General features: G+C 66.8%; 49 protein-coding genes and 3 tRNA genes (2 of these 52 only partly in view). 26 read left to right on the forward strand and 26 right to left on the reverse strand.

The window, feature by feature from the left end; translation table 11 throughout:
- Together fdhF and H3H36_RS12285 are read right to left on the reverse strand one after the other, a co-directional pair.
- Positions 1-1,074, reverse strand: the 5' portion of a protein-coding gene (fdhF, locus tag H3H36_RS12280) for a formate dehydrogenase subunit alpha (RefSeq protein ID WP_182217896.1). The gene continues 1,593 nt to the left of window position 1, outside the view; only the first 1,074 of its 2,667 coding nucleotides appear in the window; its start codon is at positions 1,072-1,074; the stop codon falls past the left edge of the window.
- Complete coding sequence (locus H3H36_RS12285) at positions 1,062-2,522, reverse strand: NADH-ubiquinone oxidoreductase-F iron-sulfur binding region domain-containing protein (protein ID WP_182217898.1); 1,461 nt, start codon at positions 2,520-2,522, stop codon at positions 1,062-1,064. Before H3H36_RS12285 ends, fdhF begins: the two co-directional genes overlap by 13 nt.
- 212 nt (positions 2,523-2,734) lie before the next feature.
- Between H3H36_RS12285 and H3H36_RS12290 the strand changes: the two genes are divergently transcribed.
- Both H3H36_RS12290 and phbB read left to right on the forward strand, forming a co-directional pair.
- Positions 2,735-3,196, forward strand: coding sequence for a hemerythrin domain-containing protein (locus H3H36_RS12290; RefSeq protein ID WP_182217901.1), 462 nt, complete (start codon positions 2,735-2,737; stop codon positions 3,194-3,196).
- A gap of 187 nt (positions 3,197-3,383) precedes the next feature.
- Positions 3,384-4,106, forward strand: coding sequence for an acetoacetyl-CoA reductase (phbB, locus tag H3H36_RS12295; RefSeq protein WP_182217904.1), 723 nt, complete (start codon positions 3,384-3,386; stop codon positions 4,104-4,106).
- A gap of 57 nt (positions 4,107-4,163) precedes the next feature.
- Here phbB and H3H36_RS12300 read toward each other — a convergent pair whose 3' ends face one another.
- Both H3H36_RS12300 and H3H36_RS12305 read right to left on the reverse strand, forming a co-directional pair.
- Positions 4,164-5,504, reverse strand: coding sequence for an erythromycin esterase family protein (locus tag H3H36_RS12300; protein WP_182217907.1), 1,341 nt, complete (start codon positions 5,502-5,504; stop codon positions 4,164-4,166).
- Between the two features lie 271 nt (positions 5,505-5,775).
- Positions 5,776-6,003, reverse strand: coding sequence for a hypothetical protein (locus H3H36_RS12305; RefSeq protein ID WP_182217909.1), 228 nt, complete (start codon positions 6,001-6,003; stop codon positions 5,776-5,778).
- A gap of 355 nt (positions 6,004-6,358) precedes the next feature.
- Here H3H36_RS12305 and H3H36_RS12310 point away from each other — a divergent pair, with 355 nt between their 5' ends.
- The 5 genes from H3H36_RS12310 (at position 6,359) to H3H36_RS12330 (ending at position 12,026) form a co-directional block, all read left to right on the forward strand.
- On the forward strand, positions 6,359-8,146 hold the full coding sequence (locus tag H3H36_RS12310; protein WP_182217911.1) for an adenosylcobalamin-dependent ribonucleoside-diphosphate reductase: 1,788 nt from the start codon (positions 6,359-6,361) through the stop codon (positions 8,144-8,146).
- Between the two features lie 98 nt (positions 8,147-8,244).
- The gene (locus H3H36_RS12315; protein WP_229219877.1) at positions 8,245-9,096 is read left to right on the forward strand and encodes a creatininase family protein; all 852 of its coding nucleotides are present in this window, start codon (positions 8,245-8,247) and stop codon (positions 9,094-9,096) included.
- A gap of 52 nt (positions 9,097-9,148) precedes the next feature.
- Positions 9,149-10,441, forward strand: a complete 1,293-nt coding sequence (locus H3H36_RS12320) for a YVTN family beta-propeller repeat protein (protein ID WP_182217913.1) — start codon at positions 9,149-9,151, stop codon at positions 10,439-10,441.
- 63 nt (positions 10,442-10,504) lie between these two features.
- Entirely contained in the window at positions 10,505-11,092 is a 588-nt protein-coding gene (locus H3H36_RS12325) for a cysteine dioxygenase family protein (RefSeq protein ID WP_182217915.1), read from the forward strand.
- A 10-nt stretch (positions 11,093-11,102) separates the two neighbouring features.
- On the forward strand, positions 11,103-12,026 hold the full coding sequence (locus H3H36_RS12330; protein ID WP_182217918.1) for a substrate-binding periplasmic protein: 924 nt from the start codon (positions 11,103-11,105) through the stop codon (positions 12,024-12,026).
- Between the two features lie 98 nt (positions 12,027-12,124).
- Here H3H36_RS12330 and H3H36_RS12335 read toward each other — a convergent pair whose 3' ends face one another.
- Together H3H36_RS12335 and H3H36_RS12340 are read right to left on the reverse strand one after the other, a co-directional pair.
- Positions 12,125-12,964, reverse strand: coding sequence for an HDOD domain-containing protein (locus H3H36_RS12335; RefSeq protein WP_182217920.1), 840 nt, complete (start codon positions 12,962-12,964; stop codon positions 12,125-12,127).
- A gap of 94 nt (positions 12,965-13,058) precedes the next feature.
- A complete protein-coding gene (locus tag H3H36_RS12340) occupies positions 13,059-14,348 on the reverse strand; it encodes a D-amino acid dehydrogenase (RefSeq protein ID WP_182217922.1) in 1,290 nt (429 codons plus the stop codon).
- Between the two features lie 103 nt (positions 14,349-14,451).
- On the opposite strand from H3H36_RS12340, the gene H3H36_RS12345 reads away from it, so the two are divergent.
- Both H3H36_RS12345 and H3H36_RS12350 read left to right on the forward strand, forming a co-directional pair.
- Entirely contained in the window at positions 14,452-14,946 is a 495-nt protein-coding gene (locus H3H36_RS12345) for an Lrp/AsnC ligand binding domain-containing protein (protein ID WP_182157284.1), read from the forward strand.
- A gap of 86 nt (positions 14,947-15,032) precedes the next feature.
- Positions 15,033-16,619 carry a hypothetical protein gene (locus tag H3H36_RS12350; RefSeq protein ID WP_182218092.1) on the forward strand — a complete coding sequence of 529 codons (1,587 nt, stop codon included), beginning with the start codon at positions 15,033-15,035 and terminating at the stop codon, positions 16,617-16,619.
- A 113-nt stretch (positions 16,620-16,732) separates the two neighbouring features.
- Here H3H36_RS12350 and H3H36_RS12355 read toward each other — a convergent pair whose 3' ends face one another.
- The 4 genes from H3H36_RS12355 to H3H36_RS12370 are packed head-to-tail and all read right to left on the reverse strand — an operon-like array spanning position 16,733 to position 21,354.
- On the reverse strand, positions 16,733-17,884 hold the full coding sequence (locus H3H36_RS12355; protein WP_182217925.1) for an HlyD family secretion protein: 1,152 nt from the start codon (positions 17,882-17,884) through the stop codon (positions 16,733-16,735).
- Positions 17,885-17,909: 25 nt separating this feature from the next.
- Positions 17,910-19,349 carry an efflux transporter outer membrane subunit gene (locus H3H36_RS12360; RefSeq protein ID WP_182217927.1) on the reverse strand — a complete coding sequence of 480 codons (1,440 nt, stop codon included), beginning with the start codon at positions 19,347-19,349 and terminating at the stop codon, positions 17,910-17,912.
- Complete coding sequence (locus tag H3H36_RS12365) at positions 19,346-20,869, reverse strand: MDR family MFS transporter (RefSeq protein WP_182218094.1); 1,524 nt, start codon at positions 20,867-20,869, stop codon at positions 19,346-19,348. The genes H3H36_RS12360 and H3H36_RS12365 overlap by 4 nt, the downstream gene beginning before the upstream one ends.
- Before the next feature lie 50 nt (positions 20,870-20,919).
- Positions 20,920-21,354, reverse strand: coding sequence for a MarR family winged helix-turn-helix transcriptional regulator (locus H3H36_RS12370; RefSeq protein WP_182217929.1), 435 nt, complete (start codon positions 21,352-21,354; stop codon positions 20,920-20,922).
- Positions 21,355-21,512: 158 nt separating this feature from the next.
- Here H3H36_RS12370 and H3H36_RS12375 point away from each other — a divergent pair, with 158 nt between their 5' ends.
- Together H3H36_RS12375 and H3H36_RS12380 are read left to right on the forward strand one after the other, a co-directional pair.
- Positions 21,513-22,286 (forward strand): transporter, encoded by a 774-nt coding sequence (locus H3H36_RS12375; RefSeq protein WP_229219878.1) that lies wholly within the window; start codon positions 21,513-21,515, stop codon positions 22,284-22,286.
- Positions 22,287-22,392: 106 nt separating this feature from the next.
- Positions 22,393-22,860 carry a hypothetical protein gene (locus H3H36_RS12380; RefSeq protein ID WP_182217932.1) on the forward strand — a complete coding sequence of 156 codons (468 nt, stop codon included), beginning with the start codon at positions 22,393-22,395 and terminating at the stop codon, positions 22,858-22,860.
- An 84-nt stretch (positions 22,861-22,944) separates the two neighbouring features.
- On the opposite strand, the gene H3H36_RS12385 is transcribed toward H3H36_RS12380, so the two are convergent.
- Positions 22,945-23,661: a sensor histidine kinase gene (locus tag H3H36_RS12385; protein WP_182217934.1), complete on the reverse strand. Its 717-nt coding sequence runs from the start codon at positions 23,659-23,661 to the stop codon at positions 22,945-22,947.
- 110 nt (positions 23,662-23,771) lie between these two features.
- Positions 23,772-25,460: a response regulator gene (locus H3H36_RS12390; protein ID WP_220459722.1), complete on the reverse strand. Its 1,689-nt coding sequence runs from the start codon at positions 25,458-25,460 to the stop codon at positions 23,772-23,774.
- Positions 25,461-25,655: 195 nt separating this feature from the next.
- On the opposite strand from H3H36_RS12390, the gene H3H36_RS12395 reads away from it, so the two are divergent.
- Positions 25,656-26,108, forward strand: coding sequence for a hypothetical protein (locus H3H36_RS12395; RefSeq protein ID WP_182217936.1), 453 nt, complete (start codon positions 25,656-25,658; stop codon positions 26,106-26,108).
- A gap of 138 nt (positions 26,109-26,246) precedes the next feature.
- Here the strand turns inward: H3H36_RS12395 and H3H36_RS12400 are convergent, their stop codons facing one another.
- From H3H36_RS12400 to H3H36_RS12410, 3 genes are all read right to left on the reverse strand, one after another.
- Positions 26,247-27,230 (reverse strand): diguanylate cyclase domain-containing protein, encoded by a 984-nt coding sequence (locus H3H36_RS12400; protein ID WP_182217946.1) that lies wholly within the window; start codon positions 27,228-27,230, stop codon positions 26,247-26,249.
- 318 nt (positions 27,231-27,548) lie between these two features.
- Positions 27,549-29,405, reverse strand: a complete 1,857-nt coding sequence (locus H3H36_RS12405) for a PAS domain-containing sensor histidine kinase (protein ID WP_229219879.1) — start codon at positions 29,403-29,405, stop codon at positions 27,549-27,551.
- A gap of 141 nt (positions 29,406-29,546) precedes the next feature.
- A complete protein-coding gene (locus tag H3H36_RS12410) occupies positions 29,547-30,377 on the reverse strand; it encodes a response regulator (RefSeq protein WP_182217948.1) in 831 nt (276 codons plus the stop codon).
- 131 nt (positions 30,378-30,508) lie between these two features.
- Here H3H36_RS12410 and H3H36_RS12415 point away from each other — a divergent pair, with 131 nt between their 5' ends.
- The 4 genes from H3H36_RS12415 (at position 30,509) to H3H36_RS12430 (ending at position 31,341) form a co-directional block, all read left to right on the forward strand.
- On the forward strand, positions 30,509-30,688 hold the full coding sequence (locus H3H36_RS12415; protein ID WP_182217950.1) for a hypothetical protein: 180 nt from the start codon (positions 30,509-30,511) through the stop codon (positions 30,686-30,688).
- A gap of 130 nt (positions 30,689-30,818) precedes the next feature.
- Positions 30,819-30,895: transfer RNA gene (locus H3H36_RS12420), tRNA-Arg, on the forward strand.
- Between the two features lie 164 nt (positions 30,896-31,059).
- Positions 31,060-31,136 (forward strand) — tRNA-Arg (locus H3H36_RS12425).
- A gap of 128 nt (positions 31,137-31,264) precedes the next feature.
- Positions 31,265-31,341, forward strand: a tRNA-Arg gene (locus H3H36_RS12430).
- Between the two features lie 70 nt (positions 31,342-31,411).
- Here H3H36_RS12430 and H3H36_RS12435 read toward each other — a convergent pair.
- Positions 31,412-34,231, reverse strand: coding sequence for a sensor domain-containing protein (locus H3H36_RS12435; protein ID WP_182217952.1), 2,820 nt, complete (start codon positions 34,229-34,231; stop codon positions 31,412-31,414).
- A 345-nt stretch (positions 34,232-34,576) separates the two neighbouring features.
- Between H3H36_RS12435 and H3H36_RS12440 the strand changes: the two genes are divergently transcribed.
- The 3 genes from H3H36_RS12440 (at position 34,577) to H3H36_RS12450 (ending at position 37,003) form a co-directional block, all read left to right on the forward strand.
- Positions 34,577-35,722, forward strand: coding sequence for an alpha-hydroxy acid oxidase (locus H3H36_RS12440; RefSeq protein WP_182218103.1), 1,146 nt, complete (start codon positions 34,577-34,579; stop codon positions 35,720-35,722).
- Positions 35,723-35,754: 32 nt separating this feature from the next.
- The gene (locus H3H36_RS12445) at positions 35,755-36,153 is read left to right on the forward strand and encodes a hypothetical protein (RefSeq protein ID WP_182217954.1); all 399 of its coding nucleotides are present in this window, start codon (positions 35,755-35,757) and stop codon (positions 36,151-36,153) included.
- A 223-nt stretch (positions 36,154-36,376) separates the two neighbouring features.
- Complete coding sequence (locus H3H36_RS12450; RefSeq protein ID WP_229219880.1) at positions 36,377-37,003, forward strand: glutathione S-transferase; 627 nt, start codon at positions 36,377-36,379, stop codon at positions 37,001-37,003.
- Here H3H36_RS12450 and H3H36_RS12455 read toward each other — a convergent pair.
- Both H3H36_RS12455 and H3H36_RS12460 read right to left on the reverse strand, forming a co-directional pair.
- A complete protein-coding gene (locus H3H36_RS12455; protein WP_182217956.1) occupies positions 36,979-37,785 on the reverse strand; it encodes a DUF2182 domain-containing protein in 807 nt (268 codons plus the stop codon). The genes H3H36_RS12450 and H3H36_RS12455 overlap by 25 nt on opposite strands.
- A 13-nt stretch (positions 37,786-37,798) precedes the next feature.
- Positions 37,799-38,431, reverse strand: a complete 633-nt coding sequence (locus H3H36_RS12460; protein WP_182217958.1) for a DUF1326 domain-containing protein — start codon at positions 38,429-38,431, stop codon at positions 37,799-37,801.
- Between the two features lie 222 nt (positions 38,432-38,653).
- On the opposite strand from H3H36_RS12460, the gene H3H36_RS12465 reads away from it, so the two are divergent.
- A complete protein-coding gene (locus tag H3H36_RS12465) occupies positions 38,654-39,280 on the forward strand; it encodes a hypothetical protein (RefSeq protein ID WP_182217960.1) in 627 nt (208 codons plus the stop codon).
- A 21-nt stretch (positions 39,281-39,301) separates the two neighbouring features.
- Here the strand turns inward: H3H36_RS12465 and H3H36_RS12470 are convergent, their stop codons facing one another.
- Both H3H36_RS12470 and H3H36_RS12475 read right to left on the reverse strand, forming a co-directional pair.
- The gene (locus tag H3H36_RS12470; RefSeq protein ID WP_182217962.1) at positions 39,302-40,261 is read right to left on the reverse strand and encodes a D-2-hydroxyacid dehydrogenase; all 960 of its coding nucleotides are present in this window, start codon (positions 40,259-40,261) and stop codon (positions 39,302-39,304) included.
- Entirely contained in the window at positions 40,258-41,205 is a 948-nt protein-coding gene (locus H3H36_RS12475; RefSeq protein ID WP_182217964.1) for a LysR family transcriptional regulator, read from the reverse strand. Before H3H36_RS12475 ends, H3H36_RS12470 begins: the two co-directional genes overlap by 4 nt.
- Positions 41,206-41,352: 147 nt before the next feature.
- Here H3H36_RS12475 and H3H36_RS12480 point away from each other — a divergent pair, with 147 nt between their 5' ends.
- From H3H36_RS12480 to H3H36_RS12500, 5 genes are all read left to right on the forward strand, one after another.
- Positions 41,353-41,553, forward strand: a complete 201-nt coding sequence (locus H3H36_RS12480; RefSeq protein ID WP_182217967.1) for a hypothetical protein — start codon at positions 41,353-41,355, stop codon at positions 41,551-41,553.
- Positions 41,550-42,395 carry an alpha/beta hydrolase gene (locus tag H3H36_RS12485; protein ID WP_182217970.1) on the forward strand — a complete coding sequence of 282 codons (846 nt, stop codon included), beginning with the start codon at positions 41,550-41,552 and terminating at the stop codon, positions 42,393-42,395. The genes H3H36_RS12480 and H3H36_RS12485 overlap by 4 nt, the downstream gene beginning before the upstream one ends.
- A gap of 145 nt (positions 42,396-42,540) precedes the next feature.
- Positions 42,541-43,797: an efflux RND transporter periplasmic adaptor subunit gene (locus H3H36_RS12490; RefSeq protein ID WP_182217972.1), complete on the forward strand. Its 1,257-nt coding sequence runs from the start codon at positions 42,541-42,543 to the stop codon at positions 43,795-43,797.
- Positions 43,798-43,800: 3 nt separating this feature from the next.
- Positions 43,801-46,983 carry an efflux RND transporter permease subunit gene (locus H3H36_RS12495; protein WP_182217974.1) on the forward strand — a complete coding sequence of 1,061 codons (3,183 nt, stop codon included), beginning with the start codon at positions 43,801-43,803 and terminating at the stop codon, positions 46,981-46,983.
- Positions 46,983-48,497: an efflux transporter outer membrane subunit gene (locus H3H36_RS12500; protein ID WP_182217976.1), complete on the forward strand. Its 1,515-nt coding sequence runs from the start codon at positions 46,983-46,985 to the stop codon at positions 48,495-48,497. Before H3H36_RS12495 ends, H3H36_RS12500 begins: the two co-directional genes overlap by 1 nt.
- A gap of 68 nt (positions 48,498-48,565) precedes the next feature.
- Here the strand turns inward: H3H36_RS12500 and H3H36_RS12505 are convergent, their stop codons facing one another.
- The 5 genes from H3H36_RS12505 to H3H36_RS12525 form a co-directional block, all read right to left on the reverse strand.
- Positions 48,566-49,438, reverse strand: coding sequence for a proteasome-type protease (locus tag H3H36_RS12505; RefSeq protein ID WP_182217978.1), 873 nt, complete (start codon positions 49,436-49,438; stop codon positions 48,566-48,568).
- Between the two features lie 40 nt (positions 49,439-49,478).
- Entirely contained in the window at positions 49,479-50,282 is an 804-nt protein-coding gene (locus H3H36_RS12510; RefSeq protein ID WP_182217981.1) for a transglutaminase family protein, read from the reverse strand.
- Positions 50,283-50,297: 15 nt separating this feature from the next.
- Positions 50,298-51,254, reverse strand: coding sequence for an alpha-E domain-containing protein (locus tag H3H36_RS12515; protein ID WP_182217983.1), 957 nt, complete (start codon positions 51,252-51,254; stop codon positions 50,298-50,300).
- A gap of 31 nt (positions 51,255-51,285) precedes the next feature.
- Positions 51,286-52,716: a circularly permuted type 2 ATP-grasp protein gene (locus tag H3H36_RS12520; RefSeq protein WP_182217986.1), complete on the reverse strand. Its 1,431-nt coding sequence runs from the start codon at positions 52,714-52,716 to the stop codon at positions 51,286-51,288.
- A 204-nt stretch (positions 52,717-52,920) separates the two neighbouring features.
- Positions 52,921-53,232, reverse strand: a complete 312-nt coding sequence (locus H3H36_RS12525; RefSeq protein ID WP_182217988.1) for a hypothetical protein — start codon at positions 53,230-53,232, stop codon at positions 52,921-52,923.
- A 187-nt stretch (positions 53,233-53,419) separates the two neighbouring features.
- On the opposite strand from H3H36_RS12525, the gene ligD reads away from it, so the two are divergent.
- Positions 53,420-56,002, forward strand: a complete 2,583-nt coding sequence (gene ligD / locus H3H36_RS12530) for a DNA ligase D (protein WP_182217990.1) — start codon at positions 53,420-53,422, stop codon at positions 56,000-56,002.
- Positions 56,003-56,007: 5 nt separating this feature from the next.
- On the opposite strand, the gene ku is transcribed toward ligD, so the two are convergent.
- Positions 56,008-56,557, reverse strand: the 3' portion of a protein-coding gene (gene ku / locus H3H36_RS12535) for a non-homologous end joining protein Ku (protein ID WP_182217992.1). It continues 425 nt past the right edge of the window; 550 of the gene's 975 nt are visible here — the last part of the coding sequence; its start codon lies beyond the right edge, outside the window; it ends in the stop codon at positions 56,008-56,010.

Here is a 56,557-nt window from a genome sequence, read left to right on the forward strand (position 1 = left end):
GCCCGTGCCCAGCATGGTCTTGAGCGCCTTGGCCGACGGCGTGTGGCACACGCGCGCGCAGCAGTCGACGTTGTTGGTGCCGATGACCATGCGCGCGAACTTCTGCGCCAGGTAGTTTTCCTCGTTGGTGGCGCGGGCCGAACCGAGTACGCCGATGGCGTCCGCGCCGTGCTGGTCGCGGATGCGCAGCAGGGTGGCGGCCGTATGGTCCAAGGCCTCGTCCCAGCTCGCGGCGCGCCAGCCATCGCCCTCGCGCAGCATGGGCGTGGTGACGCGGTCCGGCGCGTGGTTGTATTCGTACGCATAGCGGCCCTTGACGCACAGGTGGCCGTGGTTGACCGGATGCTCGGCCGGCCGCACGGCCACCACCTTGCCATCGCGGCTGCCCACGTCCATCTGGCAGCCGACGCCGCAATAGACGCAGGTGCTGCGCGTCCATTGCGTGGCCGCCGTCGCCGCGCCGTCGCGGTCGAAGATGGCGCCGGTGGGGCAGGTGTCGGCGCAGGCGCCGCAGGACACGCAGCCGCTGTCGATCAGCGAACCGCCCAGCGCACTGCCCACGTGGCTGCGTTCGCCGCGCTGCCAGACCTGCCACACGAACTGTCCCTGCAGCTCGTCGCAGATGCGCACGCAGCGGTTGCACGAGATGCAGCGGTCCATGGCCACACCGAGCCGGGGATGGCTGTCGTCGGCATAGCGTTGCTGCCACGGTGCGTCGCCCGCCGCCACGCCGTAGCGGGCCAGCAGCCGGTGGAAGGGACGCTCCGGCTCCGCTGCCACGGCGGCGGCCGGGTAGCGTGCCGCCAGCAGCGACAGGTTGGTGTGACGTAGCGCCTCGATGGCCGGTGTGGCCGTGCGCACGGCCATGCCTTCGGTGACGACGGTGGTGCAGCTGGACACGGGGCGCGGCTCGCCTTCGATCTCCACCACGCACATGCGGCACGCGCCCGATGGCTGGACGCGGTCGTCGTGGCACAAGTGGGGAATGTCGCGCCGGGCCGCCAGCAGCACGTGCAGCAGCGTGTCGCCAGCTTGCGCCGTGTGCGGCACGCCGTCGATGGTCAGTTGAAGCATGATGCCAGCTCCTCGGGATAGTGGCGGGCGATCGATTGCGCGAATTCGGCCAGGCCCCGGCCATGCCCGCACAGGCTGGTGGCGGCCAGCGCCTCGACCAGCGCGCGCCAGCGCTGGCCGTCGCCGCGCTGGCCGGCCGCCGCCTGCGCGGCCATGCGCGCCAGCTCCGGGCTGCCCAGGTGGCAGGGCGTGCATTTGCCGCACGATTCAAGTGCGCCGAAGCGGAACACGTGGGCCACCAGTTCCGCGATGGAGGTGGCGTCCGTCACGGCCAGCACGCCGCCATGGCCGACGGCGCCGCCGGCGGCCTGCATGGCGCCATAGTCGAGCAGGGTGTCGAATTGCGACGGCGGCAGCAGGCCGGCCAGCGGCCCGCCCACCATGATGCCTGTCAGCCGGCCGCGCCGCACGCCCTGGCCCAGCATCTCCACGATGGTGCGCAGGCTGATGCCGAATTCCACTTCGTACAGGCCGGGCCGGCGGAACAGGGAACTGAGCGAGAGCAGCTTGGTGCCGGTGCTGTCGGCCGTGCCCAGCGCCGCGTAGCGCGCCGCGCCGTGCGCCATGATCCACGGGATGGCGCACAGCGTTTCCACATTGTTGACCAGGGTCGGTACGCCGTGCAGGCCACGGTCCGTGATCTGCGGCGGCCGCAGCCGCGCTTCCGGGCGCCGGCCTTCGATCGCGTTGAGCATGGCGGTCTCTTCGCCGCACAGGTAGCTGCCGTGGCCGACCACCAGTTCCAGGTCGAAGCATTGGTCCGAGCCGGCGGCCCGCTGCCCCAGCCAGCCGGCCGCGTAGGCCTGGGCCAGCGCATCGCGCAGCACGGCGGCGGCGCCATCGTATTCCTGGCGCAGGTAGATGATGCCGTGGCTGGCGCCCACCGTCGTGCCGGCGATCAGCATCGCTTCGATCAGGCGGAACGGATCGGCCTCCATCAGCATGCGGTCGCTGAAGGCGCCGGGGTCGCCTTCGTCGGCGTTGGCGACCACGTACTTGCTGGCCGTGTCGTGCTGCACCACCTTGCGCCATTTGGCGCCGGTCGGATAGCCGGCGCCGCCCCGGCCGCGCAAGCCCGATTCGTCCAGTGTCCGCAGCACGGCCTGCGGCCCCAGCGCCAGGGCCTGGCGCAAGCCGGCGCCGCCACCGCCAGCCTGATACTGTTCCAGGTGACGCACGCCGCCGGCCAGCACATTGCCCAGCAAGACGGTTTCCTCCGCGTGCACTTCGCAGTAGGGCGGGGTGGTGTTGCCATGGGTGGCCGGGGCCTGGTAGCACTGGCCCAGGCAGAACACGGGCGCCGGATCGTGCGCCATCCTGGCCCAGCGCACCGGATCGGCCGCGCGCGCCAGAAAGCAGGCCAGGCCCTGGCAGGCCTTGCCCTGCAATCCGACGTGCTCCAGGTGGTAGAAGCTGTGCGCCGCAAGATCGCGATGGATGGGTATCATAAAGGGCCCCGTCTATGATTATGTCGCCAGCCTACGCGGTTGGCGTGCCAATTTGGCTGATCCAGATCAAATTTATTCTAGTAAATAATTGACAATGGCTAGCCGCTTGCAACTTGACGCGCCGGCCCAGTGTCGTACCGGCGCTGGCTTATAATGGCGGCTCGCAACGGCCACGCCGTCCAACAACACTCTCATCAAGCAAGCCACCACACATGCAAACCCCCTTCGTCTGGACCGACCTGTTCAAGCTGGGCCTGGCCCCCATGGACGACACCCATGCGGAATTCGTGCAACTGGTGGCCGAGATGGAAGGCGCTGACGATGCGCAATTCGTGGCTGTGTTCGAGCGCTTCGTCGCCCATGCGGAGGCCCACTTCGCCCAGGAAAAGCAGTGGATGGAGGACAGCGCCTTTCCCCCGCGCGACTGCCACATCCAGGAACACGCGCGCGTGCTGCACGCCCTGTACGAAGTGCGGCCCGTGCTCAACACCGGCCGCATCGACGTGGGCCGCTCGCTGGTGCAGGCCTTGCGCGAATGGTTTCCCAACCATGCCGATTTCATGGACGCGTCGCTGGCCCAGTGGATGGTCAAGCGCCAGGCCGGCGGCAAGCCCGTGGTGCTCAAGCGCGGCGTGGCCCAGAGCGTGCCTGCCGACAACACCGAAGTAGCCTGACGCGGCCATGGCGCGCCAGCGGCGCAGCGCTATTGCGCGCCGGCCTGATCTGCGTCACTTGTACGCTGGCGTACGCGCCGCAACAGGTTCAGAATAGCTACTCGGTTCGCCGTTCCAGCGGCGGGCCAGCGTCTTCATCATGACCCTGTCACCGCGCGGCGACGCGCCCACTACAAGGAGAACTGAGATGCAAAGACTAGCATTGGTGACCGGCGGCACCCGTGGCCTGGGACAAGCCATTTCGCTCGCGCTCAAGGCGGCGGGGCACCGCGTGGCGGCCGTCTATCACGACAACGCGGAGGCGGCGCAAGCGTTTTCGCAATTGTCCGGCATCCCCGTGTTTCACTGGGACGTGTCAGTGTATGCGTCCTGCGGGCTGGGCGTGGCCGAGGTCGAGCACGAACTGGGGCCGATCGACATCCTGGTCAACAACGCCGGCATTACCGACGATGCCGTCATGCACAAGATGACGCCCGAGCAGTGGTGGAACGTCATCAACACCAACCTCGGTTCCATGTTCAACATGACCCGCCATGTGCTGGAAGGCATGCGCGAGCGCCAGTACGGCCGCATCATCAACATCAGTTCCATCAACGGCGAGAAGGGCCAGATCGGCCAGGCCAACTACGCGGCGGCCAAGGCCGGCATCCTCGGCTTCACCAAGGCGCTGGCGCTCGAGTGCGCGCGCAAGCACATCACGGTCAACGCCATCGCGCCCGGCTATTGCGATACCTCGATGGTGGCCAAGGTGGCGCCGGACGTGCTGCACACCATCGTTGACGCCATTCCCGTGGGCCGGCTGGGTACGCCCGATGAGATCGGCCGCGCCGTCGCCTTCCTGGCCGACGAAGGATCGGGCTTCATCACGGGCGCCACGCTGGACGTGAATGGCGGGCAGTACCTCGGTTAGCGACGCGGGTAGCGGAAGGGGCGGGCCGCCGTGCCTGGCCCCGCCGCGGTGCGGCCGCTACACGCCGGCCGGGAAGGTTTCCGGCGCCTCGCCCGGTTCCGGCTGGCGGGCGCCCTCGGGGCCATCCAGCGGCGTAAGCGCGTGGCTGGTATCGATGTGCAGCACGGCGTCGAACTGTTCGGCCAGGCGGGCCGTCAGATAATGGCTGTGCAGTTCCGTGGCCGGCTGGTAGATCACGCCGATGGCGCGCTGCAGGTGCTCCCTGGGCAGCAGGTGGCCGGCGCCGCCTTCGCCGTGCAGCGGCAGCAGCATGCGTTCCACGCCGGTCCGGTGCAGCAGGGCTTCGTAGCTGTCGGCATGGGCCGGCCGCACCTGCATGGTTTCCCACGCGCCATTCCAGCTGGAGGCGGCCGTCACGGTGCCCTGGTAGGTGCTTATGCCGACCGCATACACCTGTTTGTCGTACAGCTGGCGCACCAGCTGGCCCACGTTCCACTGGCCCTGTTCGGCTGCGTCCGTGGCACGCGCGTCGCCCAGGTGCGAGTTGTGGGCCCACACGACGATGCGGGCCGCCTCGCCATTGCGGTGCGACAGGTAATGCTCGAGCGCTTCCAGCGTCATCGTCATGTGGCGGTCGCGCACGTTCCATGACGCCACCCGGTCCTGGAACATGATGCGGTAATACTGCTCGGCGTTGGCCACCAGGCTGGCGTTCTGCTGCGCGTAGAAGAAGGCGTCGCTGCCTTCGGCGTCCGCGTGGTGCAGGTAGTGCGCGCCCTGGCGGTGCATGTCGCGCAGTTGCGCCAGCACGGCCAGTTCGCACGACGGGCTCAAGCCCAGGCCGGCCGCGTAGCCGTAATCCTGGCTGTCGTGGCGGTAGCGGTCGAAGCAGGCGTAGCGCTGGCGGGCCCGTTCGGCCGCCGCCGGGTCGGTCTGGTCCAGGTAGTGCAGCACGGCTTCGATGGAGGCGAACATGCTGTACAGGTCCAGGCCGTAGAAGCCGACCGGATGGGCGCCCGGCAGCAGCGCGCTGTTGTAGTCGCGCAGCCAGTCCACCAGGTCCGCCGTTTCCGAATTGCGCCACATCCAGGTGGGGAAACGCTTGAAACCGGCCAGCGCGCTTTCGGCGTCCGCGTCATCGCTGCAGCCGCGCAGGTAGCGGTGCACGCGGTAGGCGTCGGGCCAGTCGGCCTCGACGGCGACGGCGGAGAAATTGCATTCGCTGATCAGCCGTTGCGTGATGCGCGCGCGTTCGTGGTAGAACTCTTGCGTGCCGTGGGTACACTCGCCCAGCAGGACGATGCGCGCCTCGCCTATCCGTTCCAGCAAGCCGTCGTAATCGCCTTCCTCGCCGCTGATGATGTGGGCACAGGAAGCGATAGCCTGGATGTTGCTCATGATGTTCTCCCGCTGGCAAAGCTCAGCTTGCACGCTCAGCTTGCACAATAAGACCAGAGGCGGTCTGGCGCAGCCGGGAAATGTGACGCAAATCAGGTGCTTGCGTAAAACCGCCCATGCCCCATTCTACGCCGCCATGCGTGACAAGGGCCAGCGCGCAACGTGGTTGTGCGGCGGCAGGGAAAGATGCGGAAAATTCACATGCTTTCTGATCTAGGTCAAACGCGGTGCTGCGCGCCGGGCTGGCCGCGCCCACAATGAAGCAACGGTATCAGTTCAGCGTGCGGCGGGCCTGTATCCAGCGGTGGATGTCTTCCCGCACCAGCACATCGCGACTGGCATCGAGCACGTATTTGTAGCCCTGGAACAGGAAGTCGTCGTTGGCATCGCAACCGAGTGCGCGGGCGCCGTGGATCTCCACCGGCGCGGCGCCGGACAGGGGGCATTCGCGCAATAATTGCTGCAATGAGGGTTGGGCGTTCGATGATGTCGTATGCATGGCTGGCTGCTCGCGTAGGTGAGAAATCAACGGGCTGACGGCTTCACAATATCACCGCCCATCACGCGTGGAAATAGCGGCACGATAGAAAGCGGCAGTAAAAAAATCATGGGTTTTTTGATGACGATCAAAGTTCAAAAATGCATGTGACAGGCGTGTTTTGCGCCGACGGAAAACAGTCGTTTAGATTCATCGGTTTAGGGTGGAAAGCGCAGACAACACCTGACATGACGCGCGGCGATGTTGCGTGACGATTAGCAACAGCCGGTGGCGCGCAGGCCGTTGCGCTGCGACGGAAATGCAACGTTTATTTTATCGATGCACCAGTTTGAATCATCTTCCCAGGGAGCATGCCATGAACGATCATCATTTGACGGAACCTATCGCAGCCATGGTGTGGCGGGCCCGTTATGGCGGCGGGCCGGACGGCGACGCCAACGTCCAGGCCAGCTGGTCCCGGGTGGCGCTGGCCCTGGCGGCGCCCGAGGCGCGCGACCGCGACGCGTGGCGCGCCCGCTTTGAACAGGTGCTCACGCAGTTCCGCTTCCTGCCTGGCGGACGCATCCTGGCCGGCGCCGGCCGCACCCATGGCGCCACGCTGTTCAACTGTTTCGCCTCCGGCACCTTGCCCGATGCGCTGGACGGCATCTTCTCCGCGTTGGGCGAGGCGGTGGTCACGCTGCAGGCCGGCGGCGGCGTCGGTTGCGACTTCTCGCCCGTGCGCCCGGCCGGCGCGCGCGCCGAGCGCAGCGGCAATACGGCGGCCGGCCCGCTGGCCTTCATGCGCGTGTGGGACGCGGCGGCCAGCGCGCTGTCCCAGCCGGGCGGACGCGGGCCGGCCATGCTGGCGGCCCTGCGTTGCGACCATCCCGATATTGAAGCGTTCATCGACGCCAAGCGCGGCGGCACGCTCAGCCATTTCAACCTGTCCGTGCTGGTCACCGATGAATTCATGCGCGCCGTGGAGGAAGATGGCCCATGGTCGCTGGTGTTCCCGGCCAGCGGCCACGCGCCGGTGGCGGACCTGCCTGTCTGCGAGCGGGTCTGGTCCGGCACGGATGCGCCCCAGCCATGCCAGGTGTGGGCCACGCTGCCGGCGCGCGCCTTGTGGCAACGGTTGTTGCGGGCCGCGTTCGACAGCGGCGAGCCGGGCGTGATCTTCATCGACCACGTGCAGCGCGCCAACAACCTGCGCGGCCATGAGCAGATCGCCGTGTGCAACCCGTGCGGCGAAGTGCCGCTGCCGCCGCATGGCGCCTGCAACCTCGGTTCGCTCAACCTGACCCAGTTCGTGCACGAGCCGTTCGGCCAGCATCCCAAGCTGGACCTGGCCGCGTTGGCCGACGCGGCCACGGTGGCCACCCGCATGCTCGACAATGTGTATGACGTGTCGGCCTGGCCGCTCAAGGCCCAGTCCACCGTGGCCCATGCCACGCGCCGGCTGGGCTTGGGCATCACGGGACTGGGCGATGCGCTGGCCATGCTGGGCGTGCGTTATGGCGACGATCACGCGCTGGAACTGGCCGACGTCATCATGCGCACGGTCAGCCATGCGGCCTACCGGGCCTCGATCGCGCTGGCCGATGAGCGCGGCGCGTTCCCGGCCTACGACGCGGCCAGCTACCTGGGCAGCGATTTCATCCAGACGCTGCCGCCAGAGTTGATCGACAGTATCTGGAAGCACGGCATCCGCAACAGCCACCTGACGGCGCTGGCGCCGGCCGGCGGCATCAGCGTGCTGGCCAACAATGTGTCGAGCGGGGTGGAGCCCATCTTCGCGTTGCGCCAGCAGCGCACCATGCGCCGCGACGATGGCAGCCGGCACACGGTGGACGCCGCCGATTATGCGTGGACGCTGTTCCGGCGCCTGCACGGGCAAGGCGCGCCGCTGCCGCCGGCGCTGGTCGAGGCGTGCGACATCGATCCGCTGCGCCAGTTGCAGATGGTGTCGCGGTTGCAGGCCCACGTGGACCAGGGCATCTCGAAGACGCTCAACCTGGCGCCCGGCACCAGCTTCGCGGAATTCGAATCGCTGTACATGGAGGCGTGGCAGCTGGGCTTGAAGGGTTGCACCGTGTACCGGCCGGAGGCGGCCATCGGCGACGCGCCACTGCGCATGGCCGAGACGGGGTGTGGCGGCTGAGGCGCGGGTGTGCCCGGAATGGCACGATGGCGGGCCCGGCAGTGCGTCCGGGACAAACAGCTATTTCGATTCTGGGCATTTCAAGCGATAATCGAGTCATGCCAGCAATTATCGCCTTCCTCCGCCTGTCCGTTCCGCCGTTGCGCCGTTCGTCCCCGCCATTGTTTCGCGCCCCGGCCTTGATGCTGGCGCTGGCCGCCTGCGCGGGCGCGCATGCGGGGCCTGCCAGCGTCTACCTGGAACAAATGACGTCGCCCGAACTGCGCGAGCGCATCGCGGCCGGCGCCAGCACCGTGCTGGTGCCCGTGGGCGGCACGGAGCAGAGCGGCCCCTACATCGTGCTGGGCAAGCACAATGGCCGCGCGCACCTGCTGGCCGGCCGGATCGCCGAACGGCTGGGCAACGCCGTCGTCGCACCGACGGTCAGCTACGTCCCGGAAGGCAGCATCCGGCCGCCGGCCGCCCACATGCGCTACGCCGGCACCATCTCCATTCCCGACAGCGCGTTCGACGCCATGCTCGACGCCACAGCGCGCAGCCTGTGCCAGCACGGCTTGCGCCAGGTGGTGCTGCTGGGCGACCATGGCGGCTACCAGAAGAACCTGGAGCGCGTGGCGCAGCACGTGAACAAGGCCGGCGACGCCGGCTGCCACGTCTATGCGCCGCCCGAGTATTACCAGGCCGCGTCGGAAGGCTTTGGGGCGCTGCTGCGCAAGCGCGGCTACAGCGCCGCCGAAATCGGCGCCCACGCGGGGCTGGCCGACGTGTCGCTCAGCCTCGCGCTCGACCCGGCTCAGGTGCGCAGCGCCGCGCTGGCCCATGGTCCCACGCCCGGCGATGGCGTGGCCGGCGATCCGCGCCGCGCCAGCGCCGAGCTGGGCCAGTTGGGCGTGCAGCAGATTATCGAGGCCACGGTGGGGGCGATCAAACGCTTGCCGCCGGCCCATTGAATACCGCATATTGAACGCATATTGAACTAACTGTTTATCGAGGAAACCCAGGATGCATTTACCTGTCAAACACACCGCACGCATTCCCGCCCGCCTGGGCCTGGCCGCGCTGGCCATTGCTGCCATCGGCGGCGAGGCCGGCGTGTACGCCGCCACCCAGGCCAATTCGTCGGCCCCGGCCGGCCCTGCGGCATCGTCCGCACCGGCGACCGTGGCCGGCATGCCGCCCGTGGTCGATGCCAGCAACCTGTACAGCGAAACCGGCTCCAGCCACGTGAGCGCTGCCGTCAAGGGCGACCTGGAACGCATCTACGTGCCCAACCTGCGCTCGAACGACGTCAGCGTGATCGACCCGTCCAGCATGAAAGTGGTGGACCGCTTCAAGGTAGGCCGCGCGCCGCAGCACATCGTGCCGTCGTGGGACTTGCGCACGCTGTGGGTGGCCAACAACGCCGAGCGCTATGACGACGGCAGCCTGACCCCGATCGATCCGCGCACCGGCAAGCCTGGCGCGGCCATCAAGGTCGACGATCCCTACAACCTGTACTTTTCGCCCGACGGCAAATCGGCCATCGTGGTGGCCGAAGCCAAGCACCGGCTGGACTTCCGCGATCCGCGCACGCTGGCGCTGCAGTATTCGATCGAGACGCCCAAGTGCGGCGGCATCAACCATGCCGACTTCTCGATGGATGGCAGCTACGCGCTGTTCACCTGCGAATTCGACGGCAGCCTGGTCAAGATCGACCTGGTCAACCGCAGCGTGCTCGGCTACCTGAAGCTGAACATGCCGGCTACCCGCTACAAGGACGTGCCGACCCTGGCCGGCCCCGGCGCCACGGAAATCTGCAGCTCGAAGAAGGGCATGCCACAGGACATACGCATCTCGCCTGACGGCAAGCGCTTCTACGTGGCCGACATGGAGGCGGACGGCGTGCACGTGGTCGATGGCGCCACCTTCAAGGAGACGGGCTTCATTGCCACCGGCGTGGCCGCGCACGGCCTGTACCCCAGCCGCGACGGCAAGAGCCTGTACGTGGCCAACCGCGGTTCGCACAAGATCCACGGCCCGCGCAACGGCAAGGGCAGCGTGACGGTGATCGATTTCGCCAGCGGCAAGATCACGGCGCAGTGGCCGATTCCCGGCGGCGGCAGCCCGGACATGGGCAACGTGAGCGTGGACGGCAAGTCGCTGTGGCTGTCGGGCCGCTATGACGACGTGGTGTATCGCATCAACACGGAAACGGGCGCCGTGGCCAAGGTCAAGGTGGGCCAGGAGCCGCACGGCCTGACCGTGTGGCCGCTGCCGGGCCGTTATTCGCTGGGCCATACGGGCAACCTGCGTTAATCGCATCGCATCGCCCCGCCGGCGCCAGTTGGCGGGGCATGGCGAAACTGGGGAGGGTAGGGCATGCAAGCAAGCGAGCAATCGTGTGACCCGGCCGGCCTGCCGGCGCCACTGCGGCGCTGCGTGGACGGTTTCACGGCGCTGGCCGACGCCGGCGCTACCGAGCAGGAATTCGTGCAGCAGGGCGGCGCGCTGCTGGCCGCGCTGGTGGCCCGCGACGACTGGCTGCCGCCAGCCCAGGCCCGGCCCGATCCCCTGTATTACCGGCAATACCTGCTGTACCGCGATCCGGCCGCGCGCTTTTCCATCGTCAGCTTCGTGTGGGGGCCGGGGCAGCACACACCCGTCCACAATCACACGGTGTGGGGCTTGATCGGCATGCTGCGCGGCGCGGAGACGGCCCAGGATTTCGCGTTCGCGGCCGATGGCAGCCTGGCCCCGAGCGGCCCGCCGCAGCGGCTGGCGCCGGGCGCCGTGGCCGCTGTGTCGCCCACGCTGGGCGATATCCACCAGGTGCGCAACGCCCATGATGACCGGGTCTCGATCAGCATCCACGTGTATGGCGCCGACATCGGGGCGGTGGACCGCGCCGTGTTCGCGCCTGATGGCACGGCCAAGCCGTTCCGCTCCGGCTATTCCGTGCCCGACTGAGGTCGCGCTCATGCGTGCCCATGGCTTGCCTGTCGTGTCGCGCGGTATGCTGGCGCGGCTGGCGGCCGCGGCATGCGCCGCCCTGGCCGCGCCGGCACTGGCGGCCACCATCCTGTTTCCCCGTCCCTTGCTGGAAAACGATCCGCAGACCGACTATCCTGTCGCGCTGCTGCGGCTGGCGCTGGAAAAATCCGCGACCCCGTATGAACTGAAATTCGCCCCCGTCGTCATGACCCAGGACCGCGTGCTGCTGGAAATCGCCAAGGGCGATGGCGGGGTCGATATCATCGCCACCATGACCAGCCAGGAGCGCGAGAGCAAGATGCTGGCCGTGCGCATCCCCATCGACAAGGGGCTCTATGGCTGGCGCATTCCGCTGGTGCGGGGCGATCGCCAGGAGTTGTTCGCCGGCGTGCGCGACCTGGCGGGGCTGCGCAAGCTGCGCAGCGGGCAGGGACACGACTGGCCGGACACGGGCATCCTGCGCGGCAATGGCGTGCCGGTGTCGGCCAACTCCAGCTACGAGGCGCTGTTCAGCATGCTGTCGGCCGGCCGGATCGATTATTTTCCCCGCGCCGTGATCGAGATCGGGCCCGAGGCCGCCGCCCATCCGGGCCTGGCCATCGACCGCTACATCGCCATTCATTACCCGACGGCGCTGTATTACTTCGTCAACCGCAACAACGTCCAGCTGGCCGACGCCGTCAAGCGGGGACTGGAGGCGGCCATCGCGGATGGCTCGTTCGAACGGCTGTTCAACCAGCGTTTCGGCGCCGCCTTGCGCGCGGCGCGGCTGGACCAGCGGCGCGTGATCGAATTGGTCAATCCGCTGCTGCCGGACGGCCTGCCGCAGGAACACCGGGAATGGTGGCTGGCGCCGGCGGCGGCCCCGCACGCCAGGCCGGGCGCCAGGGCGCAGCGCCGGGCGCACTGAAGGTTAGGCAGCGGGCGTGCTGAAGCCGAAGCGCCACGCGCGCTGAAGCCGACGCGCCAGACGCTTCAGCAGCGGCCGCGCTCCGGACTGGCCGTGCGTCAGACCAGCAGCGCCGCGCTCATGGCGGCCGCGTCGATCTCCGACTCTTCCAGCATGGACTTGAGCTTGTCCTCATCGATGAACAGGTCGATGGCCGAATCGGAATGGGGCGGGATTTCGCGCTGCGGGCCGGCCAGCGGCGATGGCACGGGCGACAGGTGGTTGGCCAGCAGCAGCGTGTCGAGCAGGTTGTCGGGCGGGATGGACAGGAAGCCGTCGCGCAGGCCTTCGATGGCTTCGGCCACCGGCTCCGGGATGCTCAACTTGTGCATCACTTCGCGCGTGATGATCTCCTCGCTGGCCGGCTGCCAGTTTTCGGGATCGTCTTCGAGCAGGCCGGGGAATTCGTCGGCCCGCGACAGCAGGTAGAAGCCGCCCACCTCGTGCACGATGGCCGCGAACAGCGCCGTGTCGGGATTCACGCCCGTCACCTGGCGCGCGATGATGCGGGCCAGCGCGGCCACGTGGATCGTGTGGTCCCACAGCTGCTCGGCCTTGGCGCGCACTTCCGGATCGGTGATCTTGCTGCCGAACTGGCGCACCACCATGGCGGCGGCCAGCGCGTACAGGTTGTGGTAGCCGATGCGGATGATGGCGCCGCGCACGTTGGTGATGGCCGGCGCACCGCTGCGGTTGAACATGGCGGAGTTGGCGATCGCCACCGTGCGCGCGGCCAGGATGGGCTCGGCCAGCACCAGGCTGATGGCCTTGTCGATCGGACATTCGGGATCGTCCAGCGCCAGTTGCACGCGGAGCGCCGCGTTGACGCTGGTGGGGAACACCAGTTCGCCACGAATGGCCAGGGCAGCGATATGCCCGAAAGCTTCCAGTTTATTCATGTCGAAATTATACGCATGCCCGCGTCCAATCTCAACGCAAGGATGGGCCGAGGCCGTCCTCTAAAAGCGACGGTCCCGGCGTGCCTGTTTTGCCTCAGGCGTTGACCAGCTCCGGCTGGCGTGGGGCGTCCTGGCGGCTGTAGCGGCCCACGGACAGGTCGTCGGCCCGGATCGCGGGGCGGCGGGACGAAATGATATCGGCCAGCAGCTGGGCCGAGCCGCAGGACATGGTCCAGCCCAGCGTGCCGTGGCCCGTGTTGAGGTAGAGGTTGCGCAGGCCGGTGCGGCCGACCACGGGCGTGCCGTCCGGCGTCATGGGCCGCAGGCCGGTCCAGAAGGTGGCGGCGGCCGTGTCGCCGGCGCCGGGGAACAGGTCGTTGACGACCATTTCCAGCGTCTCGCGGCGGCGCGGGTTCAGATGGAGGTTGTAGCCGGCGATTTCGGCCATGCCGCCCACGCGGATGCGGTCCTCGAAGCGGGTGACGGCGATCTTGTAGGTTTCGTCCAGGATGGTCGAGGTGGGCGCGGCGCCGCCATCGACGATGGGCACCGTGATCGAATAGCCCTTGAGCGGATAGACGGGAATCTCGACCAGGTTCTTCAACAGCGTGGTCGAATAGGCGCCCAGCGCCACCACGTAGGAGTCGGCCCGCACGGTCTCGGCGCCGCACTGCACGCCCGCGATGGCGCCAGCGGCCACGGTCAGGCCCGTGATGTCGACGTTGTAGCGGAACTTGACGCCCAGTTCCTGGGCCATGGCCGTCAGGCGGGTGGTGAACAGCTGGCAGTCGCCCGTCTCGTCGTTGGGCAGGCGCAGGCCGCCCACCAGCTTGTGGCGCGAGGCGGCCAGGCCAGGTTCGGCGTGCACCAGCTGGTCGCCGGTCAGCAGCTGGAACGGCACGCCCGTTTCCTCCAGCACGCGGATATCCTTGGCCGCGTCGTCGAGCTGCTTCTGGGTGCGGAACAGCTGGGTCGTGCCTTGCTGGCGGCCTTCGTATTCGATGCCGGTGGCCGCGCGCAGGGCCTTGAAGCAATCGCGGCTGTATTCAGCCAGGCGCACCATGCGTTCCTTGTTCACGGCGTAGCGCTCGGGCGTGCAGTTGCGCAGCATCTGCCACATCCATTGCAGCTGGAACTTGGTGCCGTCGGGCGTGATGGACAGCGGCGCGTGGCGCTGCACCATCCATTTCATGGCCTTCAGCGGGATGCCGGGAGCGGCCCAGGGGGACGCGTAGCCGGGCGAGATTTGCCCGGCGTTAGCGAAACTGGTTTCCAGCGCGGGGCCGGGTTGGCGGTCGAGTACCGTGACATCGTGGCCGGCCTGGGCCAGATAGTAGGCGCTGGTCACGCCGATCACACCGCTGCCGAGAATAACGACTTTCATAAAGCTGTCCCCATGTTTTTGGATTGCGCCAGATATATTGCTATGGTATTGTCGTTTGACTAGTAATTGTTACTGTATAACGATAGAAATTTAGTGGATATTCATGCGTACACAGAAGGAATCCGTCCGCAGCCTGGACAAGCTGGACCGCAAGATCTTGCGCATCCTGCAGGACGATGGCCGCATTTCGATGAAGGATTTGAGCGAGCAGGTGGGCCTGTCGATCACGCCGGCCATCGAGCGCGTCAAGCGCATGGAGCGCGACGGCGTGATCACCGGCTACCACGCGCGCATCTCGCCGCCGGCGCTGGGGGCCAAGCTGCTGGTGTTCGTGGAGATCACCCTGAACCAGAAATCGGCCTCCGTGTTCGAGCAATTCCGGCGCGAAGTGCTGCGCATTCCGGAGGTGCAGGAATGCCACCTGGTGTCGGGCGATTTCGATTACCTGATCAAGGCCCGCATCCATGAAATGGCCGAGTACCGCAAGCTGCTCGGTGAAATGCTGCTGCAACTGCCCGGCGCGGCCCAGTCGAAAAGCTATGTCGTGATGGAGGAGATCAAGGAGACGCTGGTGCTGTCGACGGAAGTGCCCCAATAACGTGGCCTCGTGCCGATCCGGCGGCCCGCGCTTCAGGTAGAATCGCGGCATGGCACCCGTTATGGAATGGAGCAGCCGTGAACAGCATGCATGAAGGCGCCGCTGGCGCCGAGTCCCACCACGAGCATATTGTCGCCGTGCGCACCCTGGACGAGCATCTGTCGTCCGACCAGAGCTTCAGCTCCGCCTACGCGCGCACCCTGGGCGCGCTGGCCGCCGCCGACGGCGCCGTCACCCTGGCGCAATTTGCCGCCGTCACCGAGATCGCCGGCGAGGGCAAGGCTTCCGCCGTCTTTACCGCTTTGGTGCTGAACGCCATCGAATCGGGCGTCAGCGTGGACTGGGCCTACGCCGCACTGGGCCGCGCCGGCGCCGGCACGCCCCAGCCGGCGCGCGACGCCGCCTTTTCCATGGCCATCCCCTTGCTGGCGCTGCTGGGCGCGAACGCGCGTCCGCTGGCGCAGCGGCTGGCCAAGGCGCTTAATGTCAAACCCACGTTCGAGGAGCTGGACGGCTTGCCGCCGGAAGAGGAACGCGGCTTGCTGGCCAGCCTGGGCGAACAGGCGCGCAGGTTGATCAAGGGCCGCACGCTGGCCGACGCCGTGGCCGACTTTGGCCGCAGCTCCGGGCAGCCGGCCCTGATCGAACATGCCCGCGACTACCAGGCCGGCGTGATCGGGCTCGATGCGCTGCGTGAACACGTGGGCGCGGCCACGCGCGCCATCAGCCAGGATATCGCCTCCTACATGGACCATGCGGAATCGATGGCGGCCGGCGAGGCGGGCGCGGAGGCCGTGGCCACGGCCGCGCAGGAGATGCGCCACCAAGTGGTGCAGCGGCTGACCCTGATCGACGCCCGCATCGCGCACGAACGCTCGCTGCTGCTGGAGGAAATCGACGACGCCGTGCATGACGCGGGCAATGCCATCGAGCTGGCCATCGCCGAGCGGCTGCGCGCGGACCAGTGGAAGGACGTCGACGTGTGGGACAGCATAGGCCGCAACCAGTTCGGGCAGGAGATGGAGCGGCGGCTGGACCGCCTGGTGCGGCGCAAGGAACAGGCCCTGCACCTGCTGCAGGAGGACTTGCGGCTGTTCCAGTCGGCCATGCGGCTTAGCCAAACCACCGTGTTCCAGCGGCAGCACCACTCGGCCCTGGCCAGGCTGATGCCGCGTTTGCGGCTCGGCACGCGCATTGCCAACGGGGTCGATACGGCGGCCAATGTCACGCTGGTCAGCGGCGCCGTGGCGGCGGCCGGCACGGGTACGGCCGCTTATCTGTTCGGCGCGGCCGTCGTACTGCCGGTGCTGGTGCCGGTGGCGCCGTTCGTCGGCGGCGCCGTGCTGCTGGCGGGCGCCGTCAAATGGTTCAGCGACGGCGGCAAGCGCAAGCGCATGGAAATCCGCGACAAGCGCGCCGCGTTCGAAGCGGAATTGCGCAAGCAGTTGCGCGAGGCCGAGCTATCGTTCAACGCCCAGCTCGACCTGGTGGCGGACGGCTTTCACGAATCGGCGCTGCAACTGCTCACGCCCACCTTACTGGAAGCGGAAGCGGCCAGCCGCGTGGCCGGCATGCGGCTGCGCATCGCCGACCGCGCCATCGCCCAGGCCCAGACCGCCATCCACCAGCTCGACGCCGAACTCGCCGCGCCCGTCCCCCAACCCCGGACGTAACAAGGTATTTCCGCAAAAGAAAATCGGGGACGTAACACCATTTTTCCGCACGGGAAAATGGTGTTACGTCCCCGATTTTGCTGGGTGGAAAAACCGGGGTGCGTCCCCGATTTTTACTTGAGGTTGCGGGCGATGATGGCGTCGGCGGCGCTGGCCGCTTGCGCCAGCGGTTGCGCCAGCGCGCGCGTGGCGTACACGGGGCCGGCGGCCGTGGCGGTGCCCAGCATGGGGCCGCTCGTGTCGCTGATGTCGACCACCACCGTCGTCGATAAACCGACCCGCAGCGGGTGGCTGGCCAGCTCTTTCGGGTCGAGCGCGATCCGCACCGGCACCCGCTGCACCACCTTGATCCAGTTGCCGCTGGCGTTTTGCGCCGGCAGCAGCGAGAACGCGCTGCCGGTGCCGGCCGACAGGCCCAGCACCTTGCCGTGGTAGGTCACTTTGCTGCCGTACAGGTCGGCCGTGACCGTGGCCGGCTGGCCGATGCGGATGCCGCGCAGTTCCGATTCCTTGTAGTTGGCGTCCACCCACAACTGGTCCAGCGGGACGATGGACAGCAGCGGCGTGCCGGCCGCCACGTGCGCGCCCACCTGCACGCTGCGCTTGGCCACGTAGCCCGTCACGGGCGCGAGGATGGCGTTGCGGCGGGCGGCCAGCCACGCTTGCGCGTAGTCGGCCTTGGCCGCCAGCACGGCCGGGTGCTGGGCCAGCGCCACGCCGGCCACACCCGCTTGCGCCGCTTCGGCCTGGCGCTCGGCCACGGCCAGCGCCGCGCGCGCGTTGGCGACGGCCTGGCCGGCGTGTTCCACTTCCTCGCCCGACACCGTGTGGTCGGCCGCCAGCGGCTTGCGGCGCGCCAGGTCCGCTTCCGCCTCGCGCAGCAGCAGGCGGCGCTGGGCGATGGTGGCGTCGTACTGGGCGACGTCGGCGTAGCGCTGGCGTTGCTGGCGCACGGTGGCGCCCAGCCGGGCTTCGGCCTGGCTCAGGGCGACGTCGGCGTCGGCCGCGTCCAGCTGGACGATCGGGCTGCCCGCCTGCACCAGCTGGGTGTCGTCGGCCCGGATGTCCTGCACGTTGCCGGCCACTTGCGAGGACAGCGTGACGAGGTTGCCGCCCACGTAGGCGTTGTCCGTTTCCTGTTCCTTCGATCCGATCAGCGTGTAGTAGGCCGCGTAGGCCGCGCCGCCCAGCAGGAACAGGGCGGTGATGGCCAGCAGGACGCGCTTGCGCTGGCGCTCGTTGTTGTTGGTGTTGTCGGTGCTCATGGGGATTCCTGTTATGCGGTGCGGGTCAATTGGTGGCGGCTTCGTTGCGGTAGCCGCCGCCCAGCGCCTGGGTGAGGGCCACTTCGGCCTGCACCTGGGCGTGCGTCAGGGCCAGCGCGCTGTCCTGCTGGCGCAGCAGGGTCAGTTGCGCGGCCAGTTCGCTGCGGTGGTCGGCCAGGCCGTGCGCGGCGCGGGCTTGCACGCTGCGCAGCTGGGCGCTGGCTGCCGCCGTCGCGTCGGCCTGGCGGGCCAGTTGCTGTTCCAAGCCTTGCAGCGCGAGGCTGTCCTGCGCCACCTCGCGCACGGCTTGCACCACGGCCTGGTTGTAGGCAGCGACCTTTTCATCGCGCGCGCTGCGCGCGCTGGCCAGCTGGGCGTTCAGGCGCTTGCTGTCGAACAGGGGCAGGTTCAATGTGGGCGCCAGGTACAGCGTGCGGCTGGCGCCTTGCAGCAGATGCTGGTACGAGATCGAGTCCAGGCCGATGGCGGCGCTCAGGTTGATGTCGGGGTAAAACGCGGCCTGCACGGCTTCCGTCTGGCTCAGCGCCGCCTGCACCTGCCAGCGGGCCGCCTGCAGGTCGGGACGGCGCGCCAGCAGTTCCATGCCCAAGTGCGCGGGCAGGGCGTGCGGCGTGGTGGCCAGTGCGTGGGGTTTGAGGTTTTCCAGCGCGCTGGCGTCCGCGCCCAGCAGGGCGCGCAAGGCTTCGCGGGCGGCGCCGGCGTCCGCTTGCAACCGGGCGCGCTGCTTGCGCAGTTGTGCGAGGTCCGCTTCGGCGGCGTGCGCGCTGTCGCTGCTGGCCAGGCCATGGGCCATGCGGTTGGCCTGGTCCTGTACCAATTGCGCCTGGATGGCGATCTGGCGCTCGGTGTTGTCCAGCCGCGCCCATGTGCCTTGCAAGCGGAAGTAGGCTTGCGCGGTGGCGGCGGCCAGCACCTGTTCGGCTTGGGCGTAGCTGGCGCGCTGCGCGTTCAGCTCACCGACGGCGGCGGCGATCTGGGCGCGGTTCTTGCCCCACCAGTCGAAGTGGTAGCGTGCTTCCAGCCGCACGTTCTCCTCGGTGAAGTAGTTGCCGCCGATGGGCGCGGGGAACAGGCCGGTGCCGGAATAGCGCTGGCGGTTGATGTCGGCGTGGCCGTCCAGCTCCACGCCCAGCGTGGCGCTGCTGCTGTCCAGGGCGGCGTGCGCGCTGCCGATGTGGGCGGCCGCCACCTCCAGGCTGGGGGCGGAGGCCAGCGCCTGCGCCATCAGCGCGTCGAGCTGGCGGTCGCCGTAGCCGGTCCACCAGCGGGCGGCCGGCCAGCCATCGTGGGCCAGGCGGATGTCGGCGGCCAGGCTGGCGCCGGCCACGTCGCGCTGGGGCAGCGGGGCGCTGTCGTGCGGGATGTGGGCGCAGCCGGCCAGGGCCAGCGCCAGCAGCATGCGCAGCGGCGCTAGTGCGATTTGAGAGCGGTGGAGTGTCGTCATTGGTCTTGTTTAGAATCCGTGGCGGCGTGGGCGGAGGTGGGCGCTGGCGCCGGCGCGGCCGGCCTGGCTGGCGGGCGTATCAGCAACAGCAGGGGAATCACCAACAGCGTGAGCACCATCATCAGCCAGAAGTCGTCCACGTAGGCGATCATCGAGGCCTGGCGCGTGATTTCGTTATTGAGCGCGGTGGCCGCTTCGGGCGTGGCCAGGTTGTAGACGGGGCTGTCGAGCAGGGCGGGATTGCCATAGGTGACCTTCTCGGCCAGCGCGGCGTGCATGGTTTGCGTATTGCGCACCAACAGGGTTTGCACCAGCGCGATGCCGATGCTGCTGCCGATGTTGCGCACCAGGCTGTAGATGGCCGTGCCTTCGGCCCGCATTTCCGGCGACAGCGTGGCGAAGGTGGCGGTGCTGAGCGGTACGAACACCAGGCCCAGTCCCAGGCCTTGCACCACGCCGGGCCACACGATGTCGCCGCGCGACAGCACCAGCGTGTAGCCGCTCATCGACCACAGCGACAGGGCCGTGATGGCGAAGCCGGTGCCCAGCAGCAGGCGCAGGTCGAACCGGCCCACCAGCCGGCCCACCACCAGCATGGCGAACATGGTGCCCAGGCCACTGGGCGCCGTCACCAGGCCGGCCAGGGCGGCCGGGTAGCCCATCAGCCCTTGCAGCATGGTGGGCGTGAGCGCGCGCGTGGCGTACAGCACCAGGCCGACGATGAAGATGAACAGCAGGCCGCTGGCGTAGTTGGCGTTCTTGAGCAGGCGGTAGTTGAAGAACGATTTGCCGGCCGGGCGCAGCGCCGTGTGGGCGACGAAGTACGCGAAGCTGAGCGTCATGACGATCGCTTCCACCCACGTTTCGGTAGCGGCGAACCAGTCGTTCTGTTCGCCCCGGTCCAGCAGCATCTGCAGCGCGCCGATGGCCAGGCTGAGGGTGGCGAAGCCGAAGCCGTCGAAGGCCATCCGGCGCGCGGCCGGGCTGGGGCGGATGTATTTCCAGATGCCGTAGAAGGCCAGCGCGCCCACCGGCACGTTGATGAAGAACACCCAGCGCCAGTTGTAGCTGTCGGTCAGCCAGCCGCCCAGCGTGGGGCCGAGGATGGGGCCGATCATCACGCCCATGCCCCACACGGCCATGGCCGAGCCGTGCTTCTCGCGCGGGTTGATGTCGAGCAGCACGGCTTGCGACAGCGGCACCAGCGCCGCCCCGAACACGCCTTGCAGCAGGCGCGCCGCGACGATCTGGCCCAGCGAGGCGGACAGCCCGCACAGCACGGAGGCGGCCGTGAATCCGGCCACGGCCGACAGGAAGATGTTCTTTTGCCCGTAGCGGTCGCACAGCCAGCCGGTGAGCGGCGTGGCGATGGCGGCGGCCACGATGAACGAGGTCAGCACCCACGTGATCTGGTCCTGCGAGGCCGACAGGCTGCCCTGCATGTGGGGCAGCGCGACGTTGGCGATGGTGCCGTCGAGCGCCTGGATGATGGTGGCCAGCATGATCGACAGCGTGATCATGGGCCGGTTCAGGCCATCGTCGGCGCCGGCGGCTGCCGTGCCGGTTGCGCTCACAGCTGCGCCTCGATGCCGGCCTGCAGCGTTTCCAGCACTTCCGTCGCCAGTCGCAGCGCTTGCGGGTCGATGTGGCGCAACAGGTCGGCGCGCAGCACGTCCGATTCGGCCTTGAGGGTGCGGTAGATTTCCTGGCCGGCGTCCGTCAGGCTCACCAGCTTGACGCGGCGGTCGGTGGGCGAGGGCGTGCGCAACACGTAACCGGCCTTCACGAGGCGGTCGATGGTGGCCACCATGGTCGGATCTTCCACCCCGACCAGCGCGGCCATCCGCGTCTGCGACAGCGGTGTGGCGGCCTTGGCCACGATGGCGATGGCCATCCAGCTGGCCTGGCTGATGCCCAGGTGCTTCAGGCGGCGGTCCACGGCCAGGCGCCAGCCGCGCGCGGACGTGTGCAGGGCGGCCGAGAAGCGGTCTTCGATAGAGGACAAAAGGTTTGCTCGCAAATGGTTAGAGATCAAACGATTAGCATAGCAGTGTTTTTTCTGTCCAGCAAGTTTGCATCGGTGCTTGGGCCACCCCGCGATCAGTGTTAGGCTGCTGGCTGAGAAGCAACTAATCAGTGGTGAACTATGCAAAGGAGACCAGCATGATCCAACGTCAAGCCGCAAGCCTGCTGGCCCTGGCCGCGCTGGCCGCGGTGGCCGCGCCTGGCCGCGCCGATGACATGCAGCCGGTCACGCCGTACCGGCCGTCCGTGTCCAGCCCGGCCCAGCTGCCGTATCCGGGCCAGCTGGAACTGGAAGTGGGCGGCCTGGCCACCAGGGCCGATGGCGGGCACCGCAACAGCTTGCCTTACGCGCTCAAGCTGGGCTTCAGCGACAGCTGGGGCGTGGTGGTGGGCGGCGAGGCGTGGGTGTCGGCCCCCGATGATCACGGCGGACGCGCGCACGGCGTGGGCGACACCACCTTCGTGCTCAAGCGCGCCTTCCTGGTCGACAGCGCCACCGCCTTCGGCCTGGAGCTGGGCGCCAAGGCCCCCACGGCCAGGGACAGCATCGGCAGCGGCCGGGCCGACTACAGCGTCAACGGCATCTACAGCCACGATTTCGACCTGGTGCACATGGACGCCAACGTGAACCTGACCCGGCTCGGCGTGTGGGACGACGGCAGCAGCCGCACCCAGACCGGCCTGTCGGCCTCGTTCTCGGTGCCGGTGTCCGAGCGCTGGGGCGTGACGGGCGAGCTGTCGGGCACGCGCCGTGGCGGCGTTGACCGCACGGCGCAGGCGCTGGTGGCGGCGGCCTACAGTCCCAGCAAATACATGACGCTGGACGTTGGCCTGGCCAAGGGCTTGAACCGGGCCTCGGCTGACTGGTCACTATTCGGCGGCGTGGTGTTGCCGCTGGCGCGATTGTGGTGATATGTTCGTTCGCGTACGGTGCGGCGCTTGTCCGACGGTTAAAATGTGATTCTCGCCGGCATCGCGCGATTTTTAATTATTTTTATAACAACGGGAAACAACCTCAATGAAACCTCTGATTCTTGCCGCCAGTCTGCTGGCCCTGTGCTCCACCGCAATGGCGACCGACGTGGGTGTGTCCATCAGCATCGGCGAGCCTGGTTTTTACGGCCGCATCGACCTCGGTAATTATCCGCAGCCGCAAGTGCTGTACCGCGAACCTGTGATCGTCCAGCGCCCCACGCGCTACGTGGAGACGGCGCCGATCTACCTGCGCGTGCCGCCTGGCCACGCCAAGCACTGGGACAAGCACTGCCAGGAATACCATGCCTGCGGCCAGCGCGTGCTGTTCGTGGACGATAACTGGTACCAGAACGAATACGCGCCCCGTTACCGCGCCGAGCACGGCGACCGTGGCCGTGACTATCGCGATGACCGCCGTGACGACCGCCGTGATGATGACCATGGCCCCGGCCGTGGCAAGGGGCATGGCAACGGCAACGGCCGCGGCCACGGCCACGGCCGCGACGACTGATCCTGCCCCGGCACGGGGCGGCCGCTGCCGCCCCGGCGCGGGCTGACCAGCGCCCAGGGTGGACAGAGCGCGGCCGGCCGCTGGTCAAGCTGCACTGAAGGGCTTGGGCAGCACCACTGTCAGTTGCACGCCACGGGGGCCGTTGGCGGCTACGGTCAAGTGGCCGCCCAGGTGGGCCGCCCGTTCGCGCGCCATGCGCAGGCCATACTTGCCGTGGACCGGCAAGGCGCCGCCAGGCGGCAGGCCCACGCCGTTATCGCGCACCGTGAGCACCAGCTGTTCGTCGTTGTCGTCCACGATCACGTCCACGGCCGTGGCGTCCGCATGGGCGGCCACGTTATCGAGCGCTTCCTCCAGCGCGCGCAGCAGCACCACGCTGTGGCTGCGGGGGCATTCCAGTTCCTCGTCGGGCAGGCTGCAATGGACCTGTAGTTGATGGCTGGCGCTAAACTGGGCCACCTGCTCGGCCAGCGCCACGCGCACGCCGAGAAACTCCAGCTTGTCGTTCCATAGCCGGTGCTGCATGTCGCGGTTGGTTTCCACGATCTGGTGCAGCAACTGTTTCATGTGGGCGGCCCGCTCCTGCAGGGCCGGTTCCTGTGGCATCTTCTGCATCAGCAGGCCCAGGTGCATGGTGAGGGCCGTCAGCGACGAGCCCAGGCTGTCGTGCAACTGGCGCGACAGCGAGCGCCGTTCGTCGTCCCAGCAAGTGTGTACATGGCCGAGCAGTTCGCTCAATTCCGCAGTGCGTTGCGCCTCTGGCGCGGCCGGATCGGTAGGAGGGGGGGCCTGAACGGGCATGGCATACTCGGTTGGTGGTGGAACAACATTTGAGGCGATCATACCTGAGGATGGGAAACTTTGGCGCACTGCGGGCGCGACAGTGGCAACGGCGCCGTCAGTCCACGCTGTCAGTCCACCGCCTGGCCCATGCAATGGCCTATTACTTGCAGCAAGTGCTCGACGTCGACCGGCTTGACCAGGTGGCGGTCGAAGCCGGCGTCGAGCACGCGCTGGCGGTCCTCGGCCTGGCCGTAGCCGGTCAGCGCCACCAGCTTGATGTCGCGCGTGGCCGGGTCGGCCCGCAAGCGGCGCGCCACCTCGTAGCCGTCCATGGCCGGCAGGCCGATGTCGATCAGGGCCAGGCCCGGCTGGCAGCGGGCCGCCAGTTGCAAGCCCAGGCCGCCCTCGGCCGCCTGCTGCACCGCGTAGCCATAGCAGCTGAGCATCATGGCCATCATTTCGCGGCCATCGTCATTGTCTTCGATCAGCAGCACCATGGGCTTGCCGGCCGGCGCCAGGGCTTCCGGGGCCGGTGCGGCCGGTTCGCCGTGCGCCACGCGGGGCAGGCGCAAGGTGAAGGTGCTGCCGGCGCCGTCGCCGTCGCTGTCGGCCTGCACGTGGCCGCCGTGCAATTCGGCCAGCCGGCGCACCAGCGACAGGCCGATGCCCAGCCCGCCCTGGGCGCGGTCCAGCGTGCTTGCCCCTTGCACGAACACGTCGAACACCTGGGGCAGCAGCTCGGGCGCGATGCCCACGCCGGAGTCATACACGGTCAGCACCGCGTCCCCGCCCTCGCTGCCGGTGCGCACCGCGATGCGGCCGCCGGGCGGGGTGTACTTGAGGGCGTTGTCGAGCAGGTTGCTGACGATCTGTTCGAGCCGGGTGGCGTCGCCGTCGACCCAGGCCGGTTCCAGTTGCTGGTGCAGCGTGTAGCCGGCGGCGCGGCCGGTGGCGCGGCACGTTTCCAGGCAGGCCGCCACCAGCGCCGCCAGGTCCAGCGGCGCGCGGTTGAGCAGGATCTTGCCCGACATGGCGCGCGACAGGTCCAGCAAATCATCGACGATGCGCCCCAGGTGCTGGCTCTGGCGCTGGATGATCTGGCGCGCGCGGGCCGCCCCCTCGGGCGACACGCCGGGCAGGCCGATCAGCGTGGCGGCGCTGCTGATGGCGCTCAGCGGGTTGCGCAGTTCGTGGCCCAGCATGGCCAGGAATTCATCCTTGGCGTGGTTCTGCCGTTCGGCCGTCTTGCGCTCCTCGATCTCGCGCGTGAGCCGCTTGTTGGTGCCGGTCAGGGCCGTCGTACGCAGGCTCAGTTGGCGGGCCTGCAGCCGCAATGCCTCGTTCTTCATGGCCAGCGCGACGAACACGGCTATCTTGGCGTGCAACACTTGCGGGATCACGGGCGTAAACAGGAAGTCGACGGCGCCGCGCTGGTAAGCCTTGAGCCGGTCCAGTTCGTCGGCCAGGTAGGCCGTGATGAAGATGATGGGAATGTTGGCCGAGCGGGCCCGCTGGTGGATCGCCTCGGCCGTCTCGAAGCCGTCCATGCCGGGCATATTGACGTCGAGCAAAATCACGGCGAAATCATGCCTGAGCACCTGGCGCAGGGCGTCCTGGCCGCAACTGGCCGGCAGCACTTCATAGCCTTCCTGGTCGGCCCACTGGGCCAGCAAGCTCGTCAGCGCGAACAGGCTGGCGGCGTCGTCGTTGACGACCAGGATCTTCGGTTTCTGCAGTGTGGGCACGGGGTCAGGCCTGTCGGTCAGTGCGCTGCGCTGGGCGGCGGGCAGGGCAGCCGTGGTGGGGAGGGCTGTCATGAGGCCGCCAGAAAAGTGCTGATCGATCATAGCAATAGCATTTACGAATGTCAAAACCGTAGCCCTATCGTACCCGCGTCAGGTCCAAGGGCACCGTTCGCTGCCGCACAGACGGCGGAACGCGCGGCCACCATAGTGGCGAGGTAGCCAGGCTGGCGCAGCACCGCCCCAGCCCAATCGTGGAGGAATGGCATCATGAACCTGAAGACCTTGATCAACGATGACTATGCGGACCTGGGCATGCGGGCGCTGGCCGAGGCGCCCGTCACGGCCTTGCGCAGCATGAGCGCGCAGGGCGCCGCGGCGCTGGCCCAGGTGTTTGGCGTGCACAGCGTGCGCGACCTGGCACGGCTCGATTGCGTCAAATGGGCCACCGTCATCACGGCGCTGGCCGACGAGGAACCACCCACGCCGGTGGAGCAGGCCAGGGAGACGCTGCTTGACGAGGCGGTGGAAATGACGTTTCCGGCCAGCGACCCGTTATCGGTCGATGCCAGCGTGACCCGCATCGAAGTGGCGCCGGAAGTGGTGGACGGACATGGCGATCACCAGCACGCGGCGCAAGTGGAGGAAAGCACGGCCCATGGCTTGCAGCATGGCATGCCCAAAGGCGGGCGCACGGCGGCCACGCCGGCCCGCCGCCATTAGCGGGGCAGTTTGCGGTCCGGTACGCGGTCCGGCTTGCGGACCAGCGGGGCCGCGGCCTGCGGGGGCACAGGCGGGTCCGGCGAACATGGCGACCGGGCGGCCGGGTTGGAACGCCGGGGCGCCGCCAGGGTGCCCCGCTCAGGCCGGGGTGGACAGCATGCTGTGGTGGGCCGGCGCGCTGGGCAGCGGGGCCGCCAGCGACGCCGCGCAGCAGCGGTTCTTGCCCGAGCGCTTGGCTTGGTACAGGGCCATGTCGGCCACCCCGATCAGGGCGTCCACGTTGTCCGCGTCGTCCGGGAACAGGCTGATGCCGATGCTGGTGGATAGCTTGAGCGTGAGGCCGTTGATCTGGTATGGCTCCGACACGGCCTCGATCAGCTTGGCGGCCGGTTCCTGGGCGTCGCGCAAGGTGGTCACATCGCCCAGCACGATGACGAATTCGTCGCCGCCCACGCGGGCCACGGTGTCCTCCTTGCGCGAGCAGCCCGTCAGGCGTTGCGCCACCATCTTGAGCACTTCATCGCCGCAGGCGTGGCCGTAGGTGTCATTGATGCCCTTGAAACCGTCCAGGTCCAGGTACATGACGGCCGCCTTGGTGTGCTGGCGCACGGCGTGCTGCAGCACGGTGGCGATGCGGTCCTCCAGCAGGCGCCGGTTGGGCAGGCCCGTGAGCGGATCGTGCAGCGCCAGTTCCTGTTGCTGCTTGCTGTATTGGGCCAGTTCCTTGTACAGCAGGCGCACTTCCAGCATGTTGTGGATGCGCTTGTGCACTTCGAGTAGGTCGAACGGCTTGCTGATGAAGTCGCGCGCGCCCGCTTCGAGCGCGGCGATCTTGAAACTGGGCTGGGCCGTCAGGGCCAGCACGGGCAGGTAGCCGCCCTGCTCGATTTCCTTCAAGCCCTTCATGACCTGGAAACCGTTCAGGCCCGGCATTTGCAGGTCGAGCAGGATCAGGTCGTAGCAATGCTGGCGGTGCAGCGGGCAGACCTGTTCTGGCAACATGGTCGATTTCACGTCCGTGTAGCCGGCGTCGCGCAGGATTTCCAGCATCAGGTCGATATTGTCGGCGCAGTCATCCACCACCAGTATCTTGGCGTTCAGGATTTCATCTCGACTCGGCATAGTGTTCTCAGTCATTGCACACGCCACGGCACCCCGCCAGTGGCGTAATAAATCGATAATAGCGCGCCCTGCCGGGACATGGCGCACGCGAGAGCAATTATTTCCACATGGAAATTATTGTACCGCGTTTTGATCCTTTTTGAAGTGTAGCAAACGCACAGAAAGTTGCTGTAGGACAGTGCCGCATGCGCGGGTAGGAATTGACTGTTGCTATTTGGCAATCTGATCCGGCGCAGCGAAACCGTATCCGGTTCCGTTGATCGTCAGGTATTGTTTAATTATAAACCAAACCGGCAACGGACTGTCCCGGCCGGCCCTTCAACGGGCCTCCGGCCCGCTGCCGTGGGCCAGCGGCAGGCGCACCGTGAAGCAGGCGCCGCGGCCTTCGCCTTCGCTGGCGGCGCCGACGGTGCCGCCGTGCTGTTCCACCAGGTGCTTGACGATGGCCAGGCCCAGGCCCAGCCCGCCGTGGCGGCGCGTGGTGGATGCGTCGCCCTGGCGGAAGCGCTCGAACACGTGGGCCAGGAATTCGGCCCGGATGCCCATGCCGTCGTCGCTGACGGCGATCTCGAGCTGGCCGTCCGCCTGGCCCACGCGCACGGTGACGGTGCCGTCGCGCTCGGTGAACTTGAGGGCATTGCTGAGCAGGTTCCAGATGATCTGCTGCAGCCGGCTGGGGTCGGCCGCCACCAGCCCGGCGTGCCGGTCGAACTGGCGCTCGATGCGGATCTGGCGCGCGTCGGCGGCCGGTTGCACGGCGTCGATGGCGGCCTCGGCGATCGTGTGCGCCGCCAGCACCTGCACCTCCAGCCGCACCTTGCCGGAGGTGATGCGGCTCATGTCGAGCAAGTCCTCGATCAGCTGGGCCTGGGCGCGGGCGTTGCGCTCGATGGTGTGCAGGCCGCGCTGCACGTCGGCCACGTCGCGGTTGCCGCGGCGCAGCACCTGGGCCCAGCCGAGGATGGCCGTGAGCGGGGTGCGCAGTTCGTGCGACAGGGTGGCCAGGAATTCATCCTTGAGGCGGCTGGTGCGCTCGGCTTCGGCGCGCGCGCAGCGTTCGCTGTCGAGCAGCACCTTGCGTTCCTCGGCCGCGTGCTGGGCCGCCGCGTACAGGCGCGCGTTGTCGATCGCCACGGCGGCCTGGGCCGCGATGCCGCCGATGATGCGCTCGGTGCGCTCGCTGAACATGTCCGGCTCCGGGTGGCCGAAATACAGGCTGCCCACCACTTCGCCCGAGCGCGACACGACGGGCACGGCCAGGTAGCTGCGGATGACGGGCAGGGCGGCCGCCTGTTCGCGCATGGCCTGGGCATGGCGCGGGTCGCGCAGCAAGTCGTTGCTGCGCACCGTGCCTTCGCCGCGCAAGCCGATGCCGAACAGGGCGCTGGCGCGGGGCCGGCCGAAGCTGGGGAATTGCTCGGGCGCGCTGCCGGACAAGGCGTGCAGCATCTGGGGCGCGCCTTGGCCGTCGCCGCTGTGATAGTAGAACGCGCCGAAGCGGGCGCCGCTGATGCGGGTGGCCGCGTCCGTCACCTCTTGCAGCAGCGGCGGCAGGTCGCGGGTCGAAGCGAGCGCGCTGCCTGTGCTGTTGAGCAACTCGAGCACGGCCGTCTCATCGCGCAACGCTTCCTGGGCCCGCTTGACCTGGTCCACGTCGGTGCTGGTGCCGAACCAGCGCAGCGCGTGGCCGCCGCTGTCGCGCACCGGATTGGCGCGCGTGAGGAACCAGCGGTATTGGCCGTCGGCGCCGCGGATCGGCACTTCCATCTCGAATGGCTGGCCGCTGGCCAGCGAGGCATGCCAGCGCGCCATCAACTGCGGCAGGCAGTCCGGCGCGTACACGGTGGGCCAGCCGGCGCCGGCCAGCTGGTCGGGCGCCGTGCCCGTGTAGGCATACCAGCGCTCGTTGCACCAGATCATGTTGCCATCGCGTCCCGCGATCCACGCCAGTTGCGGCATGGCGTTGGCCAGCGCCCGCATTTCCTCCTCGCCCACGCGCAAGCGCTCTCGCAAGGCTTGCTCGTTGCGCAGCAGGGCCATGTTGCGCTCATCGGCCAGGCGCAACGATTCGCGCAGCGTGGCGATTTCAGCGTCGTGTTCGTCACTGGCGGCGGACTGGACAGTTTTTGCCGGGGCGAAACGATAGCTGCCCGTCGGCTCGGTAGAAAAAGTCATGGGTGGGTCGTTGCCCTTGTGAGTCGCTGCAACTGCTGCTTGGCCAACGGGGCAAGACACGCGGTGTGCATATGTCGATGACAATATTGTAGCGGACCGGTGTCCGCCTGGCCTGCACGATAGCGCCACCATGCTGTCAGATTAGGGCGCGGCATCGTGTAGGCGGCGGCTGATGATGGCCAGGGCTTGCTGCAATTGCGCCAGTTCATAGGGCTTTTGCAAGGTGGTGACGGGCCAGGGCAGGTGGCGCGTGAGCGCGTCGCCGTAGCCGGACACGAACAGCAGTTCCAGGCCCGGATGGCGGGCCAGGGCGGCGCGGGCCAGTTCCACGCCCGACATGCCCGGCAGGCTGACGTCGCAAAACAGGATATCGACCGGCCCCTGTTGCAGCGCCGGCAAGGCCGCTTCGCCGCTGGCCACGGCATCGACCTGGTGACCCAGCGCGCGCAGCGTTTCGCAGGCCAGGTAGCGCGCGTCGGCATTGTCCTCCACCACCAGGATGCGCAGTGGCGCGTGGGGCGGCACGCTGGCCGGGGCCGGGGCGGCCGGCGCGAGCGTGCACAGGATGCCGGCCACGGCGCCGTCGGCAGCCCGTACCGGGGTGAAATACAGGTCGCAGGGCAGGCGCAGCGGCGCACCGTTGCGCCACACGGAAAGCGGCTGGGCCCGGTAGCTGGCGCTGTGGCCGGCCCATGCGTGCTCGATGGCCGCGCCGCTCCAGCTCCAGGCCGGCGGCGACACGGGCGGCACCTTGCCGCCCGGCGCCTGCAGGTTGGCCGTGCCGTTCAAGGCGACGTAGGCTTCGTTGTAGACCATGATCTGCTCACGGCTCCACATCAGCAGCATGGGGGCGGGGCAGTTGAGCAGGATATCGATTACTTGACGTAATTCCGGCGGCCAATGGACGGGCTCGCCCAGACGGGTGAGGGACCAGTCCGGGGCGGGGGGCGTGACATGGACGGGCAGCTTCATGCGGGCGGCGCTTGGGTGGCGAGGATGAACCATCCTACACCAATTGGCGGCCTGGACCTATGGACAAAAAAAAGCCCGCTGCGGGAGCGGGCTGAATCTATTTCCTTGGAGGAGATAGAGGAGACAGGTGCATGATGCCGGAATGCGGTTATACAAGCCAATTTAGAGTTGTGATGCACGGCATCACCGGCGTGAATGAGGCTGGCGGGGCGGGCCAACCCGCCCACCGTGAACGACATGGGCAAATGGTGCTGGACAAGGACGCTGAACCTCCCTATAATCTTGCTTCTTTCGGACGGCAAGCCTTCTGAAAGAGGCAATAAACGCGGTTTTTACGTTATTGCGGAGTAGTTGATTCGGTGGTTGTATCGCCAGGCCAACTAAGCGATTGAAAATATCGCACTTTGCAAAATTTAATTAATGCGTTACAATGTTGCTTAAGCGGCTGTAGCTCAGCTGGATAGAGTACTTGGCTACGAACCAAGGGGTCGTGGGTTCGATTCCTGCCAGCCGCACCAGAATATCGGCATCAGATCGTCGGGTCTGATGGTAGTGTTAAGTAGTGCCGGGGTTCGCCCCACAGGGAGCGCGTCACCATCGTATGACGTTGCATGAAGTAACGTGTAGTATTTCTTCAAGGAATACTTCGCGATACGGAAAACCTGTTATAATGTTGTTTTTTGCGGCTGTAGCTCAGCTGGATAGAGTACTTGGCTACGAACCAAGGGGTCGTGGGTTCGATTCCTGCCAGCCGCACCAGAATATCGGGGTCAGATTGCAAAATCTGACCCCTTTTTCTTTTCCGAATCAGCAGCGTCGCCAGGGGAGGGGAAAGTGAAAATCTCCTATTGGCATTCAGAAACACCCCTGCTATAATCTTGCCTCGCGCGGCTGTAGCTCAGCTGGATAGAGTACTTGGCTACGAACCAAGGGGTCGTGGGTTCGATTCCTGCCAGCCGCACCAGAACATCGGTAGTAGAAGGGCCTGAAGATGCAAGTCTTCAGGCCCTTTTGCTATGCGCGCCCGTTGCGTCTCAATGCACCAGCGACAGGCGCGGGCTGTCCGACCCCGCGCCCCGGCCTGGCATGCAAGCGTGTTGCCGTACCAGTTGCGCGAACGCGTCGGCCGGCAGGGGGCGGCTGACGATATAGCCCTGGATCACGTCACAGCCGTTATCGCGCAGGAACGCGAGCTGGGCGTCGTTCTCGACGCCCTCGGCGATCACCCGCAGCTTGAGGTTGTGGGCCAGCGCGATCACGGCGCGGCAGATGGCGATGTCGTCCTCGTCGCAGGGCAGGCCATCGACGAAGGATTTATCGAGTTTCAAGGCGTCAATCGGGAAGCGCTTGAGGTAGCTCAGCGACGAATAACCGGTGCCGAAATCGTCCACGTCGATATGGATCACGCCCTTGGCGCGAATTTGCATCAACATCTCGACGGCGTACGGGGCGTCATGCATCAGCATGCTCTCGGTCACTTCCAGCTCCAGGAAGCGCGGATCGAGCCCGGTGGCATCGAGGATGGTGCCGATGGTGCTCGCCAGGTTGTTGCGCTGCAGCTGGCGGCCGGACAGGTTGACGGCCACGTTCAGGGGCGGCAGGGCGGCGTCCTGCCATTGCCGCAGCTGGGTGCACACGGTTTTCAGCACCCATTCGCCGACCTGTTCGATCTGCCCGGTCTCTTCCAGGATGGGGATGAACTCGACGGGGGAGACCGGCCCCCGTTCCGGATGGTTCCAGCGCAATAACGCTTCGGCCCCGATGATGGCGCCGCTTTCGAGGTCCATCTTGGGCTGGTAATACACGGCGAACTCCTCGCGCTCCTGGGCGCGGCGCAAGCCGCTTTCCGTTTCCAGCCGGCCCACGGCCAGCGTGTTCAGTTCCGGCGTGAAGAAGCGGTAGCCATTGCCGCCTTCCTGCTTGACCCGGTACATGGCCGTGTCGGCGTTCTTGAGCAGTTGTTCGCTGGTGGTGCTGTCGCCCGGATAAATGGTGATGCCGATGCTGGGGGTGACGAAGGTTTCCTGGCCGCCCAGCATGATGGCCGGGCTCAGCGCCTCGACGATCTTGCTGGCGACCATGGCCGCTTCCTCCGGCTTGTTGATGTGTTCCAGGATCACGGTGAATTCGTCGCCGCCCAGCCGGGCCACCGTGTCCTCGGCCCGCACGCAGCGTTGCAGGCGGGTGGCCACTTCGCGCAGCAGGTTGTCGCCGGCGTCGTGGCCCAGCGTGTCGTTGATGGTCTTGAAGCGGTCCAGGTCCAGGAACATGATGGCCACCAGGCTCTTGTGGCGCTCCACCCGCGTCAGCGCCTGGCCCAGCCGGTCGCGGAACAGGTCGCGGTTGGGCAGCAGCGTCAGTGTGTCGTAGTGGGCCAGCACTTGCAGCCGGGCTTCGGCCTGGCGCCGCTCGATGGCGATGCCGGTCAGGTGGGCGGCCACCCAGATCAGTTCGCGGTCGTGGCGCGGCTGGTCGTCCGGCTTGCGATAGTGCGCCACGATCACGCCCAGCAACTGGCGGCTCGACGACAGGATGGAGACGGCGAAACAGGCGCACAGTTGATGGCGCGACAGCAGCTCCCGATAGCGGCGCCAGGCGGGGTGGACCTCGATGCCTTCGATCACGCCACTGAATTCATCGGACAGGCCATGGTCCTGCGCGCCGCCCTGGCTGGCGGCATGGGCGAAGATGTCATTGAGCGCCCCCTGGCCCTGGTGGGCGATGGCGTCCGTCACCGCGCGCGGCAGGCTGGGGCCGGTGGCATACAGCAGGTTGCTGTCCTGCTCGCTCTCGCGAAACAGGATGGCGCAGAACATCTGTCCCGACAGCATTTCCACGTGGCGCCCCAGTTCCCCCAGCGCCGCTTGCAGGGAGTTGCCGCAGACAACCATCTCCAGCACTTGCTTTTCCGCCGCCAGCAGCGACTCGGCCCGTTTGCGCTCGCTGATGTCGCGAAAGCTCGACACACGCCCGGCCACGCTGCCGTCCACGTACTGGGGGCGCGAATTCCACTCGAACAGGCGGCCGTCGCGCAGTTCGAGGATGGCGCCCTGGTCGTCGCCGATGTGCCGCGTCAAATCCTTCTGCAGCGCCAGGAACGCTTGCGGCTCGCGCAATTGATCGGCCAGCAGGACCAGCATGTCGAGCGCGGCCACGCCCGCGATGGCGGACTTGGGCAAGTTCCACAGGTCGAAAAAGCGCTGGTTGGCGACGATGGGACGGCCCTGCACGTCGGTGACGAAGATGCCATCGGCCGTCGATTCCAGGGTGGCCGTGAAGATGGACAGCGACTTGGCCAGCCTTTCCTCGGTCCGCTTGCGCACGGCCACTTCTTGCAAGGCCAGGTGGAAGGCGCGCATGGGCACGCTCTTGAGCGAGGTGAAGGCGAGCAGGCCCAGCAGCAGCCCGGGGGCCAGCATGAACAGGGTCATGGTGGCCAGCGGCAGCAGCGAATGGCGCAGTTCGAGCCGCAGCGGCGCGCCGCCGTCGCCCTCCAGCATGACGGACCTGGTCAGGCGCGGCAGGCCCGGATCGGCTGCATTGGCGGCCAGCAAGCGCTGGTTGGCGTCGAGCAGGCGGATCGCGGTGTCGTCCCCCAGCCAGGACAGTGCCTGGACGACCGCTTGCGGCGAGCGCGCCGGGGCAGATTGCGCTGGCGCCGCGCCGGCGTAGCCGCGCGCGCCGAGCCGCAGCGCCACCTCGAGCGGCGCCACCTCGCCCTGGTAGGCGACCACGAAGAACACCAGCGGCACCAGCAAGGCGACGAGGGCGCCGCCTATCCACGCCAGGCGGATGATGACGCCCGGCAGATCGGGCGAGGATTCCTGCATTGGTGCAGTGGGATCAATAGACATGGTCGATAGGCGAGACAAGAGGATTGACGGAAGATGCGCCTCCTGGCGCGCATCGCGAAACAATCTGTTGTTCCAGCTGCAGCCCAGCGCCGCACGACTTTGCGCGCTGCACTGCCGCATATTTAAGCACATTTTGTTTTGCAAGATGCCGCGGGTGTTGCGATGCAGCATCATCAATTTTTCATATGCAATTTCGTGCGACGCTTGGAGCCGACTATCGGCTGGTTCGCACCTCCCTGTCGCGGGACGGGAGCGGCGTGGCCGGTGCCATGTCAGTCCACATTCTAGTTGGCAGACGCGGCCAAATCGAAGATGATTTGGAGCATCGTTGATATGAAAGCTATTATGGCCATCATCACCTGCATCGAGGATTTGCGCGTGCTGGCGCAAAAGCGCGTGCCGCGCATGTTCTACGACTACGCTGACGCCGGTTCCTGGACGGAATCGACCTACCGGGCCAACAGCAGCGATTTCGCCGCCATCAAATTCCGGCAACGGGTGGCCGTCAACCTGGAAAACCGCACGCTGCAAAGCACAATGGTGGGGCAGCCAGTGGCCATGCCGGTGGCGCTGGCACCCACCGGGCTGACGGGCATGCAGCACGCGGACGGCGAAATCCTCGCTGCCCGCGCGGCCGAGCGCTTCGGTGTGCCGTTCACCTTGTCGACCATGAGCATCTGCTCGATCGAGGATGTCGCCGCCCACACCAGCAAGCCGTTCTGGTTCCAGCTGTATGTGATGAAGGACCGCGATTTCATCAACCGCCTGATCGACCGCGCCAAGGCCGCGCGCTGTTCGGCGCTGGTGCTGACGCTGGACTTGCAGGTGCTGGGGCAGCGCCACAAGGATGTGCGCAACGGCCTGTCGGCGCCGCCCCGGCTGACCCTGGCCAACATCCTCAACCTGGCCACCAAGCCGCGCTGGTGCCTGGGCATGGCGGGCACGCGCCGGCGCAGCTTCGGCAATATCGTCGGGCATGCGTCGTCCGTGTCGGATATGTCCTCGTTGTCGGCCTGGACCAGCCAGCAGTTCGACCTGAGCTTGTCGTGGCAGGATGTGGAATGGATCAAGCAGCGCTGGGGCGGCAAGCTGATCATCAAAGGCATCATGGAAGCGGAAGATGCGCGGCTGGCCGTCGACAGTGGCGCCGATGCCTTAATCGTCTCCAACCATGGCGGACGGCAACTCGATGGGGCGCAATCGTCGATCGGCGCGCTGCCTGGCATCGTGGAGGCGGTCGGTAAGCGGATCGAAGTGCACATGGACGGCGGCATCCGCTCCGGCCAGGACGTAATCAAGGCGCTGGCGCTGGGCGCGCGCGGGGTCTACATCGGCCGGCCGTTCCTGTACGGGCTCGGTGCGATGGGCGAGCCGGGCGTGACCAAGTGCCTGGAGATCATCCGCAATGAACTCGATCTGACGATGGCGTTTTGCGGACTGCGCGATGTGCAGAAGGTGGACAGGAATATTCTGTTGCCGGGGACGTTATGACGACGTGCGCGGCGCGGGAGCATGGACCGACCATGAAAAGTATCGTGCTTGCCGCGGTATTGAGCCTGGTCGTCGCGCCGGCGCAGGCCCAGGCATTAACGACAGCTGCCGCCGACCCATATGCGCTAAGCCAATTTACTGCCTCTGACGGTGCATTCCTCGTTCAATCCAGTCAACGGAACAGCAAGAGCGTATGGGATCCGGCCCCGGATGAAGTCCCAAAACCGGCAACGCGCGTGATGGCCAATCCGCGCGCGCCCGAAACGGCGCTAACCGTTGCACTAGGGCGAGCCTGGAAGCGGGGATTTATAGTTGAGGGCGTGGAAGAGTCAAGGAAGGTGTTATTGGAATGCCAGCGTGAAACGTCGGTTGCATGGACCACGCCGTTTATGCGAAGTGACGCACAGCAAGACCACTGCTACAGGTTTTGATCGTTTCGGAATATTGCTTTAAATTCGGTGTCAGGTCTGTCATTCGGACAGCTGTCGCGCCTTTTTGAGTTTTCTCAAGACGCGACTGTCGATTATCAAAACTTATGTAGTAGGAGGCCATTCACCATATTCGACCTCTTTGCAGTTTGATTAAACTCAAAGATATTGTCCTTGTGTCCAAATGACAGACCTGACACCGAATTTCACTCTCACCAAGGAAACCATGATGCCTCAACTTAAACTGACCTACTTCGACTTCCACGGCGGCCGTGGCGAACCGGCGCGCCTGGCGCTGCATATCGGCGGCATCCCGTTCGAGGACCATCGTTTCGCCTTCCCCGAATTCGCGGAACTGCGCAAGAGCACGCCGTTCGGCCAGGTTCCGGTCCTGCATGTGGACGGTGTGCAGGTCTCGCAGTGCGACGCCATCCTGCGCTACGTCGGCAAGCTGGCCGGCCTGTATCCGACCGATCCGTTCCAGGCCTTGCTGTGCGATGAGGTGACCTATGTGGTGGAAAACGCCAACGACAAGATCAGCCCGACCTATCGCATGACGGGCGAGGAGCAGAAGGCGGCGCGGCTGGCGCTGGTCAACGGGTCCATGCCGGTCTACCTGCGCTGGCTGGAGGCGCAATTGCTGGCCCATGGCGGCGACTACTTTGCCGACCACCGCCTCACCATCGCCGACCTGAAAGTGTTCGTCGATGTGCGTAACCTGAACTCGGGCCGCCTCGACCATGTGCCGACGGACCTGGTGCAAAGCGTGGCCCCCGCGCTCAACGCGCACCAGCAACGTATCGCCGCGACGCCGGCCATCCAGGCTTACTACGCCAGCTTCAACGCAAAGTAAGGCGACAGCAGTGTCGCCAGTCCCCAGGCGATGAACACGACACCGGTGGCGCGGCTGATCCAGTGGCCCGCCGGTGTCACCTTTTCCACCAGCACGTAGACGGCCAGGCCGGCGATCCAGGCCAGGTTCATCACGCCGCCCACGAACAGCAGCAGCATCAGCGCCCAGCAACATCCGACGCAGTAGGCGCCGTGGCGCATGCCCATCCGGAACGCGCCCATGTTGCCAGTGCGCCAGTTGGCCAGCACGAAGTCGAGCGGCGACTGGCAGTGGGCGAGGCAGGCGGATTTGACGGGCGTCCACTGGTACACGCCAGCGGCGACCAGCGTGGCGCCCGCCAGTACGACGCTGGTGCTTTCCATCATGGGCGACAGCAGGGCCACCCGTTCCAGCAGATATTGGAGCGCGACGGCCGCCACGCTGAATCCGCTCCACACGGCCACATACGCCAGCCCGAACAGCGGTACGGCCCATGCCGATCCTGTCACCATGCCCCGCACGGCGCCATGCCTGCGCGCCATGGTCGCATAGAGCAGCAGCATGGGCAGCGCGCTGGGCAGCATCATGGCCACCATCATCACCACCCACATGACCAGCATGACGAGCGCATGGGAAACGGTCCACGGTCCCGTGCTCATGGGCATGAGCATGCCGTCCATTTCCGCCATCGTCCCGGCGCCGGACAGCAGATAGGTCCACGCCAGCGCGGTGACGAGCGCCACGGCCAGCACCGGCAGCGCCCGTTCGTGGTGCAGCACGCGCGCCAGGATCGCCGCGCTCATGGCCTGCGCCGTGTCAGCCCAGCACGCCCGCCGGGCTCTGGATCACGTGGGCCAGCGTGCTGTGCTTACCCTTGGCGACGAAGGGGATGGCGCCCAGGCTATCAATGTCGGCCGACGCGATCTGGCCTTCGCGGTGCTCGAAGCCATCGGGCAGCACGACGGCGCCACGGAACGGCGCGCCCGTCACCGGGTTCCTGATCGGTTCCACGCTTGTCGTCAGCACGCCGGGGATGACCACACGGGCCTGGCGTTCGCGCAGGTCGAATTCGAAGCGGAACGGGGCGAACACGGGTTCGTGCATCCGGGTCACGATCAGGCTGAAAATGTGGAACAGCGTGCCTTCCTGGGAGTTCTGGCCGGACAGGATGGCGAACAGGGCGTCGCGTTGGGCGGGCGTGGCGCGTTCGTCGATGATGGGCTGGGCCTCGCCATTGCCTTCATGCAGCGCGCCGGGGAAGTGCACCGTCACGCAGAATGACAGGCCGTCCAGCCGCGTCCCTTCAAAATAGCCGGAAGTGATATGCATGGCGACCAGCCCCTTGCAATATCCTTCGGTAGGTCTTGCGTTAAAGTCGCATGGGCATCCATACGCGCAGGTGCAATTTTTTACCCAGTCGCCTTCCAGGCGCCAGTCTGCGGTTGCCATGATCGCCTCCCCGAATGTGGTATTCGTGCTGTCTTTGCACTCTTCACTGTAGGTCGCATCGCGGCAAACACAAGTCCATCCTGCCGCCGCCCCGCGCACGATTGCATGGTGTAGCAATGCACGGATGAGATGCGTGCACTATATTGAAAGCGACGTTCATCCAACTTCAGCAGGAGGGCAGGGACGCGCCCACGTGCGTCCGTTAGCATCGGGGAGAACAAGATGTGCAAGCGAACTGTTTTAATGCTGTTGCTGGCGCTGGGTTGCGTCGGCGCCAGCATGAGCGCACAGGCCCAATCGGGGCAAACGGCGTTCGGCCGGGCGACCGTGGAGCCGGCCGTGAACGATGCGGATGGCAGCACCGTCTATCTGTTGACGCCCACCAAGGCGCCGTTCCCATCCATGGCCAACCCGCGCGCGGCCGCGCCGCTCTACCTGCCGGCCTATCCCGCTAACTCGACCATCAACCCGGCCACGCTGAACTGCCAGCCGCACAATTGCGACCACGTCAACGTGCTGCCGTTCCCGGCGCCCGGCTATCCCAATGGCGGGGCTGCCTGCGTCGAGTACGGCTATCCTGCCAACCAGTGCGCGCTGTTGATCGGCCATGACCACCTGATCGGCGTGCCGCACACGGGCGACTTCAACGTGGCCTGGTCCGTGGTCCTCGTGGTGTTCACGCCGGAAGGGCTGGCCGCCGGCGCCGGCAATCACCGCGTGCTGACGCTGATGGACATTGCCACCCTGGTGACCAAGGGCTGGGCGCACGAGGTGGCCACGCCCATCACCTTCAACTGCAGCATCGTGCCCGCAACGGTCTACTACAAGGGTACGCCGCAAAGCTTCTAACGGATGCGCCAGCGGGCCCGCTCACGCCACCACGTTGCGCGGCGCGCCCGCTGCCCACGCTTCGATGTTGTCGATCAGCTGGTCGGCCAGCACCTGCATGGCCTGGCCGCTGGCCCAGGCCGTGTGCGGCGTGAGGATGAAGTTGGGCAGGCGCAGCTGGAGCAGCACGTTGTCATCCGGGGGCGGTTCCTGCGTCAGCACGTCGAAGCCGGCGCCGGCGATCACGTGGTTGTGCAGCGCGTCGGCCAGCGCCTGTTCGTGCACCAGGCCGCCGCGCGCCGTGTTGATCAGCAGGGCGCTGCGCTTCATGCGGGCCAGTTCGGGCGCGCCTATCATGTGGCGCGTCTGTTCCGTCAATGGCAGGTGCAGGCTGATCACGTCCGACGTTTGCAGCAGCTCGTCCCAGCCGACCTGGCGCACGGTGGAGTCGTTCACGGGCGAGCGCGTGTGCACGCATACCTCCATGCCGAACGCGCGCGCCAGCGCGGCCACCGATTTGCCGAGCGCACCGTAGCCCACCAACCCAAGGCGGCTGCCGGCCAGGTCGCTGATCGGATGGTCGAGCAAACAGAAGCGGCCCGCATGCTGCCAGCGGCCCGCTTCCACGTCGGCACGGTAGGCGATGAGGTTGCGGCGCAAGGCCAGGATCAGCGCGAACGTGTGCTCGGGCAGCGTGTGAATGGCGTAGTTGCGGATGTTGGAGACGACGATGCCCCGTTCGCGGCAGGCCGCCAGGTCCAGGATGTCGGTGCCGGTGGCCGCCACGGCGATCATCTTCAGGTTCGGCAACCGGGCCAGGTCGGCCGCCCGCAGTGGCACCTTGTTGGTGATGGCGATGGTGGCGTCGTGCAGCCGCTCCACCACATCGGCGTGGGCCGTGGCCGGGTACTGGTTCCAGTGATGGGGGAAGGCGGGCAGGCGCACGCTGGCGATCAGGCTTTCGCGGTCGAGGAAGACGATGCGGTGCGGGGCATTGCTCATAGGGTGGACTCCGTGTTAAGGGGACGCAAGGTCTTGGGCAGGCGCATGCCGGGGTGTTGGGCGAACAGTTCGGCCACCCATTCGACGAACACGCGCACCTTGGCCGACAGGTGGCGGTTCTGCGGGTAGACCACGTGGATGGGAATCGGCGCCGAGGTCCAGTCGGGCAGCAGCAGTTCCAGCTTGCCTTGCTCGATCAGCGGTTCCAGCACGAAGCGGGCGGTCTGGATGATGCCCAGTCCGGCCAATCCGGCGCTCAGGTAGGCGTTGGCGTCGTTGACGGCGATGGAGCCGGGCAGCAGCGTCTGCACCAGTTCGTCGCCGCGGGTGAAGTCCCATTCGTAGATCTTGCCGGTGCGCGAGGAAAAATAGTTCACGCAGCGGTGGCGCGTCAGCTCGTTCGGGTGCTGGGGCCGGCCGTAGCGCTCCAGATACGATGGCGCGGCGCAGGTGAGAAAGTGCAAAAAGCCGACCCGCCGCGCGATCAGGTTGGAGTCGCCCAGCGCGCCGCCGCGCACGCAGCAGTCCACGCCTTCCTCGATCAGGTCCACGGTGCGGTCGCTGCTGCCCAGTTCCAGTTCGATGTCGGGATAGCGGGCGAAAAAATCGGGCAGGGCCGGCACCAGCACTTCGCTGGCCAGGCCCGTGGGCGCGTCCACCCGCAGCCGGCCGCTGGGGCTCAGGCGGGTGCGCGACAGCGATTCCTCCGCCTCGCGCACGTCCGACAGGATGCGCAGACAGCGTTCATAATAGGCCGCGCCGTCGGCCGTCACCGTCACCTGGCGCGTGGTCCGGTGCAGCAGCTTGACCTTCAGCGCCGCTTCCAGCGACTGGATCAGCGTGGAGACGGTAGCCTTGGGCAGCTGCATGTTGTCGGCCGCGCGGGTAAAGCCGCCGGCGTCCACCACCTGCACGAACACTTCCATCGCTTGCAGTTTATTCATCTTCCTATCTCATTGTTCGGATTCATGAACAATCAATTCGACATTGCCACATTTATCTTATTGTAGTTGAAGTTTATGATTGCCGTACTGCAGCATGGAATACCGCCCCGTCGGGCCGGAAGCTGGCAGTTTGGGAGGGAAAACAGCATGGCATATCGGACTGAAATCATGGCGCTGTTAGGACTCGCGCTAGGCGCGGCTGCGCTGGCGGCCATCGTCACCACCGATACCTACGCGCAGGCGGCCCAGGCCGAGGCGAGCGGCGTCCATGCCCTGACCCAACAATGGCAAGCCGATGGCGAGCAGCTGGCCTGCGCCGCGGACGCGGTACGGACGGTGCACCAATGAACGTGCTGTCCGACCAGCTCAAGAGCCGCAACCTGGACGTGCGCGGCGTGGACGGCATGCTGCCCGCGCGCCTGTACAGCTACGGCCCCGCCGGCACCAGGCGCGACGCGCTGATCGTGTTCTTCCACGGCGGCGGCTTCGTGACGGGCGGGCTGGAGGACAGCGATATGTTCCTGCGCCACCTGGTGAACGACAATCCGGAGCAGCTGGTGCTGGCGGCCAGTTACACGCTGGCGCCCGTGCGCCCGTTTCCGGCCGCCGTCGAAGATGCGCACGCAATCTTGAACTGGGCCCGCAAGAACAAGGCCAAGCTGGGCTGGACGGGCAAGCAGATGATCGTGGCCGGCATTGAAGCGGGCGCCAACCTGGCCGCCGTCAGCGCGCTGATGTCGCGCGACCGTGGCGGCCCGCCGCTGGCCGGACAATTGCTGATCATGCCCATGCTGGACCCGGGCCTGAGTACCGGCTCGATGCGCTGCAACAGCGCGGCGGCCGACATGGTGGACGTGGCCGACGCCTGCGCGGCCGGCTACCGCGGCTATCTGCCCAACGCGGCCGACCGCACGCACCCGTACGCGTCGCCGCTGCAATCGAGTCGTTTGAAGAATTTGCCGCCGGCATTGATCCTGTCGGCCGAGGATGATCCGCTGCGTGATGAAGCGGAACTGTATGGCGCCAAGCTGATCGCCTGTGGCACCAGGACCACCGTCAGCCGGCTGCCGCCGGCGCCCCTGCACGAATCAGGGGCCCGTAACGAATGCGCGTGCAAAGTCCACGCGCTGGGAGAAATCGCCAGCTTCATCGCTGGCCTGGACCGGACCGAGACGCCGCCAGCCGCATAAGGGATACCCCGCCATCTTAGCAAGACCTGCTTGACGCTCTGCGTGGCCTGCCACCGGGGCGGTAGTGCCGTGTTTTCTCGAATTTTGTCCGAGTCGCCCGGCTCCGCCATCTCTATTAAAGATTTTCATAGAAAAAGGATTTAACATGAAAAACGCGAAATATTTGACCGCTGTAGCCCGGCCCCTGATGGCCGCTATGGCACTGGCGGGGCTGGCCGCGATCGGTCTGACAGGGTGCGATGAAGCAACCGGCAAGCCGGCTGAGGCGCCGGCTGCCGGCGGCCCGCCCATTTCCGCCGCCGTCGTGGTGCAGAAAGCCGTGACGGAAACCCAGGAGTTCTCGGGCCGGCTGGAAGCGGTGGAACGGGTCGAGATCCGCTCGCGCGTGAGCGGCTTCATCACGGCTGTCAATTTCAAGCCGGGCAGCGAAGTCAAACAGGGCGACGTGCTGTTCGTGATCGACCCGCGCCCGTACCAGGCCGAGAAGGACCGCGCCGAGGCGGCCGCCAGTTCGGCCCGCGCCAAGGCCGACCTGGCCAAGCTGGAACTGGTGCGCGCCGAGAAGCTGCTGGCCGATAAAGCCATCGCCCAGCGCGAGTACGACGAAAAGGCTTCCGGCCTGAAGGAACTGGACGCCAACGCCCGCGCCGCCCAGGCCCAGTACGAGGCGGCCAAGCTGAACCTGAGCTACACCCAGGTCCGTGCGCCCATCAACGGCCGCGTGAGCAAGGCCGAAATCACGCTCGGCAACCTGGTCGATGCGTCCGCCGTGCTCACTTCCGTCGTCTCCACCGACCGCATCTACGCCAGCTTCGACGGCGACGAGGACACCTTCCTGCGGGTGGGCGCCATGTCGCACAAGGGCCAGCCGGTGGCGGTGAAAGTGGGCCTGGCCAACGAGAGCGGCTTCCCGCACGAGGGCAAGCTGGAATTCGTCGACAACCAGCTCGATCCGCAGACGGGCAGCGTGCGCATGCGCGCCACCTTCGCCAACGCCGACCGCACGCTGGTGCCCGGCCTGTTCGCCCGCGTCCAGCTCGATGGCGGCGCCGGCGGCAACGGCGGCCAGTCGCAGGCCATCCTGATCAATGAACGGGCCGTGGGCACGGACCAGAACCGCAAATTCGTGTTCGTGGTGGGCGCCGACAGCAAGGCGGAATACCGCCCGATCAAGCTGGGGCAGACGGTGGACGGCATGCGCGTGGTGCGCGAGGGCTTGAAGCCGGGCGAGAAGATCATCGTCAATGGCCTGCAGCGCGTGCATCCGGGTGCGCCCGTCACGCCGCAGGTGGTGGCGATGGACTTCGATCCGCTGGCGGCCAACGTGGCCAAGCCGGAAGCGAAAAAAGCAGACAAGGTAGCCGCCGTCAGCACCGGCGACGCTGCCACCAAGAAGGAATAAATTATGAACATATCGCGTTTTTTCGTCGACAAGCCCATCTTCGCCGGTGTGCTGTCGATCATCATCTTCGTGGCGGGCCTGATCGCCATCCTCAAGCTGCCGATCTCCGAGTATCCGGACGTGGTGCCGCCATCGGTGGTGGTGCGCGCCCAGTACCCGGGCGCCAATCCGAAGATCATCGCTGAAACCGTGGCCGCGCCGCTGGAAGAACAGATCAACGGCGTCGACAACATGCTCTACATGTCGTCGCAGAACACCTCGGACGGCGCGCTGGCGCTGACCGTCACGTTCAAGATCGGCACCAACGTCGAGCAGGCCGAGACGGCCGTGCAGAACCGCGTGCAGCGCGCCTTGCCGCGCCTGCCCGAGGAAGTGCGCCAGATCGGCGTGACGACCGTGAAGTCCTCGCCCAACCTGACCATGGTGGTCCACCTGCAGTCGCCCAACGGCCGCTACGACGACCTGTACCTGCGTAACTACGCGGTGCTCAACATCAAGGACCAGCTGGCGCGCCTGCCCGGCATGGGCGACGTGCAGCTGTTCGGTTCCGGCGACTACGCCATGCGCATCTGGCTCGACCCGCAGAAAGTGGCCGCGCGCGGCCTGACGGCGGGCGACGTGGTGGCGGCCATCCGCGAGCAGAACGTGCAGGTGGCCGCCGGCGTGATCGGCGCCGGCCCCACCAGGAACGCGGACTTCCAGCTGACGGTCAACACCCAGGGCCGCCTGCAAAGCGAGGAGGAATTCGGCAACATCATCATCAAGACCAATGCCGATGGCGCCGTCACGCAGCTCAAGGACGTGGCCCGCATGGAGCTCGGTTCCAATTCCTATGCGCTGCGCTCGCTGCTGAACAACAATTCGGCCGTGGCCATCCCCATTTTCGAGGCACCGAATGCGAACGCGCTGCAACTGTCGCATGACGTGCGCGAGACCATGGCCCGCCTGTCGAAAGATTTCCCGGAAGGCGTCACGTACAGCGTTGTATATGACCCGACCCAATTCGTGCGCGAATCGATCCGTGCCGTCATCCACACCCTGGTCGAAGCCGTGATCCTGGTGGCGCTGGTGGTGATCGTGTTCCTGCAAACCTGGCGCGCCTCGGTGATTCCGCTGCTGGCCGTGCCCGTCTCCATCATCGGCACCTTCGCCGTGATGCTGGGCTTCGGCTTCTCGATCAACACGCTGTCGCTGTTCGGCCTGGTGCTGGCCATCGGTATCGTGGTCGATGACGCCATCGTGGTGGTGGAGAACGTGGAGCGCAACATCGCCAACGGGCTGTCGCCGCACGATGCCACCATCCAGGCCATGAAAGAGGTAAGTGGCCCCATCATCGCCATCGCGCTGGTGCTGTGCGCCGTGTTCGTGCCGATCGCCTTCGTGTCCGGCCTGTCGGGCCAGTTCTACAAGCAGTTCGCGCTGACCATCGCCATTTCGACTGTGATCTCGGCATTCAGCTCGCTGACGCTGGCGCCGGCCCTGGCCGCCTCGCTGCTGAAACCGCACGACGCGCCCAAGGACAAGCTGACCCGCCTGATGGACGCCGTGTTCGGCCGCTTCTTCACCTGGTTCAACGGCTTCTTCCACCGCACCTCGGACAGTTACCAGACCGGCGTGACGGCCATCCTCAAGCGCAAGGGCGGCGCGCTGGTGGTGTACGCCGTGCTGGCCGTGGCCGCGGGCTTCATGTTCAAGCTGGTGCCGCCGGGCTTCGTGCCGGCCCAGGACAAGCAGTACCTGATCGGCTTCGCGCAACTGCCGGACGCCGCTTCGCTGGACCGCACCGATGCCGTGATCCGCAAGATGTCGGACATCGCCAAGGACGTGCCGGGCGTGGAAGCATCGGTTGCTTTCCCTGGCCTGTCGATCAACGGCTTCACCAACGCGCCCAACGCCGGTATCGTGTTCACGCCGCTGAAGCCGTTCGAGGAACGCACCAAGCCGAGTGAATCGGCGCAAGCCATCGCGGCTGAGATCAACAAGCGCATGGGCGCGATCGAAGGCGCGTTCGTGATGGTGCTGCCGCCGCCGCCCGTCAATGGCCTGGGCACCACGGGTGGCTTCAAGCTGATGCTGGAAGACCGCGACAACCTGGGCTACGATGAGTTGAACAAGGCGGTGCAGGCGGTGCAGATGAAGGCCTGGCAGAATCCCAAGCTGGCCGGCGTGTTCTCCAGCTACCAGATCAACGTGCCGCAGCTGTTCGCGGACGTGGACCGGGTCAAGGCCAAGCAGATGGGCGTGCCGCTGCAAACCATTTACCAGACCTTGCAGATCAACCTCGGCTCGCTGTACGTGAACGACTTCAACCAGTTCGGCCGTACCTACCAGGTGCGGGTGCAGGCGGACGCCAAGTTCCGCTCGCACGCGGAGGACATCGCCCAGCTCAAGGTCCGCAACGACAAGGGCGAGATGATCCCGCTGTCGTCGCTGATGCGCGTGAAGGACAGCTATGGCCCGGACCGCGTGCAGCGTTACAACGGCTACGTGTCGGCCGAGATCAACGGCGGCCCCGCGCCTGGCGTGTCGTCCGGCGAGGCGCAGGCTGAAATGACGAAGATCGTCAACGAAGTGCTGCCGAAGGGGATCCACTACGAGTGGACGGAACTGGTGTACCAGGACATCCTGTCCGGTAACACGATGGTCTATGTGTTCCCGCTGTGCGTGCTGCTGGTGTTCCTGGTGCTGGCCGCCCAGTATGAGAGCTGGACCCTGCCGCTGGCCGTGATCCTGATCGTGCCGATGTCCATCCTGTGCGCGCTGCTGGGCGTGAAGCTGACCCACGGCGACAACAACGTGTTCACCCAGATCGCACTGTTCGTGCTGGTGGGGCTGGCGTCGAAGAACGCGATCCTGATCGTGGAATTCGCCCGCGAGCTGGAACACCATGGCCGCACCATCGTGCAGGCTGCGCTGGAAGCATGCCGTCTGCGTCTGCGTCCGATTCTGATGACGTCGATCGCCTTCATCATGGGCGTGGTGCCGCTGGTGTTCTCGCACGGCGCCGGCGCCGAGATGCGCCATGCGATGGGCGTGGCAGTGTTCGCCGGCATGCTGGGCGTGACCTTCTTCGGTCTGTTCCTGACGCCCGTGTTCTACGTCCTGCTGCGCATGCTGGCCGTGCGCCTGGAGAAAAAATCCGCCCCGGCCGCTGTCGCCGTCGCGAAAATGGAAGGAACCCACTGATGAAACCGAACCTGATCGCCAGGGGTGTGGCCCCGCTGGTAGCGGCGCTGCTGCTGACCGCCTGCGCCGCGCCCGAATTCAAGCAGCCGCACATGGACGTGCCGGCCGCGTTCAAGGAAAGCCAGACGCCAGCCGACACGCAAGTGCACACGGCGGCCGATGGCAGCACCTGGAAGCTGGGCCAGCCGGCCGAGCGCCAGCCGCGCGGCGAATGGTGGCTGGCCTTCCACGACCCGGCCTTGAATGAGCTGATCGCGGAAGCCACCAAGGCCAACGCCAACCTGGAAGTGGCGGCGGCCCGCGTCAAGCAGGCGCGCGCCATCGCCGGCATCGCGGAAGCGGACCGCATTCCGCAAGTGGGCGTGAACGTGGGGGCGCAGCGCAACCGGGCTTCGGCCCTGTCGCTGGGGCTGCCGGCCGGTACGCCGGTGGCGCCGGGCACGGCCTACTCGGCCAACCTGACGGCCAGCTACGAGGTGGACCTGTTTGGCCGCGTGTCGTCCAACGTGAGCGCGGCCCGCAACGACGCCGCTTCCGTGGAAGCCATGTACCGCTCGGTGCTGCTGTCGGTGCAGGCCGATGTCGCCCAGACTTACTTCCGCCTGCGCGCCACCGACGCTGAACTGGATACGCTGAACCGCACCGTCAGCCTGCGCGAGGAGAGCGTGAAGGTCAACCAGCGCCGCTTCGACCTGGGCGACATCGGCGAATTCGACCTGTCGCGTGCCAAGACGGAGCTTTCGACGGCGCGTGCGGAAGCCATCGGCCTGCAACGCCAGCGGGTGACGACCGAGCATGCGCTGGCCGTCCTGCTGGGCAAACCGGCGGCCAGCTTCACGGCCGCCGCCAGCCCGCTGCTCGACTCGTCGCTGCTGCCCGTGATCCCGGCCGGACTGCCATCGACGCTGCTCGAGCGCCGGCCCGACATCGCCGCCGCCCAGCGCAGCATGGAAGCGGCCAACGCCCGCATCGGCGTGGCCCGTTCCGCCATGTTCCCGGCGCTGACCATCAGCGCCAATGGCGGCGGCGCGGCCGGCACTTTCGCCGACGTGTTCAAGTGGAGCAGCCGTTCGTGGATGCTGGGCGCGCTGATGTCGATGCCGCTGATCGACGGTGGCCGCAACAGCGCCAACATCGCGCGCAGCGAGGCGGCGTTGCAGGAATCGGTGGGCAGCTACCGCCAGAGCGTGCTGACGGCGTTCGCGGAAGTGGAAGATAACCTGGCCGGCCTGCGCATCCTGTCGGGCCAGACGGCGCAGATCGACGATGCCGTGGTGTCGGCCCGCCGTTCGGCTGACCTGGCGCAGAAGTTGTACGCGGCCGGCCGTTCCAGCTACCTGGACTTGCTGGACGCGCAGCGCAACCTGGCCACGGTCGAGCGTAACGCCGTCCAGTTGCGCGGCAACCAGGCCGTGACGACGGTGGCGTTGATCCGCGCGCTGGGCGGCGGCTGGGATGGCGCCGAGCCGGCGACCGCGCAACTGCCGCAGGCGGCCATGCAGGCATCGAACTGACACTGAGCGCGTAACAAAGAAAAAAGGCAGGGCGGTGACGCCCTGCCTTTTTTACGTTATGCGCGCGATTACTGTTGTCCGTCCGAGAATTGCTGGGACAAGGTTTGTAACGGTACGCCGGACGCGGCCGGCGCCTTGGCGCCCGGCGGCGTCACCCGCACTGGCTGGCTGCCCGCGTGCGCCGTATGCAGGACGTTGCCGGCCGTGCCGCAGGCCGCGTTCCATACCGGCGCATCGAGTCCTTCGAACACGCTCTTGAGCTGGCGGCCCCAGGTGCTGCGGATCATCTGGAAGTATTCGTTGCGCTCGTCGATGGTGACGAAACGGGTCACGGCCAGCCGGTCGGTCTCGTACACCAGCAAGTCCAGCGGCAGGCCGACCGAGATGTTCGAGCGTAGCGTCGAATCCATGGAGATCAGCGCGCACTTGGCGGCGTCGTCGAGCGAGGTGGCCGGGGTGATCACGCGGTCGATTATGGGCTTGCCATACTTGGCTTCGCCGATCTGGAAATAGGTGTTCTCGTCGTGCGATTCGATGAAGTTGCCGGCCGAGTAGATCTGGAACAGGCGGCAGCGTTCGCCCTTGATCTGGCCGCCGAAGATGATGCTGACATTGAATTCGATGCCGAACCCGGCCAGCGACTGCGCGTCGCGCGCGTGCACCTGGCGCACGGCCTGGCCCAGGATGCGGGCCGCCTCGTACATATTGGGCGCGTTCCAGATGCTGAGCCCGTCGTCGGTGCGCAGCTCGTTGACGAGCTCGCGTATCGATTGCGAGATCGACAGATTACCGGCCGTCATCAGGACCATCACGCGCTCGCCCGGCGCTTCAAACACGCTCATCTTGCGGAACGTGCCGACCTGGTCGACCCCCGCGTTGGTGCGCGAATCCGATAAAAACACCAGTCCGGCGTTCAGCCGCATGGCAGCACAATAAGTCATGGTGGTATGGTGTGGATGGAAAGTAGCGTCATTTTACAGGTCACTGGGGCACGATCTGGACGTCCACGTTCAGCGATTCGGTGCCGCCGCCGCGCCGCATGCCGCGCACCGGCGCCGCGCTGTCGTAGTCGCGGCCCACGGCCAGGCGGCAATAGGCGTCCGTCATCAGGCGCGCGTGGGTGACGTCGATGCTGACCCAGCCGCTGTAATCGCCGTCGTCGGCCCAGGCGTCCACCCAGGCGTGGCTGGCCGCGTGGCCGCTGTTCTCCGGATCGATATAGCCCGACACATAGCGCGCCGGGATGCCATGGGCATGGCAGCAGGCCAGGAACAGGTGCGCGTGGTCCTGGCATACGCCCTGGCCCAGCGCCAGCGCATCGCTGGCCGCGGTGTCCACGGCGGTCGCACCTTTTTGATACCGGACCGCACCAAAGATGTGCTCGGCCAGCCGCAGCAGGTCGCGCGTCATCGCCTTGCCGTCCGGCAGGCACGAGGCGGCCAGCGCCAGGACGCCAGGCCCGGCCGCCGTGAGCCGGGTCGGCACGGTGAAGATCAGCGGCGACAGCGTGCCGCCGTCGGCAATGCGGCCCCGGTCCGGGGCGCGGGTGTCGAGCACGCCGTGGGCGACGATGGACAGCGCCTGGTGCGGCTGGTTCATCGTCATCGTGTGCGACAGGTTGCCGTAGGCGTCGGTGTAGGCGTGCACATGGCCGGGCGTGGCCAGTTGCCAGGACAGGACCTGCTGCTGCGCCTCCACGCGCGGCGTCAGGTGCAGCTGCTGGATGGTGTAGGCCAGCGGCAGCGTGTAGCTGTAGCGGGTCTCGTGGCGTATGGTCAGTCGCATCGCATCGCTTTCCGTCTAGGCCGCCAGCGGCACCAGGAAATCGCGGCTGACCCGATTGCCCAGTTCGTAGATATCGGCCAGGAAGCGGGTCAGCGTGTCGTGCAGGCCGTGCGCCAGGATGTCGTCGATCCGCCCGAACTGAAGCTGCGCGCGCAGCCGGCCGGCGAAGCGTTCCGTGTCGGCCGAGACGTCGTTGCGCACGGCGTGCAGGTTCTGGACCACCTCGTCCATGCAGGCCAGCAGCGAGCGCGGCATGTCGTCGCGCAGGATCAGCAGTTCGGCGATACGGGCCGGCGTGATCACGTCGCGGTAGACCTTGCGATAAATTTCGAAGCCGGACAGTGAGCGCAGCATCGCCCCCCAGTAGTAGAAGTCGCGCTGGCTCATGCCTTGCTGGGCCTCGGCCACGCTGCCGAGGTCGCCGTGGTATTTGACGTCCAGGATACGCGCCGTGTTGTCGGCCCGTTCCAGGAAGGTGCCGAGACGGATGAAATGCACGGCTTCGTCGCGCAGCATGGTGCCCACCGTGACGCCGCGCGACAGGTGGGACCGAAACTTCACCCACTCGAAGAATTTGCTGGGATCGGTCTCCAGCAGGTCGCTCTGGAGGCGGCGCTGCATGTCCAGCCAGGTCTGGTTCTGGATTTCCCAGACTTCCGTCGTCAGCGTGCCGCGCACGGCGCGGGCATTTTCACGGGCCTGGGTCAGGCAGGCGACGATGGAGGACGGGTTGTCCGGATCGCGCACCATGAAGTCGATCACTTCGCGGCCTTCGAGCGAGCGGTATTTCTGGTCAAACGCGGCCTGCAGCTCGGAAATGCCGAGCAGGGCGCGCCAGCCCTGGGCGTTTTCTGCGTCCGATTGCGGCAGCATGGAGGTCTGCACGTTCACATCGAGCATGCGCGCGGTATTCTCGGCGCGCTCGGTGTAGCGGGCCATCCAGAACAAATGGTCGGCGGTACGGCTCAGCATAATCTCTCCCTCAGGTTGATCTTTGATGCGCTCAACGTTCCAGTATCCAGGTATCCTTGGTGCCGCCGCCCTGCGACGAATTGACCACCAGCGAACCTTCCTGCAGCGCCACGCGGGTCAGGCCGCCCGGCACCATGGAGATGGTCTTGCCGGACAGGACAAACGGCCGCAAATCGATGTGGCGCGGGGCGATGCCGTTTTCCACATAGGTCGGGCAGGCCGACAGGGCCAGCGTGGGCTGGGCAATATAGCCGTCCGGCCGGGCCAGCAGGCGCTGGCGGAAATCCTCGATCTGCGCCTTGGTCGATGCCGGGCCGACCAGCATGCCGTAGCCGCCGGCGCCATGCACTTCCTTGACCACCAGCTCCGGCAGCTTGGCCAGCGTGTAGGCCAGATCTTCTTGCTTGCGGCACTGGTAGGTCGGCACATTGTTCAGCACTGGCTGCTCCGACAGGTAGAACTTGATCATGTCCGGCACGTACGGGTAGATCGACTTGTCGTCTGCCACCCCGGTGCCGATGGCGTTGGCCAGCGTGACGCGGCCGGCGCGGTAGACCGACAGCAAGCCGGGCACGCCCAGCGAGGAATCGGCGCGGAAGGCCAGCGGGTCGAGGAAATCGTCGTCCAGGCGGCGATAGATCACGTCGACCCGTTTCGGCCCGCGCGTGGTGCGCATGAACACGGTGTTATCGCTGACGAACAAATCCTTGCCCTCGACCAGTTCCACCCCCATTTGCTGGGCCAGGAAGGCATGCTCGAAGTAGGCCGAGTTGTACATGCCCGGCGTCATCACCACCACGGTGGGATCGTTGATGCCCAAGGGCGCGACCGAGCGCAGGTTATCGAGCAGCAGGTCGGGATAGTGATCGACCGGCGCCACGCGGTTGCGGGCGAACAGCTCCGGGAACAGCCGCATCATCATCTTGCGGTCTTCCAGCATGTAGGAGACACCGGACGGCACCCGCAGATTATCTTCCAGCACGTAGAACTCGCCCTGGCCGGCCCGTACGATATCGACGCCGGCGATGTGGGCATAAATGTCGGACGCCACGTTGATGCCCTGCATCTCCGGCCGGTACTGGGCGTTCCGGTAGATCTGCTCGGCCGGGATGATGCCGGCCTTGATGATGTTCTGGTCGTGATAAATGTCGTGGATGAACATGTTCAACGCCTTCACGCGCTGCACCAGTCCAGTCTGTAATTGCGTCCATTCGGCCGCCGGAATGATGCGCGGGATGGTATCGAAAGGAATCAGTCGCTCGGTACCGGCATCGTCGCCATAGACGGCGAAGGTGATACCCACGCGCCGGAATGTGAGATCGGCTTCGGCCCGCTTGCGCTCGATGACGTCGGCCGGCTGGCGTTGAAGCCAGCCGCAGAATTCGCGGTAGTGTTCTCGTACATCGGCGCTAGCGTCATGCGCCAGGCCGTCAGTGGTCATTTCATTGAAATAGGTCGCCATGTCGTACATTCCCTGTTGAGCACGCTTGATCAACAATCAAGAAGTGTGCCAGCGGAAATGCGCGATTTTGGTGCGGAAGCGGGAGCGCCGGCGGCGCACCAGTGGAGGGCGATGGGCCCGGCACGCGCGGGCGGTGGGAAGCAGCGAGCGGGACCCGGCCAACTGACCGCGTCCCGCTCGCAGGAGGCAAAGGCGGGGGACGCCTTATTTGGCAGCGGCTGGTGCCGATGCGGCCGGGGTTTCCGTCTTGGCGGCTTCCTTGTGGGCCTTGGCATGCTTGGCCTTCTTGTGGGCCTTCACCGGAGCAGGCTTCTCTTCAGCCTTGGCGCTGGCGGCGGTGTCCTTGGCGCTGGCGCTGGCACTGGCGCTGGCGGCAGGCTTGGCTGGCGTCGCAGGCTTGGCTTCCGATTTGACGGCGGCGGGGGTGCTGGCCGTGGTGGCACTGGCGGCGGGCGCCTGGGCGAAGGCCGCGGTAGCGAACAGGCCGGCGATCAGGGTAGCGATAATCTTGGTCATGATGTCATCCTTCAGGTGGTTTATACAGCCGGGACAATTCCCGTGTCAGTGAGCAAGAAACGGGATTCCAGCGAGCGCCGTTGACGGCTCTTACATCCGCTTACAAGCGCGTGCGATCGCTTACATATTGCGCGCCGTGTGCGCTGGCGTACTATCGGCGGCCCACCGGCGCGCTATCCTGTCAGGCATGGCGGACCCACTTCATCACTACCAATCGAAACGCGACTTCTCCAAGACGCCGGAACCGGCCGCAGGCGGGGAGGGCGGGGAAGCGCTGTCGTTCGTGGTGCAGAAGCACTGGGCCAGCCATCTGCACTATGATTTCCGGCTGGAGCTCGACGGCGTGCTCAAAAGCTGGGCCGTGCCCAAAGGGCCCAGCTACGATCCCCAGGTCAAGCGCATGGCGATCGAGGTGGAGGACCACCCGCTGGCCTATGGCGGTTTCGAAGGCACGATACCGGAGGGCGAATATGGCGCGGGCGAGGTGATCGTCTGGGACCGGGGCAGCTGGCTGCCGCTGGGCGAACCGCATGCGGGTTTGGCGAAAGGCCATCTGAGCTTCGAGCTGCACGGGCACAAACTGCGCGGCAAATGGGCACTGGTGCGGATGCGGCGCGGCGAGCAGCGCCAGGCGGCATGGCTGCTGATCAAGGAGCATGATGACTATGCGCGGCCCGAGGCGGAGTTCGACGTGGTGGCGGCGATGCCCGACAGCGTGCTGACGCGGCCGTCCGGCCGTGGTGCCAGGCGAGCCGGCCGTGCCGCACCGGCGGTGGGCGCCCGCGCCAGCGCCGCGCTGCCCGACAAGCTGCCTGCCGGCGCCCGCAAGGCGGCGTTGCCGGATAAGCTGGCGCCGCAACTGGCCACGCTGGTGGAGCAACCGCCCGCCACGGCCGGTGACTGGATATTCGAAACCAAGTTCGATGGCTATCGCCTGCTGAGCAGGGTGGATGGGGATGAAGTCCGCCTCACCACGCGCAGCGGCGCGGACTGGACGGCGAAGCTGGCCCCCTTGCACGCGGCCCTGCGTGCCATGCGTCTGCCGCCCGGCTGGTACGACGGCGAGATTATCGTGCGCGACGCGCAGGGCCGGCCCGACTTCGGCCTGCTGCAACAGGCGTTCGATGGCAAGCACACAGCCGGCATCATCTACTACCTGTTCGATGTGCCCTACTGTGGCGGCTACGACCTGCGCGAGGTGCCGCTGGAGCGCAGGCGCGCGCTGCTCGAACACGTGCTGGACGCGGCCGGGCCGTCATCGCGCGTGCGCTTCAGCCCCGCGCTCGATGGGGCGCCACGGCAGGCCGTGGCGGCCGCATGCCGGCTGGGGCTGGAAGGCATCATCGGCAAGCGGCGCGATGGTGCTTATGTGTCGCACCGCACGCGCGACTGGATCAAGCTCAAATGCGGCCAGCGCCAGGAGTTCGTCGTGGGCGGCTACACCGATCCGCAAGGCGCGCGGAGTGGATTCGGCTCGCTGCTGCTGGGCGTGTACGACGAACACGGGCGGCTGCATTACGCGGGCAACGTGGGCACGGGCTTCGATGCGGGGGAACTGAAATCCCTGTCCGCGCGCATGCGCGCGTTGGCGGCGGACGACTGTCCGTTCGCGTCGGCCGGGCGCATCGCGGGCCGGCCCCACTGGTTGCGGCCGGAACTGGTGGCCGAGGTGAGCTTTGGCGAATGGACGCGCGACGGTTCGCTGCGCCAGGCCGTGTTCCATGGCCTGCGCGCGGACAAGGCGGCCCGCGCCATCCGGCGCGAGGACGTGCGGCGCCAGGCGTCGGGCCGCAGTGGCGACAGTGGGCGTGCCAGTGCCAGTGCGCGCATGGCGCCGCACGATCCGCCCGCCGTCGCCAGCAAGGGGCCGGCGCGGCTGCACGTGACGCATCCCGGGCGCGTGGTTGACCGCCTGAGCGGCACCACCAAGCTGGCGCTGGTGAACTACTACGCGCAGGTGGCGGCGCTGATGCAGCCCCACCTCAAGGACCGCCCGGTGGCGCTGTTGCGCGCGCCCGATGGCGTGGAGGGCGAGCTGTTCTTCCAGAAGCACGCTGGCGGGCGGCTGGCGGGCGTGCGCCAGCTGGACCGCGCGCTGGACCCCGGCCATCCGCCCATGCTCACCATCGCCGGCGTGGACGGTTTATTGGCGGTGGCGCAGTGGAACGTGGTGGAAATCCACACCCAGAACGCGCTGGCCGGCAGCTATGAACGCCCCAACCGGCTGGTGTTCGACCTCGATCCGGGCGAGGGCGTGGCCTGGCCGCAGGTGCGGGAGGCGGCCGTGCTGATGCGCGGCATGCTCGATGAGCTGGCGTTGCCGGCCTTCCTCAAGACCAGCGGCGGCAAGGGGCTGCACCTGGTGGTGCCCTTGCGCGCCCACTATGGCTGGGATGACGTGAAGGGGTTCTCGCAGGCCGTCGTGGCCCACATGGCGCGCCTGATTCCGGCGCGTTTCACGGACAAGAGCGGGCCGCGTAACCGGGTCGGCCGCATCTACATCGATTACCTGCGCAATGGGCGCGGCGCCACCACCGTGTGCGCGTGGTCGGCGCGGGCGCGGCCGGGATTGGGCATCTCCGTGCCGGTGGCATGGGACGAACTGGACCAGCTCGATGGCGGCGATCACTGGAGCGTGCCAACGGTCGAGCGCAGGCTCGATGTGGGCAATACGCCCTGGAAGGACTATGCGCGCCGTGCGCGCGGGCTGGCGGGGGCGATGCGCCGCCTGGGCTTTACGCCGGGCGGCGCGGCGCAGGCGGACGATTAGGCCGATCAGGCCCGGCGCGCGCCCGAGGTGGCGCCGGCAGTACGTGTGCTGGCGGTCTTGCGGGTGCCGCTGGTGTTCGATGGGGTACTGCTCTTGCGGGCGCTGGCGGACTTGCGCAGGCTGTCAGCCGCGCGCTCGTCCTTGCGCTTGCCGCTCGCGCCGCTCCCGCTTTTTTCGCGCTTGCCGCCATCCCGGCCGCGCAGGCTGCGTTGCAGCAGTTCCACCAGGTCCACCACATTGCTGGCGCCGGGCGCGCGCGTTTCGCGTTCGGGCATGGTGATGGCGTGGGTCTTGCCCGCCTTGACCTTCTTGTCGATCAGCGCCATCAGGTCGTCGCGGTAGCTGTCGTGGTATTGCTGCGGGCGCCATGGTTCGGCCATGCCGTCCACCAGTTCCAGCGCCATCGCCAGCTCTTTCGGCTTGAGCTCGCCGGCGCGGGCGGACGGCAGGTCCAGCTCGTCCGTGCCGAGGATCTCGGCCGGGTAGCGCAGGGTGTGGAGCACGATGGCGTCCTCCAGGCACGCCAGCGCGCACAGGTGCTGGCGGGTGCGGATC

The organism is Rugamonas fusca (assembly GCF_014042365.1).
Classification (GTDB): domain Bacteria; phylum Pseudomonadota; class Gammaproteobacteria; order Burkholderiales; family Burkholderiaceae_D; genus Rugamonas; species Rugamonas fusca.

Coding starts and splice junctions, on each gene's coding strand:
- H3H36_RS12285 (WP_182217898.1), bottom strand. CDS start 2,522: ATGATACCCATCCATCGCGATCTTGCGGCGCACAGCTTCTACCACCTG.
- H3H36_RS12290 (WP_182217901.1), top strand. CDS start 2,735: ATGCAAACCCCCTTCGTCTGGACCGACCTGTTCAAGCTGGGCCTGGCC.
- phbB (WP_182217904.1), top strand. CDS start 3,384: ATGCAAAGACTAGCATTGGTGACCGGCGGCACCCGTGGCCTGGGACAA.
- H3H36_RS12300 (WP_182217907.1), bottom strand. CDS start 5,504: ATGAGCAACATCCAGGCTATCGCTTCCTGTGCCCACATCATCAGCGGC.
- H3H36_RS12305 (WP_182217909.1), bottom strand. CDS start 6,003: ATGCATACGACATCATCGAACGCCCAACCCTCATTGCAGCAATTATTG.
- H3H36_RS12310 (WP_182217911.1), top strand. CDS start 6,359: ATGAACGATCATCATTTGACGGAACCTATCGCAGCCATGGTGTGGCGG.
- H3H36_RS12315 (WP_229219877.1), top strand. CDS start 8,245: ATGCCAGCAATTATCGCCTTCCTCCGCCTGTCCGTTCCGCCGTTGCGC.
- H3H36_RS12320 (WP_182217913.1), top strand. CDS start 9,149: ATGCATTTACCTGTCAAACACACCGCACGCATTCCCGCCCGCCTGGGC.
- H3H36_RS12325 (WP_182217915.1), top strand. CDS start 10,505: ATGCAAGCAAGCGAGCAATCGTGTGACCCGGCCGGCCTGCCGGCGCCA.
- H3H36_RS12330 (WP_182217918.1), top strand. CDS start 11,103: ATGCGTGCCCATGGCTTGCCTGTCGTGTCGCGCGGTATGCTGGCGCGG.
- H3H36_RS12335 (WP_182217920.1), bottom strand. CDS start 12,964: ATGAATAAACTGGAAGCTTTCGGGCATATCGCTGCCCTGGCCATTCGT.
- H3H36_RS12340 (WP_182217922.1), bottom strand. CDS start 14,348: ATGAAAGTCGTTATTCTCGGCAGCGGTGTGATCGGCGTGACCAGCGCC.
- H3H36_RS12345 (WP_182157284.1), top strand. CDS start 14,452: ATGCGTACACAGAAGGAATCCGTCCGCAGCCTGGACAAGCTGGACCGC.
- H3H36_RS12350 (WP_182218092.1), top strand. CDS start 15,033: ATGCATGAAGGCGCCGCTGGCGCCGAGTCCCACCACGAGCATATTGTC.
- H3H36_RS12355 (WP_182217925.1), bottom strand. CDS start 17,884: ATGAGCACCGACAACACCAACAACAACGAGCGCCAGCGCAAGCGCGTC.
- H3H36_RS12360 (WP_182217927.1), bottom strand. CDS start 19,349: ATGACGACACTCCACCGCTCTCAAATCGCACTAGCGCCGCTGCGCATG.
- H3H36_RS12365 (WP_182218094.1), bottom strand. CDS start 20,869: ATGATCACGCTGTCGATCATGCTGGCCACCATCATCCAGGCGCTCGAC.
- H3H36_RS12375 (WP_229219878.1), top strand. CDS start 21,513: ATGATCCAACGTCAAGCCGCAAGCCTGCTGGCCCTGGCCGCGCTGGCC.
- H3H36_RS12380 (WP_182217932.1), top strand. CDS start 22,393: ATGAAACCTCTGATTCTTGCCGCCAGTCTGCTGGCCCTGTGCTCCACC.
- H3H36_RS12385 (WP_182217934.1), bottom strand. CDS start 23,661: ATGCCCGTTCAGGCCCCCCCTCCTACCGATCCGGCCGCGCCAGAGGCG.
- H3H36_RS12390 (WP_220459722.1), bottom strand. CDS start 25,460: ATGACAGCCCTCCCCACCACGGCTGCCCTGCCCGCCGCCCAGCGCAGC.
- H3H36_RS12395 (WP_182217936.1), top strand. CDS start 25,656: ATGAACCTGAAGACCTTGATCAACGATGACTATGCGGACCTGGGCATG.
- H3H36_RS12400 (WP_182217946.1), bottom strand. CDS start 27,230: ATGCCGAGTCGAGATGAAATCCTGAACGCCAAGATACTGGTGGTGGAT.
- H3H36_RS12405 (WP_229219879.1), bottom strand. CDS start 29,405: ATGACTTTTTCTACCGAGCCGACGGGCAGCTATCGTTTCGCCCCGGCA.
- H3H36_RS12410 (WP_182217948.1), bottom strand. CDS start 30,377: ATGAAGCTGCCCGTCCATGTCACGCCCCCCGCCCCGGACTGGTCCCTC.
- H3H36_RS12415 (WP_182217950.1), top strand. CDS start 30,509: ATGATGCCGGAATGCGGTTATACAAGCCAATTTAGAGTTGTGATGCAC.
- H3H36_RS12435 (WP_182217952.1), bottom strand. CDS start 34,231: ATGTCTATTGATCCCACTGCACCAATGCAGGAATCCTCGCCCGATCTG.
- H3H36_RS12440 (WP_182218103.1), top strand. CDS start 34,577: ATGGCCATCATCACCTGCATCGAGGATTTGCGCGTGCTGGCGCAAAAG.
- H3H36_RS12445 (WP_182217954.1), top strand. CDS start 35,755: ATGAAAAGTATCGTGCTTGCCGCGGTATTGAGCCTGGTCGTCGCGCCG.
- H3H36_RS12450 (WP_229219880.1), top strand. CDS start 36,377: ATGATGCCTCAACTTAAACTGACCTACTTCGACTTCCACGGCGGCCGT.
- H3H36_RS12455 (WP_182217956.1), bottom strand. CDS start 37,785: ATGAGCGCGGCGATCCTGGCGCGCGTGCTGCACCACGAACGGGCGCTG.
- H3H36_RS12460 (WP_182217958.1), bottom strand. CDS start 38,431: ATGGCAACCGCAGACTGGCGCCTGGAAGGCGACTGGGTAAAAAATTGC.
- H3H36_RS12465 (WP_182217960.1), top strand. CDS start 38,654: ATGTGCAAGCGAACTGTTTTAATGCTGTTGCTGGCGCTGGGTTGCGTC.
- H3H36_RS12470 (WP_182217962.1), bottom strand. CDS start 40,261: ATGAGCAATGCCCCGCACCGCATCGTCTTCCTCGACCGCGAAAGCCTG.
- H3H36_RS12475 (WP_182217964.1), bottom strand. CDS start 41,205: ATGAATAAACTGCAAGCGATGGAAGTGTTCGTGCAGGTGGTGGACGCC.
- H3H36_RS12480 (WP_182217967.1), top strand. CDS start 41,353: ATGGCATATCGGACTGAAATCATGGCGCTGTTAGGACTCGCGCTAGGC.
- H3H36_RS12485 (WP_182217970.1), top strand. CDS start 41,550: ATGAACGTGCTGTCCGACCAGCTCAAGAGCCGCAACCTGGACGTGCGC.
- H3H36_RS12490 (WP_182217972.1), top strand. CDS start 42,541: ATGAAAAACGCGAAATATTTGACCGCTGTAGCCCGGCCCCTGATGGCC.
- H3H36_RS12495 (WP_182217974.1), top strand. CDS start 43,801: ATGAACATATCGCGTTTTTTCGTCGACAAGCCCATCTTCGCCGGTGTG.
- H3H36_RS12500 (WP_182217976.1), top strand. CDS start 46,983: ATGAAACCGAACCTGATCGCCAGGGGTGTGGCCCCGCTGGTAGCGGCG.
- H3H36_RS12505 (WP_182217978.1), bottom strand. CDS start 49,438: ATGACTTATTGTGCTGCCATGCGGCTGAACGCCGGACTGGTGTTTTTA.
- H3H36_RS12510 (WP_182217981.1), bottom strand. CDS start 50,282: ATGCGACTGACCATACGCCACGAGACCCGCTACAGCTACACGCTGCCG.
- H3H36_RS12515 (WP_182217983.1), bottom strand. CDS start 51,254: ATGCTGAGCCGTACCGCCGACCATTTGTTCTGGATGGCCCGCTACACC.
- H3H36_RS12520 (WP_182217986.1), bottom strand. CDS start 52,716: ATGGCGACCTATTTCAATGAAATGACCACTGACGGCCTGGCGCATGAC.
- H3H36_RS12525 (WP_182217988.1), bottom strand. CDS start 53,232: ATGACCAAGATTATCGCTACCCTGATCGCCGGCCTGTTCGCTACCGCG.
- ligD (WP_182217990.1), top strand. CDS start 53,420: ATGGCGGACCCACTTCATCACTACCAATCGAAACGCGACTTCTCCAAG.